56 protein-coding genes and 1 tRNA gene (2 of these 57 running past the window's edge) are annotated in these 56313 nt (G+C 70.7%); 35 read left to right on the plus strand and 22 right to left on the minus strand.

The genetic code is table 11. The features are described from left to right. Positions 1-1335, plus strand: partial view of a cell wall metabolism sensor histidine kinase WalK gene (locus tag B7K21_RS06300; protein WP_084074331.1) — the 3' portion only. Its footprint begins 93 nt before the window's first position; 1335 of the gene's 1428 nt are visible here — the last part of the coding sequence; its start codon lies beyond the left edge, outside the window; the stop codon is at positions 1333-1335. Here the strand turns inward: B7K21_RS06300 and B7K21_RS06305 are convergent. The 4 genes from B7K21_RS06305 to B7K21_RS12750 all read right to left on the minus strand — a co-directional run bounded on the left by B7K21_RS06305 (position 1302) and on the right by B7K21_RS12750 (position 4460). Continuing rightward, on the minus strand, positions 1302-2276 hold the full coding sequence (locus B7K21_RS06305) for an SRPBCC family protein (protein WP_084074332.1): 975 nt from the start codon (positions 2274-2276) through the stop codon (positions 1302-1304). The two genes, B7K21_RS06300 and B7K21_RS06305, sit on opposite strands and share 34 nt — an antisense overlap. A gap of 30 nt (positions 2277-2306) precedes the next feature. Then, on the minus strand, positions 2307-2663 hold the full coding sequence (locus B7K21_RS06310) for a helix-turn-helix transcriptional regulator (RefSeq protein WP_084074333.1): 357 nt from the start codon (positions 2661-2663) through the stop codon (positions 2307-2309). Between the two features lie 181 nt (positions 2664-2844). Then, positions 2845-3975: a serine hydrolase gene (locus B7K21_RS06315; protein ID WP_200806245.1), complete on the minus strand. Its 1131-nt coding sequence runs from the start codon at positions 3973-3975 to the stop codon at positions 2845-2847. Positions 3976-4073: 98 nt separating this feature from the next. Continuing rightward, a complete protein-coding gene (locus tag B7K21_RS12750; protein ID WP_200806246.1) occupies positions 4074-4460 on the minus strand; it encodes a hypothetical protein in 387 nt (128 codons plus the stop codon). A 96-nt stretch (positions 4461-4556) separates the two neighbouring features. Between B7K21_RS12750 and B7K21_RS06320 the strand changes: the two genes are divergently transcribed. After that, on the plus strand, positions 4557-5111 hold the full coding sequence (locus B7K21_RS06320) for a TetR/AcrR family transcriptional regulator (RefSeq protein ID WP_084074335.1): 555 nt from the start codon (positions 4557-4559) through the stop codon (positions 5109-5111). A 6-nt stretch (positions 5112-5117) separates the two neighbouring features. On the opposite strand, the gene B7K21_RS06325 is transcribed toward B7K21_RS06320, so the two are convergent. Further along, positions 5118-6119 (minus strand): hypothetical protein, encoded by a 1002-nt coding sequence (locus B7K21_RS06325; RefSeq protein WP_084074336.1) that lies wholly within the window; start codon positions 6117-6119, stop codon positions 5118-5120. Between the two features lie 148 nt (positions 6120-6267). Between B7K21_RS06325 and B7K21_RS06330 the strand changes: the two genes are divergently transcribed. Beyond that, a complete protein-coding gene (locus B7K21_RS06330; RefSeq protein WP_084074337.1) occupies positions 6268-7173 on the plus strand; it encodes an EamA family transporter in 906 nt (301 codons plus the stop codon). 33 nt (positions 7174-7206) lie between these two features. Here B7K21_RS06330 and B7K21_RS06335 read toward each other — a convergent pair whose 3' ends face one another. Together B7K21_RS06335 and B7K21_RS06340 are read right to left on the minus strand one after the other, a co-directional pair. After that, positions 7207-8088: a helix-turn-helix domain-containing GNAT family N-acetyltransferase gene (locus B7K21_RS06335; protein ID WP_084074338.1), complete on the minus strand. Its 882-nt coding sequence runs from the start codon at positions 8086-8088 to the stop codon at positions 7207-7209. Between the two features lie 72 nt (positions 8089-8160). After that, positions 8161-9150, minus strand: a complete 990-nt coding sequence (locus B7K21_RS06340; protein ID WP_084074339.1) for an NAD-dependent epimerase/dehydratase family protein — start codon at positions 9148-9150, stop codon at positions 8161-8163. A gap of 96 nt (positions 9151-9246) precedes the next feature. On the opposite strand from B7K21_RS06340, the gene B7K21_RS06345 reads away from it, so the two are divergent. Then, on the plus strand, positions 9247-10542 hold the full coding sequence (locus B7K21_RS06345; RefSeq protein ID WP_084074340.1) for an MFS transporter: 1296 nt from the start codon (positions 9247-9249) through the stop codon (positions 10540-10542). 168 nt (positions 10543-10710) lie between these two features. On the opposite strand, the gene B7K21_RS06350 is transcribed toward B7K21_RS06345, so the two are convergent. The 3 genes from B7K21_RS06350 to B7K21_RS06360 all read right to left on the minus strand — a co-directional run bounded on the left by B7K21_RS06350 (position 10711) and on the right by B7K21_RS06360 (position 12752). Further along, positions 10711-10944: a DUF6458 family protein gene (locus B7K21_RS06350; RefSeq protein ID WP_084074341.1), complete on the minus strand. Its 234-nt coding sequence runs from the start codon at positions 10942-10944 to the stop codon at positions 10711-10713. Positions 10945-11114: 170 nt separating this feature from the next. Beyond that, positions 11115-11984, minus strand: coding sequence for a hypothetical protein (locus tag B7K21_RS06355; RefSeq protein WP_144016079.1), 870 nt, complete (start codon positions 11982-11984; stop codon positions 11115-11117). 39 nt (positions 11985-12023) lie between these two features. Then, positions 12024-12752, minus strand: coding sequence for a hypothetical protein (locus tag B7K21_RS06360; protein ID WP_144016080.1), 729 nt, complete (start codon positions 12750-12752; stop codon positions 12024-12026). Positions 12753-12933: 181 nt separating this feature from the next. Here B7K21_RS06360 and B7K21_RS06365 point away from each other — a divergent pair, with 181 nt between their 5' ends. Then, positions 12934-13863 (plus strand): aldose epimerase, encoded by a 930-nt coding sequence (locus B7K21_RS06365; RefSeq protein WP_159448431.1) that lies wholly within the window; start codon positions 12934-12936, stop codon positions 13861-13863. 45 nt (positions 13864-13908) lie between these two features. On the opposite strand, the gene B7K21_RS06370 is transcribed toward B7K21_RS06365, so the two are convergent. Then, positions 13909-15024 carry a DUF3488 domain-containing protein gene (locus B7K21_RS06370; RefSeq protein ID WP_084074345.1) on the minus strand — a complete coding sequence of 372 codons (1116 nt, stop codon included), beginning with the start codon at positions 15022-15024 and terminating at the stop codon, positions 13909-13911. A 92-nt stretch (positions 15025-15116) separates the two neighbouring features. Between B7K21_RS06370 and B7K21_RS06375 the strand changes: the two genes are divergently transcribed. Further along, positions 15117-15187: transfer RNA gene (locus B7K21_RS06375), tRNA-Gly, on the plus strand. A gap of 119 nt (positions 15188-15306) precedes the next feature. Here B7K21_RS06375 and B7K21_RS06380 read toward each other — a convergent pair. Further along, on the minus strand, positions 15307-15699 hold the full coding sequence (locus B7K21_RS06380; protein WP_084074346.1) for an FKBP-type peptidyl-prolyl cis-trans isomerase: 393 nt from the start codon (positions 15697-15699) through the stop codon (positions 15307-15309). A 68-nt stretch (positions 15700-15767) separates the two neighbouring features. Here B7K21_RS06380 and B7K21_RS06385 point away from each other — a divergent pair, with 68 nt between their 5' ends. Further along, entirely contained in the window at positions 15768-18350 is a 2583-nt protein-coding gene (locus tag B7K21_RS06385) for a phage holin family protein (protein WP_084074347.1), read from the plus strand. Here the strand turns inward: B7K21_RS06385 and B7K21_RS06390 are convergent. Both B7K21_RS06390 and B7K21_RS06395 read right to left on the minus strand, forming a co-directional pair. Continuing rightward, positions 18326-19267: a hypothetical protein gene (locus B7K21_RS06390; RefSeq protein ID WP_084074348.1), complete on the minus strand. Its 942-nt coding sequence runs from the start codon at positions 19265-19267 to the stop codon at positions 18326-18328. The genes B7K21_RS06385 and B7K21_RS06390 overlap by 25 nt on opposite strands. An 883-nt stretch (positions 19268-20150) precedes the next feature. Further along, entirely contained in the window at positions 20151-21995 is a 1845-nt protein-coding gene (locus B7K21_RS06395; protein WP_084074349.1) for a cytochrome c oxidase assembly protein, read from the minus strand. Positions 21996-22097: 102 nt separating this feature from the next. Here B7K21_RS06395 and B7K21_RS06400 point away from each other — a divergent pair, with 102 nt between their 5' ends. The 3 genes from B7K21_RS06400 (at position 22098) to B7K21_RS06410 (ending at position 25403) form a co-directional block, all read left to right on the plus strand. Then, entirely contained in the window at positions 22098-23375 is a 1278-nt protein-coding gene (locus B7K21_RS06400) for an MFS transporter (RefSeq protein ID WP_159448432.1), read from the plus strand. A gap of 109 nt (positions 23376-23484) precedes the next feature. Continuing rightward, entirely contained in the window at positions 23485-24708 is a 1224-nt protein-coding gene (locus tag B7K21_RS06405; RefSeq protein ID WP_084074351.1) for a Fic family protein, read from the plus strand. A gap of 128 nt (positions 24709-24836) precedes the next feature. Next, positions 24837-25403 (plus strand): VanZ family protein, encoded by a 567-nt coding sequence (locus B7K21_RS06410; RefSeq protein WP_084074352.1) that lies wholly within the window; start codon positions 24837-24839, stop codon positions 25401-25403. Positions 25404-25414: 11 nt separating this feature from the next. Here B7K21_RS06410 and pheA read toward each other — a convergent pair whose 3' ends face one another. The 3 genes from pheA to B7K21_RS06425 all read right to left on the minus strand — a co-directional run bounded on the left by pheA (position 25415) and on the right by B7K21_RS06425 (position 28107). Further along, positions 25415-26347, minus strand: a complete 933-nt coding sequence (gene pheA / locus B7K21_RS06415) for a prephenate dehydratase (RefSeq protein ID WP_084074353.1) — start codon at positions 26345-26347, stop codon at positions 25415-25417. Continuing rightward, on the minus strand, positions 26344-27195 hold the full coding sequence (locus B7K21_RS06420) for a glycosyltransferase (protein WP_084074354.1): 852 nt from the start codon (positions 27193-27195) through the stop codon (positions 26344-26346). Before B7K21_RS06420 ends, pheA begins: the two co-directional genes overlap by 4 nt. An 84-nt stretch (positions 27196-27279) precedes the next feature. After that, the gene (locus tag B7K21_RS06425) at positions 27280-28107 is read right to left on the minus strand and encodes a DUF5926 family protein (RefSeq protein WP_084074829.1); all 828 of its coding nucleotides are present in this window, start codon (positions 28105-28107) and stop codon (positions 27280-27282) included. A 34-nt stretch (positions 28108-28141) separates the two neighbouring features. Between B7K21_RS06425 and pgm the strand changes: the two genes are divergently transcribed. From pgm to B7K21_RS06480, 13 genes are all read left to right on the plus strand, one after another. Next, a complete protein-coding gene (gene pgm, locus B7K21_RS06430) occupies positions 28142-29815 on the plus strand; it encodes a phosphoglucomutase (alpha-D-glucose-1,6-bisphosphate-dependent) (protein WP_084074355.1) in 1674 nt (557 codons plus the stop codon). Positions 29816-29995: 180 nt separating this feature from the next. Next, positions 29996-30712: a hypothetical protein gene (locus B7K21_RS06435; protein ID WP_084074356.1), complete on the plus strand. Its 717-nt coding sequence runs from the start codon at positions 29996-29998 to the stop codon at positions 30710-30712. 60 nt (positions 30713-30772) lie between these two features. Next, complete coding sequence (locus B7K21_RS06440) at positions 30773-31621, plus strand: hypothetical protein (protein ID WP_084074357.1); 849 nt, start codon at positions 30773-30775, stop codon at positions 31619-31621. Between the two features lie 47 nt (positions 31622-31668). Next, positions 31669-32568: a hypothetical protein gene (locus tag B7K21_RS06445; RefSeq protein WP_084074358.1), complete on the plus strand. Its 900-nt coding sequence runs from the start codon at positions 31669-31671 to the stop codon at positions 32566-32568. Between the two features lie 35 nt (positions 32569-32603). Next, positions 32604-33881 (plus strand): MFS transporter, encoded by a 1278-nt coding sequence (locus B7K21_RS06450; RefSeq protein ID WP_084074359.1) that lies wholly within the window; start codon positions 32604-32606, stop codon positions 33879-33881. 331 nt (positions 33882-34212) lie between these two features. Further along, positions 34213-35079: a RimK family alpha-L-glutamate ligase gene (locus B7K21_RS06455; RefSeq protein WP_200806247.1), complete on the plus strand. Its 867-nt coding sequence runs from the start codon at positions 34213-34215 to the stop codon at positions 35077-35079. A gap of 152 nt (positions 35080-35231) precedes the next feature. Beyond that, on the plus strand, positions 35232-36308 hold the full coding sequence (locus B7K21_RS06460) for a TerC family protein (RefSeq protein WP_144016081.1): 1077 nt from the start codon (positions 35232-35234) through the stop codon (positions 36306-36308). A 94-nt stretch (positions 36309-36402) separates the two neighbouring features. Next, positions 36403-37455, plus strand: coding sequence for a DUF4190 domain-containing protein (locus tag B7K21_RS06465; RefSeq protein WP_084074361.1), 1053 nt, complete (start codon positions 36403-36405; stop codon positions 37453-37455). 70 nt (positions 37456-37525) lie between these two features. Next, the gene (locus tag B7K21_RS12570) at positions 37526-37693 is read left to right on the plus strand and encodes a hypothetical protein (protein ID WP_159448433.1); all 168 of its coding nucleotides are present in this window, start codon (positions 37526-37528) and stop codon (positions 37691-37693) included. Positions 37694-37885: 192 nt separating this feature from the next. Then, positions 37886-38035, plus strand: coding sequence for a hypothetical protein (locus B7K21_RS12575; protein ID WP_159448434.1), 150 nt, complete (start codon positions 37886-37888; stop codon positions 38033-38035). An 85-nt stretch (positions 38036-38120) separates the two neighbouring features. Next, positions 38121-39302, plus strand: a complete 1182-nt coding sequence (locus tag B7K21_RS06470; RefSeq protein ID WP_084074362.1) for a MalY/PatB family protein — start codon at positions 38121-38123, stop codon at positions 39300-39302. After that, positions 39299-39874 (plus strand): alpha/beta hydrolase, encoded by a 576-nt coding sequence (locus B7K21_RS06475; RefSeq protein WP_084074363.1) that lies wholly within the window; start codon positions 39299-39301, stop codon positions 39872-39874. The genes B7K21_RS06470 and B7K21_RS06475 overlap by 4 nt, the downstream gene beginning before the upstream one ends. 9 nt (positions 39875-39883) lie before the next feature. Then, complete coding sequence (locus B7K21_RS06480) at positions 39884-40828, plus strand: phosphotransferase (RefSeq protein ID WP_084074364.1); 945 nt, start codon at positions 39884-39886, stop codon at positions 40826-40828. Positions 40829-40834: 6 nt separating this feature from the next. Here B7K21_RS06480 and B7K21_RS12580 read toward each other — a convergent pair whose 3' ends face one another. Next, positions 40835-41665, minus strand: a complete 831-nt coding sequence (locus tag B7K21_RS12580) for a siderophore-interacting protein (protein WP_159448435.1) — start codon at positions 41663-41665, stop codon at positions 40835-40837. A 186-nt stretch (positions 41666-41851) separates the two neighbouring features. Here B7K21_RS12580 and B7K21_RS12585 point away from each other — a divergent pair, with 186 nt between their 5' ends. The 3 genes from B7K21_RS12585 (at position 41852) to B7K21_RS06500 (ending at position 44299) form a co-directional block, all read left to right on the plus strand. Then, positions 41852-42448, plus strand: coding sequence for a hypothetical protein (locus B7K21_RS12585; protein ID WP_159448436.1), 597 nt, complete (start codon positions 41852-41854; stop codon positions 42446-42448). Between the two features lie 114 nt (positions 42449-42562). Continuing rightward, on the plus strand, positions 42563-43081 hold the full coding sequence (locus B7K21_RS06495; RefSeq protein ID WP_084074367.1) for a copper chaperone PCu(A)C: 519 nt from the start codon (positions 42563-42565) through the stop codon (positions 43079-43081). Then, complete coding sequence (locus B7K21_RS06500; protein WP_084074368.1) at positions 43082-44299, plus strand: Dyp-type peroxidase; 1218 nt, start codon at positions 43082-43084, stop codon at positions 44297-44299. It abuts the gene before it with no gap. 31 nt (positions 44300-44330) lie between these two features. Here B7K21_RS06500 and B7K21_RS06505 read toward each other — a convergent pair whose 3' ends face one another. After that, a complete protein-coding gene (locus tag B7K21_RS06505) occupies positions 44331-44756 on the minus strand; it encodes a hypothetical protein (protein WP_084074369.1) in 426 nt (141 codons plus the stop codon). 88 nt (positions 44757-44844) lie between these two features. Here B7K21_RS06505 and B7K21_RS06510 point away from each other — a divergent pair, with 88 nt between their 5' ends. The 8 genes from B7K21_RS06510 (at position 44845) to B7K21_RS06545 (ending at position 51598) form a co-directional block, all read left to right on the plus strand. After that, positions 44845-45732, plus strand: coding sequence for a hypothetical protein (locus tag B7K21_RS06510; protein WP_084074370.1), 888 nt, complete (start codon positions 44845-44847; stop codon positions 45730-45732). 3 nt (positions 45733-45735) lie between these two features. Then, entirely contained in the window at positions 45736-46665 is a 930-nt protein-coding gene (locus tag B7K21_RS06515; RefSeq protein WP_084074371.1) for a phosphotransferase, read from the plus strand. Positions 46666-46727: 62 nt separating this feature from the next. Further along, positions 46728-47207 (plus strand): cation:proton antiporter regulatory subunit, encoded by a 480-nt coding sequence (locus tag B7K21_RS06520; protein ID WP_159448437.1) that lies wholly within the window; start codon positions 46728-46730, stop codon positions 47205-47207. A 4-nt stretch (positions 47208-47211) separates the two neighbouring features. Next, on the plus strand, positions 47212-48438 hold the full coding sequence (locus B7K21_RS06525) for a cation:proton antiporter (RefSeq protein ID WP_084074373.1): 1227 nt from the start codon (positions 47212-47214) through the stop codon (positions 48436-48438). 135 nt (positions 48439-48573) lie between these two features. Continuing rightward, positions 48574-49896 carry an MFS transporter gene (locus tag B7K21_RS06530; protein WP_084074374.1) on the plus strand — a complete coding sequence of 441 codons (1323 nt, stop codon included), beginning with the start codon at positions 48574-48576 and terminating at the stop codon, positions 49894-49896. A gap of 20 nt (positions 49897-49916) precedes the next feature. Further along, positions 49917-50477, plus strand: coding sequence for a GNAT family N-acetyltransferase (locus B7K21_RS06535; RefSeq protein ID WP_084074375.1), 561 nt, complete (start codon positions 49917-49919; stop codon positions 50475-50477). A 185-nt stretch (positions 50478-50662) separates the two neighbouring features. Then, positions 50663-51082: a type II secretion system protein gene (locus tag B7K21_RS12755; protein WP_200806248.1), complete on the plus strand. Its 420-nt coding sequence runs from the start codon at positions 50663-50665 to the stop codon at positions 51080-51082. Positions 51083-51166: 84 nt separating this feature from the next. Next, positions 51167-51598 carry a cupin domain-containing protein gene (locus B7K21_RS06545; RefSeq protein WP_084074377.1) on the plus strand — a complete coding sequence of 144 codons (432 nt, stop codon included), beginning with the start codon at positions 51167-51169 and terminating at the stop codon, positions 51596-51598. Positions 51599-51756: 158 nt separating this feature from the next. On the opposite strand, the gene metE is transcribed toward B7K21_RS06545, so the two are convergent. The 3 genes from metE to B7K21_RS06560 form a co-directional block, all read right to left on the minus strand. Continuing rightward, positions 51757-54078, minus strand: coding sequence for a 5-methyltetrahydropteroyltriglutamate--homocysteine S-methyltransferase (gene metE / locus B7K21_RS06550; protein WP_084074378.1), 2322 nt, complete (start codon positions 54076-54078; stop codon positions 51757-51759). 193 nt (positions 54079-54271) lie between these two features. After that, complete coding sequence (locus B7K21_RS06555) at positions 54272-54700, minus strand: OsmC family protein (protein ID WP_084074379.1); 429 nt, start codon at positions 54698-54700, stop codon at positions 54272-54274. A 45-nt stretch (positions 54701-54745) separates the two neighbouring features. After that, on the minus strand, positions 54746-55633 hold the full coding sequence (locus B7K21_RS06560; RefSeq protein ID WP_159448438.1) for a methylenetetrahydrofolate reductase: 888 nt from the start codon (positions 55631-55633) through the stop codon (positions 54746-54748). Positions 55634-55793: 160 nt separating this feature from the next. On the opposite strand from B7K21_RS06560, the gene B7K21_RS06565 reads away from it, so the two are divergent. Then, positions 55794-56313 carry the 5' portion of a DNA-3-methyladenine glycosylase I gene (locus tag B7K21_RS06565; RefSeq protein WP_084074381.1) on the plus strand. 62 nt of this gene lie beyond the right edge of the window, so only the first 520 of its 582 coding nucleotides appear in the window; the start codon lies at positions 55794-55796; its stop codon lies beyond the right edge, outside the window.

The raw sequence follows: 56313 nt of genomic DNA on the forward strand, positions 1-56313 counted from the left end.
GTGACGGTGACGACGCACACGTACCTGGTGCAGCAGCTCGATGAGAGGCTCGCGTCCTTCGCCGGCCCCGTGCCCGACGACGACGACCTGTCCGACACCGCGGGCGGGCTCGCGCCGTCCGACCGCCCGTCCGACGCGTGGCGCGCCTTCGTCACCGCCGATGGCTCGTGGCGGGTCGTGTACGCGCCGAACACCGGGGCCGCGGACAGCGACGACCCCCCGCACCTCACTACGGCCGAGCTTCCGGCCTCCGGCGACCTGTACCTCACGGTGGACTCCGTCAAGGGCGACGACGACACATACCGCGTCTACATCCGCACCAGCGACAAGGGCTGGGACGTCACCGCGCTCTCGCTCGAGGGCGTCGAGTCGGCCACCGAACGGCTCATCGTGATCGAGGCGCTCGGCATCGGCGCGATCCTCGCCGCCCTCGCGCTCGTGGGCCTGTGGGTGATCCGCCTGGGAATCCTCCCGATGCGCCGCATGGTCGACGCCTCCGCTCGCATCGCGAAGGGCGACATGGACGTGCGCCTCGAGGGTGCGAGCGCCGGATCGGAGAGCCACGAGCTCGCGCAGTCGCTGAACGCGATGATCGGCAGGCTCACTGCCTCGCTCGCGGAGCGCGAGCGCTCCGAGGCGCGTCTGCGGGAGTTCGTCGCGGACGCCTCGCACGAGCTCCGCACACCCCTGACGACGGTGCTCGGCTACGCGCAGCTGTATCGCAAGGGAGCGCTGTCCGACGCGGCTGATGTGAGCGACGCGTGGGGCCGCACCGAGGCCGAGGCGGAGCGCATGAAGCGCCTTGTCGAGGACATGCTCGAGCTCGCCAAGTACGACGCGCTTCCGGAACTGCACCGCGAGGACGCGGATCTCGCCGCGATCGCGAGGGAGATCGTGGGCGACGCCGCGGCGGCGCACCCCGAGGCGGAGTTCGCGCTCGACGGCCCGGAGCGCGCGCGTGCCTCAGTGGACCCCGACAAGGTGCGCCAGGCGCTCCTCAACGTGGTGCGCAACGCAGCCCTGCACGGAGGTGAGCACGTGACCGTGACGCTCAACGCGTCGGACGGGCTCGTCTCCGTCACCGTCGCCGACGACGGCCCTGGCATGACGCCCGAGGTCGCCGCCCGCGCCACCGAGAGGTTCGTGCGCGGCGACCAGTCGAGGTCGCGCGCCACGGGCGGCTCCGGACTGGGGCTCGCGATCACGGCCGCGATCGTCGACGCACACGGCGGCACCCTCGAGGTCGCGAGCACGGTGAGCGCGGGGACCACCGTGACCCTCCCGTTCCCGCGCGGCTCCGTTCAGTCAGCGAGCAGCGACTCGAGTCGCGCATAGCTCGACTCCATGCCGTCCACCATGCCGGTGGCCAGCACCATGTCACGCGTGTGAGCATCGGGGTAGGTGATGACGACGGTGAGCAGCGTGCCGCCGTCGACGGGCGTGAGCGTCAGCTCGTTCACAGTGCCCGGGCCGTCCATCCCGATCATGCGTTCGGTCGTCACGGCGTGGTGGGGCGGGTTGATCTCGAGGCATTCGCCCTCGAATCCGAAGCTCGGCTGCGAGCCGTCATCGCTGACCCACTCGTTGCGGAAGGACTGGCCCACCTCCGTGGCGACCTCGCAGACCGGCATGCTCCACCCGTCGGGCCCGAGCATCCAGCGCCTCATCAGGTCGGCATCCATGTGCGCGCGCCACACCTGCTCGACAGTGCCGCGGATGAGGCGCGAGGCCCTCACCTGAGTGTCAGAGAGGATCGCAAGGTCGGTGCCACGACCGGCGGCGAACGATGCGAGGTCCTCGAGCACGCCGTCGATCTGCGACATCGCGGACTTCATGCCCTCCTCCATGCCCATGCCGAGGAGCTGCTCGAGTGCCTCGAGCGACGGGAACCACGTGGTGTTCGTCATGCGCGAGCCGGTGTCGGTCGCCTCGAACACGAAGGTCATGCGCATGGCCGGCATGTCGGCGCTCGGATTGCCCTCTGCGTCGGCGAAGGCGTCGGTGACCTCGAATGAACGGCCCGGATCCACGGCCAGGAACTCCCACATGCCCGACGATGCCTCGCCGTCCGGGCCGCGCATCGTGTAGTGCGACCGGCCTCCGACGGCCATGTCGTGGCGGGTGAACGTGGCAGGCCACTCGACGGGGCCCCAGAAGCGCTCGATCTGGCGGGGGTCGGCGTAGGCCTCCCAGAGCCGCTCGACGGGCGCGGCGAAGTCGGCGGTGACGGTCATGGTGAGGGCGTCGAGGTTCTTCTCGACTGACGTGATGGGCATGGTGGCCTCCGGGGTGGGGCGAGTTTCGGTTCAGGCGGGTGTGCTGGTGCTCGTAGGCTCGGCGAGCAGGTCGTCGAGGCGTCCGACGCGATCGCGCCATAGCCGCTCGTAGGCGTCGAGCAGTCGCTGGGCGCGGGCAATGCGCTCGGGGTTGCCGCGGACCATGCGGCGGCGCCCCTCGGGGTGGCGTGTCACGAGTCCAGCCTCCTCGAGCACGCCGACGTGCTTGCTCACGGCGGCGAACGACATCTCGTACGCGGCGGCGAGGTCCGTGACGGACGCGTCGCCCGCGAGGGTGCGGCGCACGATGTCGCGGCGCGTCGCATCGGCCAAGGCATGGAAGATGCGGTCCACCTCGGCGTCGGAGAGCTCAGTTTCTACAACCATTTGGTTGTACGTTAACTCGCGGCCGGCGGCTTCGCAAGCGGAGGCGCATGCGACGGGAGGCGTGAGGCGCCTGATTGCGGGTCGGGCGCGCGCGGAGGAGGCGTGAGGCGCCTGGCTACGGATAAGGGGTGAGGGCGGGCGTCGAACGCAGGCGTCGAGGCCGCGCGCGGACGAGCGCGAGTCAGCCGTAGATCGCCTGAACGATCGCCTTGCGACTCGGCCCGCTCATGCCCTCGAGCGTGGTGTTCGTGAGGATCACCGCGGTCAGCCCCGCGTCGCGATCGATGAACCAGTGGTGCCCGTAGGCCCCGCCCCACTCGACGGTGCGCGGTGCGTGCGGCACTCTGGCCGCCTCGGGATCGTCGAGCACCGCGCCCGCGAAGCCGAAGCCCCAGCCGGGCCCGTCGGCCTCTGCGCCGGGGCCCACGCGATCCTCGAGCATCGCGGCCGCGTTCTCGGCGCGAAGCACGGGCCCACCGCCGGTACGCAGTGCCTCCAGCAGGCGCAGCACCTCGTCAGCGGTACCCGCCATGCCTGCACCACCGGACGGGTATGCCTCGGGGTCGAGCGCGCGGCCGGGCGAGTACGTCACCACGCCCTCGTCGCCCTCGACCAGTTCATGCGGGTCAGTCATGCGCACCGGGCGCTCGTCGCCATCGGCATACGGAACCGCGAGGCGCTCGGGATCGCGCACCGCGAAGCCGGTGTCGCGCAGCTCCAGGGGTCCGAGCACCGCGTGCCGCATGACCTCAGGGAAGGTGACGCCCGACGCGGCGGCGAGGAGCGCCCCCGTCACGTCCAGTCCCAGGCTGTAGCGCCACGCCGCACCTGGCGCAAAGTGCAGCGGCGCCTGAGCGAGGCGCGCGAGGTTCTCGTCCAGGTCTCGCACGCGCGCATCGAGCCCGTCGCTCACGCCAAGCGCGTGATACGGATGGTCGTCCGGCTGGCCGAACCTGTATCCCAGACCCGACGTGTGGGTCAGCAGATGCGCGAGCGTGATCGTGGGAACGGTCCCGTCGGTGAGGGCGGGCCGGAAGCGGCGCAGCCACATGTCGATCGGCTCGTCGAGCTCGACCACGTGCTCCTGCACGAGCCGCATGGCGGCGGTGGCGGTGAACAGTTTGCTGACAGACGCGAGGCGGAAGATGGTGTCGCGCTCCATCGGCAGGCCGGCCTCGCGGTCTCGCAGCCCCGCGGCACGGGAGTAGACGTCCACCCCCTCGCGACGCACGAGCACGACGCACCCGACGAGTCGCTCGGCGGTGATCGCAGTATCGATCGCCTCATCGAGGCGTGCAGTCAGTCGGCTCACGCGCTCATGGTGGCACGCGCGCGACCTCTCGCGTGACGCACAAGGTCCCACGGAGGCGAGCTCGGCACATGGAAGGACTCGACGCGTTGGGGCTGACGCTACGGCGACTGGATCACGGCGCGCCGTGCGGCCCACGTGTCTCGCGCTACGTAGGCAGTCTCGTCCACGGTCGCGAAGACGGGGTCGCCCAGGGAGTCGCGGAACCGCGTCATGGCGTCGCGATGAAGCGGCGTGCGCACGAAGCCACCGAGCGACTCGCGGCTGTCCCAGACCGAGTAGGTCCAGAACTCGCGCCGTCCGAGCCGTGCGTCGAGCCCACCCACGACCAGGCCCGGCGCCTCCGCGAGCGCGCGGTGGATCCGGAGGGAGTGACGGAGGAATCCCGGCACCGCGCTCCATCGAGTGACGGGGAGGCGAGACACCATCACGACGACCGGCTCGTCGTGCGCGGGCGAGCGACGGACCACGTCAGGCAGAGCAGGCATGAGGACCTCCGGGATGAGTTGACGTTAACTTTCCACTGGATAGTCTCTCTGGCCCGGCAATACTTGTCAATGGAAAGCAAGGTGTAGGGTGGCCGCATGGTGCAGTCACCGGCACGCGGCGAGGCTCGCGACACGTTGCTCGCCGTCGCCGCGGCGCACGTCGCCGCGCAGGGCGCGCACGCGCTCTCGGTGCGTGCGGTGGCGCGCGAGGCGGGCGTGACTCACGCCTCGGCCACGCATCACTTCGGCGACCGCGACGGACTGCTGCACGCGCTCGCTACGCAGGGCTTCACCCTGCTCGCCGACGCTCTTGAGGCCGCAGGCGGTGCACCAGGCGGCGAGCAGTCCGCGCGCGCGTACGTCGAGTTCGCACTCGCGCATCCGGGTCACTTCGCGGTCATGTTCGAGGGACACCTGCGCGCCCCGGCCGATCCCGCGTGGCGCGAGGCCGCGGCGCGAGCGTGGCGAGGGCTCGCGGGCGACACACCTGCGCCGCAGACGGGGCCTGCCCTCATCGCCCGCTGGTCGATGGTGCACGGCCTCGCCGCGCTGTGGGCCTCCGGTGCCCTCCCGGAGGAGGTCACCCGCAGAGGTGCGGGAGCCGTCGCGTCTCAGGTGGCGAAGGCCCTGAACCGCAGTCTCGACAGCTAGTCCCGCCTACGCTCGCTCTCGCTCGCCGATGAGCTCGAGTTCGCGAGCACGCGACAGCCCCGCGGTCCCCGCGCGCGACACGCCGAGCGCGAGCTCCTCGGCGAGCACGTCGGCGAGGGTCTCCTTGAACGGCCTTCGTCGCCCGCCGGTCGCGAGGTAGCGCGAGTCGTCGTGGAAACCGCAGCGAGCGCCCGCGCCGTCGTCGTCGACCCACAAGCCCAGCGAGTCGGCACCCTTCCATTCGCGCACGCCATGATCGTGCAGCCACGGTCCGGGCGCCTCGACCACCCTTCCGGTCGCGCCGGCGACCTCGCGGGCGGCGTCGATCATCGCGCGCATCGTCATCTGCTCGCCGACGACGTTGACGGGCCCCGTCAGCCCGGCCTCGATCGCGTCGAGCAGCCATGCGACGAGATCGCGCACGTCGATCACTTGGACGGGCACCGACGGCTCTGCCGGAACGAGCATCGGTCCGGAACCTGCAACCGCCGCCCGCCGCGGCCAGGAGGCGAGCCTGTCCGTGGGGTCGCCGGGGCCGCCGATCACGCCCGCCCGCACGAGCAGCGCAGCGGGGTGCGAAGACACGGTGTCCGCCTCGCAGCGCACCTTGGCGGCGTCGTAGCGCGAGCCGTCGACGCGCTCATCCACCGCCGCAGGCTCCCGCAGAGGGGCGGACTCGTCGATCATGATCCGCGTGGGCTCATAGGCCGCGACGGAGGAGATGTACGTCCAGTGGCGCGCACGCAGCGCCTGCGCCGCCTCGCGGACGTGCCGGGGCTGCCAGCTCACCTCGATGACGGCGTCCCAGTCGCGGTTCGCGGCGACGTCGTAGGCCCCAGGCTCGTCGCGATCCGCGGCCACGAGAGTCGCTCCCGCGGGGACCGCACCGGACTCGCCGCGCGCGAGGCACGTGACGCGGTGGCCGCGCTCGAGCGCCACGCGCGCAGTCAGCGCTCCGAGCCACGCGGTGCCGCCGAGCACGAGGATGTCGAGAGGTCGTTCGCTCATGCCACCACCCTAAGTCGCCCTCAGTGGCGCTCGGATGAAGGTGCCACTGCGCCCTCCCGTGGCCCGCAGACGCCCGCCTAGCCTGAACGCACGCGACGGCGCCCGGCCCAGCCACGGCGTCGGACGCGTGCCAGCCCCGGAGGTCCTCATGCCCACCCGACTCACCACCCGCGACGCCCTGCTCGCCGCACTCGCGGCCGTCGTGTGGGGCGCCAACTTCGCCGTCATCAGGCTCGGCGTCGAGGACGTGCCGCCGCTGCTGCTGGCGGCGCTGCGCTTCACGCTCGTCTTCGCTATCGCCGCGCCGTTCGTGCCGCGGCGAGGCATCCCGTGGCGTCGACTCATCCCCATCGGCATCGCGCTGGGCGTGGGCCAGTTCGGCTGCCTATTCGTGGCGATCTCGCTCGGCATGCCTTCCGGCCTCGCCGCGACGGTCCTGCAGGCCCAGGCGGTCGTGACGACAGTGCTCGCCGTCGCGTTCCTGGGCGAGCGCCTCACCGCGCGGCGCATCGCGGGCCTCGCGATCGCGGTCGCGGGCATCGTGCTCATCGGCCTCGACATTGGCGCGTCGACCACGGTCATCGGGTTCGCGCTCGCGCTGGGCGGCGCCGCCTCGTGGGCGGTCTCGAACGTCCTCACCCGGCGCCTGGGCAACGTGGGAGGACTCTCGCTCGTGGTGTGGTCCAGCGCGGCCTCGCCGGTGCCGCTGTTCGCGCTGTCCCTGATCTTCGAGGGGCCCGCGGAGATCGGCGCCGCGCTCACGCACCCGACGTGGGGCGGCGCCTTCGCTGTCGCGTATCTGGTGCTCGCCGCCACTCTGCTCGGCTACGGCGTCTGGAACTCGCTGCTGGGGCGTTACCCCGCCTCGACGGTCGCGCCCTTCTCGCTCCTGGTTCCGCCCGTGGGCCTGCTCACCGGCTGGCTCGCGTACGGCGAGACCCCCACGCCACTCGCCCTCGTGGGTGCCGCTCTGGTGGTGGGAGGCATCGCGGTCGCGAACGTGGTGATCCGGCGGCGCGCCAAGGTCCCCGTCCCGGCACGCGTGGGCTCATAGGCCCGACGCGGTGCCCCGCCGGACGCCGTCGCCTCACAGGGATTTGGCGTACCAGCGGTTCGCGTGCACCTCGCCGTTGAAGTCGGGAACCTGCACGTACCCGCGGTGCTCGTACATGCGACACGCAGCCTCGAGCGCCGAGTTGGTGTCGAGGCGCACGAAAGTCGCGCCCGCATCGCGGGCCCGCGCCTCGAGCGAGTCGAGCAGCATGCCGCCCACGCCGAGGCCGCGCACGGACGGTGCCACCCACATGCGCTTGAGGAACGCGGGCTCACCCTCGGGAAGCTTGACACCGCCGCACGCCACCGGCTGCCCGTGATAGCGGACCACTAGGAACGCACCGTGCGGAGGGGCGAGTTCGTCGCTCGCGGTCGGGAGAGCGGCCGCAGGGTCGTAGCCCGCATCGAAGGTGGCCTGGAGCTCCTCGAAGTACTGCTGCACGCACCACTGCGCCTCGGGCGAGTCCGGGTCCTCGAGAGACACCTCGAGGTGCCTGCGCGACAGCAGTCGCGTCACGATGCGGGCCGCGGCGGCGAGCTCCGCCTGCTCGTTCTCGTCGAGACCGGCTAGCAGCGCACGGGCTCCGTCGTCGCTGAGGCGGTCGAGCTCGACCACCTCCTCGCAGCCAGCTCGCGTGCGGCGAGCGACCCTCGCGCGCGCGTCCGTGGGGCTCGGCGCGACCTCGACGAGACCCTCGTCCTCAAGCGCGCGCAACAGGCGCGAGGCGTAGCCGGAGTCGAGCCCGAGCCGCGCTCGCAGCGACGCGATCTCCACGTCGCCGTCACCGATCTCCCACAGCATGCGCGAGGCGGCGAGGGGACGTCCGCGGTCGAGGAAGTCGCCGTGCAGCGCGCCGACTTCTCGCGTGACAGTGCGCTGGAACTGACGGAAGGCGGCGATCAGGCGCGGATCCATGTACCTGACTTTAGTCAGGCAATGCCGGGCAGGCAAGGCATCGCCTCCGCGCAGCCGCTCCGAGGCCGGGGCTCAGGGCAGCTGGTCGATCAGCGCCAACTCCTCGTCGCGCGTCAGCCCGGACTTGCGCTCTCGGTCGAGGCCCAGTCCCCTCTCCCAGGCGAGAGCGTCACGCATCGTCTGTTCCAGGGGACGCCACCCTCCACCGGTGGCGCGGTACCGCTCGGACGAGTGCGCACCGATCGGAGAGAACGGACCCGGCGGCACCCACAGCGGAATCGCGCGCGGACCGGACCAGCTCGAGACCTCCCGCATCGCGAGCCATGGCGTCGTCGCGGCGCGCACCTCGCCGCTGTGTCCCGCGACCTCCCGAGCGAGCGCCACCAGATCCGCGAATGCCACCTGCTCGCCCACGGCATTCACCGGCCCCGTGACCCCCGCCTCGCCCGCATCCAGAATCCACGCCGCGAGATCGCGCACGTCCAGACTCTGCGTGGGCGCTCCGTCACGGGGCACCAGCAGCGGCCCCTCCCCCGCGAGCGCGGCGCGTGCGGGCCAATAGCCGAACCGGTCGCTCGGGTCGCCCGGTCCCACGATCAGGCCCGGTCGCGCGATGAGCCCGCGATGCCCGACGGCGGCAACGGTCAGGTCCTCGCACGCGACCTTGGCCTCGGCGTAGTGGGCAATGGTGGGCTCGACGGTCGGGTCGAGGGCGGCGACCCTGCGCGAGTCCTCGGTGTTGGGCTCCTGTGCGGCGGCGTACACGGACACGGAGGAGACGTAGGTCCAGTGATCTGCAGCACCCGCGAGCGCAGCGAGCGCCTCCTGCACGAACCGCGGCTGCCAGCTGACCTCCACCACCGCGTCGAATCGGCGACCCAGCAGCGAGTCGTAGGCGCCGGGCCCCGAGCGGTCCGACTCCACGAGAGCCGCACCCTCGGGCACCGCTCCCGCGCGTCCGCGCGCCAGGCACGTCACGTCCCACCCTCGGGACACCGCCTGACGCGCGATCTCGGCCCCCAGCCACGCCGTCCCACCCAGCACCAGCACTGATCGAGTCATGCACGCCACCCTAACCAGCGTCGGGCATCACCGAAGGCGGATATCCTTGACAGGAGTCAGGAATCAACCTCGAACGCCTGACGTTGAGAAGACGGAATGAATCGCACCTTCAGCTCGCTCGGCATCTACAACTACCGTCTGTGGTTCGCCGGCGCGCTCGTATCCAACATCGGCACGTGGATGCAGCGCATCGCACAGGACTGGGTGGTGCTCACCGACCTCACCGAGGACTCGGGCGTCGCCGTCGGCATCACGACGGCACTCCAGTTCCTCCCGTTCCTGCTGCTCGGCCCCTGGACCGGCGTCATCGCCGACCGCGTGGACCACCGCAAGCTGCTCTTCGCCACTCAGTTCGCCGGCGCCGCGCTCGGCCTCGGGCTCGGCGCGATCGTGCTCAGCGGCCACGCGCAGCTGTGGCACGTGTACGCCTTCGCCCTCGGGCTCGGCGTGGTCACCGCCTTCGACAATCCTGCCCGGCAGACCTTCGTCGGCGACCTCGTTCCCAGCGACAACATGTCGAACGCCGTGGGCCTGAACTCCGCCTCGTTCAACGCCGCGCGCCTCATCGGGCCGGGACTCGCGGGCCTGCTCATCGCCTGGATCGGTTCCGGCTGGGTGTTCATGCTCAACGGCTTCACGTTCGCGGCCACCATCGTGGCACTCGCGCTCATGAGGCCCAACGAGTTCCACCCGCAGCATCGCGCGCCGCGTCAGCCGGGTCAGATCGCCGAGGGCGTCAGGTACATCCGCGGGCGGCCCGACATCGTCGCGATCCTCGTGATCGTCGGCGTCGTGGGTGCCTTCGGCCTCAACTTCCAGCTCACGAGCGCGATGATGGCGCGCCTCGCCTTCGACCGCGGGCCTGAGGACTACGGCATCCTCGGCTCGATCCTCGCGATCGGCTCGCTCGGCGGAGCCATCCTCGCGGCCCGCCGCAGACGCCCGACGCTGCGGCTCGTGGTCGTCGCAGCCATGGGCTTCGGCGTGGCGAACCTGCTGCTCGCCTTCGCGCCCACCTACTGGGCGTTCGCGCTCGCCGGCATCCCTGTCGGCTTCGCGGCCCTGACCATGATCACTGCGGCCAACGCGACGGTGCAGACCACGGTCGAGCCGCACATGCGAGGCCGCGTGATGGCGCTGTACATGATGGTGTTCCTCGGCGGCACCCCGCTGGGCTCGCCGATCATCGGCTGGGTGGGCGAGGAGATCGGGCCGCGCATCGCGATCCTCGTGGGAGCGATCTCCGCGATCGCGGTCGCCGCTGCCGTCGGGGCGTGGGCCGCGCGCTACTGGAACGTCGTGGTCGAGGTGCAGGCACGTCGGCCGTTCGTGCGCTTCGGACGCGCGGTCCGAGACGAGCCGATCGCCGACGTGGACTCGGCGCGCACCTGATCGCGCTGCGCCCCGCGCGCCCCAGCAGTCGTTGAGTGCTGATATCCACGCGATTCCCAGCACTCAGTGACTGCCAGGGCGCATGAGAGAGGGCCGCACCCACCAGCCCCCTGGGTGGATGCGGCCCCGAATCGAGCTCAGCCGCGTGCGACGACGCGGGCTCGCGCGTCAGCCCTCGACGCGGCGGTTCTGGTGCTCGTCGACGTGCTCGTCGCGCACCTCACGGTGCGTGGTGTTGCTGCGCTGCGCGTTGACGATCAGCGAGATCACGATCGCCGCGAATCCAGCGATCATGCAGATCCAGCCGACGATTCCCAGGTTGATCGCGTCGACGGACGCGTTGAGCGCAAAGGTCAGGATCGCGCCGAGGACGATCAGGAAGATTCCCGAACCGATAGCCATGGTGGTGCTCCTTCCCCCCAAGGGGTCTGGGGACTAGAACGGGCTCCAGGATCGGGTGGATCCGGGCCCGTCGACCGCTCCTCGCGGTCATCAAGGCCAACCGTGCCCGAGCGCCTGGACATTCCCCTATGGCGGGAAGTCGGTGTTCTAGCAGGGGTGATAAGTGCGTCTCAGACGGAGGCACAGCGGTCGAAGGCATCCTGGAGCGCCGCCTTGAGCGCCTCGCCCGGCAGCACGTCGACACGACGCGGCTCGGCGCCATCGACCGCCAGCCACACGCCGAACACGAAGGTCTTCTTGCTCTCGGCGAAGACGTGCGGATCGCACCGCGTGGGTGTGAGCGAGACCGGGACCGAGACGACGTCCTGCCCCGGCTCGAGCGCGAGCACAGGATCGCTCGGGACGATCGAGAACACCACGCTCCCCGCGACGCGCACCGCCTCGACCCGCGCATCGCCCTCGCCTCGCGTGAGCGACAGCGAGGTCGTCACCGTCAGGCCCGCGACCGCCTCGACGTCGCCGAACCGCGGGGACGCCACGTCCGAAAGCGCCTTCGCCCCGCATTCCTCGGCACGGATCTCGGCGAGCACACCTGCCGGCACGTCGACCTCCCGCTCGACCTGAGCACCGGCGACGTCGAAGACGACGTGCGCCACCGCGTCGGGCGTCTCGCCGCCTGAACCCTCCGCGACGCCGCACACGGGATCGCCGAGAGGGAGGCGCACCCGCGTCGGCCAGCCAGCGAACACCCTCACATGCGCGTCCTGCCAGCCCGTCTCGGTGAACAGCGGGGACTCGAGTGACGCGCGAACGACGATCGCGTCGACCTCCTCATCGAGGGTGACCTGCAACTCGACCATGCGTTCAGCCTGCAGCGTGCGCGGGAAGGCGATGTCGCCGCTCAAGGGCGCCGAGTCGAGGACCTCCGCATCCCGCTGGCCCGCATCGGCGGCTGGATCCGGCGGTCTGCACGCAACTGCGCACCACGCGACAGCCGCGACCAGCAGCGCGATCGCGACCATACGGCGCCGGGGAGCCATGGCGCGATCATCGCATCGCATGCCGCATGCGGGAAGGGGTCAGCCGACTCCCACGAGTGCCGAGCCAATCCACTCCGCGCCGGACTCTGTGATGCCGCACGCCCACCCACGGTCGCCGTCAGCGAACGACGCGGCGCTCGGGAAGTACACCTCGACGACCTTCGCGAGAGCGGCCTGCGTGAGCATGCCCGTCACGTCGTCGCGCGTGCACCAGCCCTCCACGTCGGCGCGCATCTGCTCGAACCCGGGGTAGTCGTCCAGGTGGACCACGCCGGCCTGGTAGACCTGGCCGCGGTGAGGCTCGAGGCAGTCGACCACGTTGAAGCCCTGGACGTCCTCAGAGAACCCCTGCAGCAGTGCGTCCTCGGGCAGGTCATAGCACTGGCCCACCGTCAACTCCGCCGCGGAGACGCCACCCAGGCGACCCGAATCGAATGCGCCGGTCACCGCACTCGCAGCACCGACCGTCAGAGCGACCGCGACCGCAGTGCCCAGCACCGTGCCCGCGAGCGCCCACGAGCGCGTCCGTGACGTCCCGCGCCGCGCGGCCCTCAGGCCGATCAGACCGAGCACCACGCCCGGCAGGCCACCGAGGAGCGCACCGCCGACGGACGCATAGCCGATCCAATCGTCGCGATCTGCGGCCAGCGGCTCGGGCGGCAGCGGCGAGTCATCGAGCCGCACCGCGCCCACTCCTGCGAGGCCCGCCTGCGTGCGCCCCGCAGCGCCCTCAGACGCGTGCGCGTCCATGCTGCGGTGGTCTCTCAAGGCTGCTCCTCGCGGCGGTGATGACGAGACGTTAACCCGCCCGACACCTCGGCGGGCACTGCGGCCGTTCACGGTGTGACCAATCCGTCGCCGCAGATCGGTACATCGAGGGCGAACAGGGCATTCGGGATGGGGGTGCGCGGCTCCGTGAAGCCTCGTCGCGATGCGCCACAATGAACGCATGCGCGACATCGTGACACTGGACAACGGCTTCTGGAGGGTGGGGCTGGTCCCCGAGACGGGCGGCTCGATCGCCTTCGGACAGCTCCACCTGGACGGTGCCTGGGTGGACGTGCTTCGCCCCACCCCCGCCGAGTCGCTCGGCCGGTTCGCGGAGACCGCGTCGTATCCGCTCGTCCCGTGGTCGAACCGCGTCCGCGGCGGCCGCCTCCAGTGGGCAGGACGCACCTATCAGCTACGCGTGAACCATGCGGACGGCACGGCGATCCACGGCGTCGGCACCGACTACGCCTGGACGGTCGTCGAGTCCTCCCCCACCTACGCGGTGCTCGAGTTCGTCTCGCACGATGTGTACGGCGTGAACTTCCCGTGGTCGTTCACGGCTCGCTTCACCTACCGGCTCGACGGCGCCCGGCTCGAGGTCGAGATGGCGCTCACCAACACCGACCACGAGACGTTCCCCGCTGGACTCGGGCACCACCCGTACCTGCAGCGAGAGCTCGCCACCGCGTCGGGCGCCGTGGGAGGCCCCGCCGAGCTGCGCATCGACTGCGAGAAGGCGTACGACCTCGACAACGCACTACCGACCGCCGAGGCCGGGCCGATCCGGCCCGCCGCGGACTTCCGCGAGCGCCGACCGCTCGGGACCGAGTTCGTGGACGACTGCTACACGTCACGCACCGGGCCCGTCGCGGGCTCGGTGACGTGGCCCGACGCCCTCCAGCTGGACCTCGAGGCGGACGACGTCCTGGGTCACGTGGTCTGCTACATCCCGCAGGAGCGGCCGTACTTCGCGCTCGAGCCGGTGAGCAACGCCAACGACGCCTTCACTCTCGACGCTGCCGGCGTCCCGGGCACGGGGCTGCGGATCGTCCAGCCCGGCGAGACTCTGACGGCGGCCTGGGCGCTGGCGGCCACGCCTCTCGTCTAGCGCGCGCACGCCATCGGCGGGCTGACGCCCGTCGGCACGCTGTCGCTACAGGCCTGACCCGAACAGCGTTCCCGTCAGGGGCTCTGATCCAGCGACGATGCACACGACGTACGGCGAGGACTGCCAGGCCGCACCCGTCGGGTAGTAGTCCTCGACGGTCAGGCTCGACGACTCCCACGCGGTTCCCACGTACGCCTCGAAGCCCGAGATGCACTCGGCGAGCGACTCGGAGTCGCCCTGCGCATACGTGGGCTCGTCGTATGGGGGCGCGAGGTTCACCAGCGAGATCTCGCCGAAGTGCTCCTGGGTGCAGGGCACCACGTCGAACCACCAGTCGTCGTCGCCGATCTCCTCCTGGAAGTCGTCCCATGTCGCGTACGGGTCGGCGACGCACTGCCCCACCGCGAGTTCCTGCGCGGTGCGCAGCTGGCCCTGCGCGGTCGGCCCGAGGATGAGCGGCACGACCACGAACAGGACCGCGATCATCACCACGCCCAGGGCCGCGTAGCCGGTCACGGTCGACATGCGCGACAGCTGCTCCTGCGGCCGCTGCCCCATGCTGTCCGCACGGTGGCCCACGTGTCCCATGCTCACCGCCACGCCCGCGAGGATCGCGGCGAGCAGCAGTCCGGAGATGCGCAGCGGTTCCGGAACGACGGTGAGCGCGAGGATCGCCACGATCGCGCCGAGCACCCCCGCGACGATTGCGCCGCGCAGCAGGATCGCCAGCTTGGCGTCGTCGTCGAACGGGTGCGGACTCTCGGGCTCGTCGCCCCGCTCCTGCCCGACGCCGGGGTCGGCTACGCGCTCGCCCTCGCCCGCCGCGTCGGGCATGTCGTCGACGCCGTCCGGGACCGCCGCACCGGTCGCGGGGTCCACATCGGGGGTGGTGTCCGCGTCGTCGCTCGGCGTCGACGCACTGGCCGCGCTGCGTCGGGCTCCTCCCGTGAGCCCGGCGAGGAACGATCCGGGCGCATGTGCGGTCTCACCGTCGTCGAGAGCGTCCTCAGGGGTATCTGAGGCCTCCGGCTCGGCTTCGGGAGCCGGCTCGGGGCGCGGCGGCAGGGGCTGTTCCGCCTGCAGATGCTCGGGCAGCTCGATCGGCTCGTCGGCGACGGCGTCGCCTTCGTCCGGCATGAAGGTGGGGCGCTCGTCCGCCACGCTCTTCCTCCCCAGTCACTCGCCGACGCCCCCGCACCCGGTTGGTGCGGGCGGCTCCCGGTGCGTCTAGGATAGGAGGGCCGTCACGGCATGCGGGTGTAGTTCAATGGTAGAACTTCAGCTTCCCAAGCTGATAGCGCGGGTTCGATTCCCGTCACCCGCTCCGACTCGAAGGCCCCTCCGCGGAGGGGCCTTCGTCATGTGCGCCGCCCTGTGAGGACATGAGTGCACGATTCGGCGCTACGCGAGCACTCAGTGCCTCACAGGACGCAGCGGATCGCGCTAGCGGGCCTCGAGCACGTCGATCACGAACACGAGCGTCGAGCCTGCAGGGATGGGGCCCATGGGGCGGAAGCCGTATCCCGACTCCGGCGGGATCACGAGCAGCAGCTTCGATCCGACGGGCTGTCCCACGATGCCGTCGACCCAGCCGTCGATCAGCGCGCCGTACGCGATGGGGAACGAGATGGAGTCGCCGCGGTCCCACGACGAGTCGAACTTCGCTCCGTCCCACAGCCACCCGGTGTAGTGCACGGTGATCTGGCGGCCCTCCTCAACGGCGGGCCCGGAGCCGGCCTCGAGCACCTCGACCACGAGCTCTTCTGGCTTCTCCGCACCTGCGAAGTCGACGGACGGCGCCCCGGTGGCGTCACGGGTGATGGCGGGCAGGGTCATGGCGTCTCCTCGTTCGGGTTCCGGCCCAGCCTAGGACGGATGTGGGGGCCCTGGGCAATGATGGGCCCATGAGCCCGGACACGAAGGCCTCACGGACCAGCACCGACGCCGCTGCCGGGTCTCCCCGACGCCGACCGTGGGCGGTGGTCGCCCTCGCGGTCGCGGTCGCGCTGGCGGCAGTGCTCGACGTCGCCCTCGGCGCGCGGTCGGCACGCGACACGGCCGACGCCGGTGCCGGGCTCGGCGACGAGCCGAACGCCGTCGTGCTGTGGCTGAGCGCGCTGGCGATGATCGCGCTCGCGGTCGCGCTGTGGCGCGGGTCGAACGGCGCGCGCGTGGTCCTGACCGTGGTGCTCGCGGCCCGGACGGTGGCGGCACTGTACGAGGCGACGATCGGCGAAGGCGACGCGGCCTCGTCCGTGGCGTCCCTCGCGTCGGGCGTGCTGATCCTGGTGCTGGCGTGGGTGCCGGCGGCGAACCGGTGGTTCCAGTCGGACCGAGAGCGTGCGCTGGCGAAGGCGCTGGGCGCCGAGCAGCGTTCGGTGAGGCGCAGGATCCTGCGCGGAGTCGAGCTTGCGGTGACGGTGCTGGTCGTGTCGTGGACGATCACCCTGACGCCGGGCGTCGCATCGGACTCGTGGGTCGCGACGCTCGCCGCCGCAGTCCTCATCGCCGTCGCGTCGTGGGCGCTGCAGCCAGTGTGGCTGCAGATCGCGAGCCGCTTCGGCTGGGCGGGCGCGCTGCTCGCCGCACTGTTCGGCAACGCGTCCGCCGTGGGGCTGGCGCTGTGGATCGCACCCGGCATCGACGTATCCGGCGTCGGCTGGGCGATCGTGGCGTCGTGGATCTTCTCGATCCTGATGACCGCAGTCTCGTGGGCTTTCTCCGCGAGTTCGTACGACTACCTGCTGGTGCATGCGACCCGCATGAGCCTGCAGGGCGTCGAGCCCGCGCAGGACGGCCAGGAGGGCGTGCTGTTCGTCCAGATGGACGGCGTCTCGGCACCCCTGTTGGAGCAGGAGATGCGCGCGGGCAATCTGCCGACCATCTCCCGCTGGATCCGCGCAGGCAGCCACACATGGACCGAGTGGACGGCCGGCATCCCGTCGACCACGCCGGCGAGCCAGTCGGGCATCCTCCAGGGCTCGAACGAGCGCATCCCCATGTTCATGTGGTGGGACCGCGCCGAGGGCCGCTTCATGGCGACGAACAACCCCAATGACGCAGGCATCATCGAGGAGCGCGCGAGCAGCGGGAATGGTCTGCTCGCCGATGGCGGTGTGTCCGTCTCCAACCTGTTCTCGGGCGATGCCGAGCGCTCGTACCTGACGGTCAGCGGCCTGCGCGCAGGCAAGCGCGAGGTGGGCGCCTCGCACTCGTATGCGGCGTTCTTCACCCACCCGGCGGGTCTGGCACGTGCCCTGCCGCGCACGATCGGCGAGATGGCCAAGGAACTGTGGCAAGGGCGGCGTCAGGTGTGGCGGGGCGTGGAGCCGCGAGTGCACCGCGGCGGCGAGTACGTGCTGCTGCGTGGCGTCACGAATGCCCTGCTGCGCGACCTGAACGTGGCACTGGTGATCGACGCGATGATGTCGGGCGCGAAGTCGGTCTATGTGGACTTCGTCGACTACGACGAGATCGCCCACCACGCAGGCGTCACGCGCCCCGAGTCCCTCGCCTCGCTGTACGGGATCGATCAGGTGCTGCACACGTTCGAGCGCTTCATCGCGCTGGGCATCGCGCCGCGGAACTACCGGATCGTGCTGGTCTCCGATCACGGCCAGAGTCAGGGCCCCACGTTCGAGCAGCGCTACGGCTACTCGCTCGAAGAGTTCGTCCGCGAGCGCGTCGGTGGACGGGCGCGCGCTATCCCCACCCACGACGCCGAGGCCGGCGGCCCCGCACGGCTGCTCGCCCGCGAGCTTGCGCAGCAGGACTCGGTCTCGGGCCGCGTCGCCAAGCGCGCGCTCCGGCGTCAGGACGCGGCCGACGCAGCAGTCCAGGACTCTGTGTCCCCGCCCGACGCAGGGGCCGGCGAGGGCTCAGGGGGTGCATCGGCGGGGCCCGAGATCGTGGTGGTCGGCTCAGGCAACCTCGGTGGCGTGTGGTTCACCGAGTCGAGCGAGCGACTCACGCTCGCCGACCTCGAATCACGGCATCCAGGCCTGATCGAGGCTCTCGCGACCCATCCTGGCGTCGGCTTCGTCGTGGTGCAGGCAGGATCGGGCGCGGTGGCAATCGGGCCGCGCGGCCTGCATCGGCTGTCCACCGGCGAGGTTGAGGGAGAGGACCCGCTCGCGGGGTTCGGGCCCGACGCGCGCGCCGACTTCGCACGCGCCGCCGCGTTTCCCAACGCGCCGGACATCTACCTCAACTCCGCGCACGACCCGGCGCTGGACGAGGTGTACGCCTTCGAGGACCTCGTGGGCTGCCACGGAGGGCTCGGCGGATGGCAGACGCGCGCGCTGCTGCTGTATCCGCGCGAGTGGAGCATCGACGAGTCGCTCGCGGACGAGCGCGGGACTCTGCACGGAGCCGAGACGGTTCACCGGCAGCTGGTGCGGTGGCTCGAACTGCTGGGCCACCGCGACGGGATCGCGACGGACCCTCCGCGCGTGACCGAGGCTCAGCCGCAGGCGGTTGCCGAGTAGCCCGTCGCTCCCACGTAGGAGGCAGCCTCGTCGGCATAGGTGAGCTCGACGCACCACTCGGTGCTCGAGTCGAACGCGAGCGAGACGTCGCGCTCGGCTGAGAGCAGCCCCTCGACGGCGACGCCGTCCACCAGGTACCCGGAGTCCGTGACCTCCAGCTCGGGCTCCGTGGCGGAGTCCTCGAAATGCGATGCGACAGCGTTGCCGACGGCGGTGACGTCCGCCTGCGCCTGCAGTTCCTGCTCAGCGGTCTCGAGTTCGGGTCCGAAGACGAGCAGCCAGAGCGCGACGCCTGCACCCGCGACGACGAGCCCCAGGTAGCCCAGCAGCATGCCCGCAAAGGCGGCGGTGCGAGCGCGGCCCTCGCGCGCAGCCGCGCGCAGTCCCAGGTGGCCGAGCACGATCGCGGCGGGGAAGATCAGCAGGATTCCTGTGACGACGGCCCACACTCCGAGCGGGTTGCCGCGCGGTGGGTCCATGGTGTCGTCCGACGCGTTCTCCTCGGGCTCCGGCGCCTCGGGCTCCTCCACGTACGGCGTGACCGGAGGCTCTAACTCGACTGGCTCCATGACCTCTGTGGCCTCGTCGTCGACAGTGCGCACGGAGTCGGCCTCCGACACTCCGGGAACGCCAGCCGGATCCTCGTCAGCGCTCGGCGTGTCGGCCTCATCTCCGTGCGGAGCGTCGGAGGCGGGCTCGGCCTCCTCAGTTCCGTGCGGAGCGTCGGAGGCGGGCTCGGCCTCGACGTTCTCGGCGTCGGCGCTGGCCGCGTCATAGGGGCTGAAGGACCGCGCTCCCCACGCGTCGCTGGCAGTGGGATCGCCCATGGGCGGTTCGGCGGACTCGCCGCTCTCCGGACGGTGCACGCCGGCCCAGCGCGGCGTAGTCGGCATCTCGCCGCTGCCCGTGTCGCTCATGTGTCCTCCTCGGCCCCTGGGGACAGGCTAGTGCGGCGGTGGCGGCGAGCCTCGGAGCCCGACCCGGCGAGCCGATCACCGGGCGCGCATGCCCGACGCGGGGCGCGGCTGAGGCGGGAGCGGCGTGTCCTCCGCGGCTCGGCGCGGCGGCGGACATAGCGTGGGTCACAGCCGCTGCAGAAGCGGCCAGGCAAGGCGAAGGCCCCCCGCAATTGGCGTGCGGGGGGCCTTGCCATGACCTCGAGTTCTCGGTCCGCCCATGGACGGGATCCGACGGCCGCGATTGACGATGCGGCTTCGCCCCCGCAAGCGGGAGCGACCTCTTGGCCGATGCCGGGGTCCGCGAACCTCCTGTGCCGTCACCCACAGTTCTCAAGCGACCCCCTCGTCGGGAGCCCCCCTCGACCTGAAGCCACGTTGTCCCAGGCATCCGATCTGAACTCAACCCCTGACCCCGCGCGGCATGCATCCGTCCCGACGCACGCCGTCGTCGCCTCGGTCGCCTCGCTGGTGGGGGCGGTGCCCCCGCGAACGCGACCGCTGCGCACTCGGCCCGGACCCCCTTCGGGGCCCGGAGGCCGGCCCTTGCGGGCCGGACTCTCCGAGTCTCGGCAGGCCCGGCGAGCCGGACCTCTGACCGGGAAGCGATCTCGGCAGGTCCCGGTGCTTACGCCCGGTCCCTGGAGCCGCCTCGTCGACCAGATCGAGGGGTTGAAGCCCTTCTCGATGACCCCAGTCGTACTCCTTACGCCGGGGCGGCGCAAGCCGATTGGGGGACGTATTTCTGTCCACCGTTTCCCCACAGCGTTGTCCACCGATTTCGCTGGGGATTCACCGTGTGTACACACACCTGTGGATGAAATCTGTGGACGAAGCAGGGGCGTCAGGAGCGCTCGTCGACCTCGCGGTAGCGCTCCAGCATCGCGTTGTAGGCCTTGAGCTCGGCGTCGTCGTCACGCTCGGCCTGGCGGTCCTTGCGCCGACTCTCGCGCGCGTCGGAGGCCCGCCATGCCACTGCCACGCCGATCGCGAGCGCGAGCACGGGCAACTCACCGATGCCCCACGCAATCTCGCCGCCGTACTGCTGGTCCGTGATCGCGTCGGGCCCCCAGTCGCGACCCATGAGACCGAACCACTCGGGCGCGAGAAGCACGTCGGAGGAGGCGAGCGAGACGCCGAAGAACGCGTGGAAGGCCATGGTCGCGAACAGCAGCACGAGCCGCATCGGGTAGCGCGGCCGGGTAGGTCCTGGGTCTAGCCCCACGAGCGCGTTCACGAAGAAGTACCCGACGAGCGTGAAGTGCAGCACCATCCACAGGTGGCCGGCGTGGTTGGACAGCGCGAACTCGAACAGCGGCGAGTAGTAGAAGACGATCAGCCAGCCGGCGAAGCTGACGGCGGCGACGATGGGATGCGCCCAGAAGCGCAGCCATCGCGATTCAACGGTGAGGCGCAGCCATTCGCGCGGTCCGCGCGATCCGTCGGTGCGGGGCGGGAGCGCTCGCAGAGCCAGCGTCACGGGCGCGGCGAGCGTCAACGGGATGGGGGCAAGCATCACGAGCGCCATGTGCTGCACCATGTGGCCGGAGAAGGTCACCATCCCGTAGATCGCCGGTCCGCTCTGCGTGATCCACAGCATGATGACGATGCCGGCGAGCCACGAGGCGGTGCGGTGCCAGGGCCACTGGTCGCCGCGCGTGCGTAGCCGCATCGCCCAGCGCACGTAGACGACGGCGAAGACGACCAGCACGAAGGCGGAGATGATCTCGAGTCGCCACAGGCCGAACCATGTCGCGCCAGACGCGGCGGGCGGGAGCGCGTAACCGGTGAGGTAGAACGCCGGGCTGGGATCCTCGAGTGCGACGGACGGCACCGGCGGTGCCGACGACGCGAGCGCCGCAGCGAGCCCAGTGACGGCGACGAGTGCCGCAGCGTCGACGATCATGACGCGCGCGAACAGGCGTCGCGCAGGGGTCGCCTCGAGTCTCGGCAGCGTGACACGGCGATGCCAGGCTGCGAGCGCCATGGCTGCGGCCACGAGCACGAGCTTGGCCAACAGGATCAGCCCATACGTGGACGTGAACAGATCTGAGGGTCCCGTCATGCGCAGCGCGGCATTGAGGACGCCCGAGACGATCACCGCGGCGGCACCCCAGACCGCGGCCTTGGACATGCGGCGCGCAACGTCGGCCGCGGCGGTGCCGAGCACCGGACCCAACGCGGCGACGACAACGACGAGCCCCAGCCACAACGCAGCGCCCCCGATGTGCAGGAACAGAGACGAGACCGCGAGGTGGTGGTCGGTCGCGCCGGCGGCGTGACCCGTGACGGCCTGCCAACCGATGCCCCACGCGATCGGCACCATGGCCCAGGCTGCGTGCGCCGGAGCGCGCACGAACGCGGCAGCCACGGAGGCGACGACGGCCGCGATCGCCATCTGGAGGTAGGCCTCGCCCAGGTCGATCTCGGTGACGAACTGCCCGAGCGTCGCACCGAACGCAGGGTCGTCGAAGGGGATCAGCGTGATCACCGCGGTCTGCACGAGCACCATCGCCGACGCCGCGATGGCCCACGCCACCGACGCGTACCGCGCGATCGCGGCGGCGCGGGCGGCGGCGGGATGGCGCGGCGGCACGAGCGCGGCGACCACCAGGAGCGCGCCGAACGTCACCGACAGCGCCACATCCCTCAGGGCCGCGAGCGCCGTCACGAGCAGCTCGGGGGGCATACCTGTGAGGGTACGCGGATCTACACTGACCGAAGGCCAGCGCGGACCCCTCGTCCGCCGCCCGGCGTCAGCGTTCGGGCAGTCCCCAGCCCAGGAGGAAGCATGCCCGACGCCGCACGCACCGACGCCGTCCCGCTCACCTTGAACAAGCCTCGGCTGGTGACGCTCGCCTCAACGCAGCTCGTCGCGGGCATCGGCGTGGCGGCGGGCGTCTCGGTGGGGGCGCTGCTGGCGGAGGAGATCGCGGGCACGGCGGCCTGGTCAGGACTTCCGCAGACGGCCATGGTGCTGGGCTCGGCGCTGGCCGCGGTGCCGCTTGCGCGACTGGCGGGGGCACGGGGCCGGCGCCTCGCCCTCGCCACCGGGTACGGGCTCGCCGCCGTCGGAGCCGCGATCGCTTTCACCGGCGGCGCCGTGAGGATCCTGCCGCTGATGCTGCTCGGCATGTTCCTCACCGGCGGCGGCATGGCCGCCGGGCTCCAGGCGCGCTTCGCCGCGACCGACGGCGTGCCCGACCACGCACGAGGGCGAGTGCTGAGCGTGGTCGTGTGGGCGTCGGCCGTGGGAGCCGTGGCGGGGCCGAACCTGCTGTCGCCCGGCACGAGACTGGGCGAGGCGCTCGGCGTCACCTCGCTGGCCGGGCCGTGGCTGTTCGCGGTCGCGTCCCTGGCCGTCGCAGCCGTGGGGATCGCGCTGCTGCTGCACGACCCGAGGCCCGCCGCGCCGCCTGCCCCGCGCAGCATCGCCAGGACCCTCAAGGACATCTGGGCCCACCCGTCGGGCAGGCTGGGGCTGACCGCCATGGCCACCGGTCATGCGGTGATGGTGGGCATCATGGCGATGTCGAGCGTGCACCTGCATGGGCACGGCTCGACGCTGACGTTCGTGGGCATCGTGGTGAGCGCGCACGTGGCCGGGATGTACGCGCTGGCGCCGCTGTTCGGGTGGATGACGGACCGCATCGGGCCGTGGGGTGCCGTGGGGGTGGGCGCCGGTCTGCTGCTCGTGGGAGCGGGACTGACCGCGGCGTCGGGCAGGATCGATGCGAGCGGCGGCATGCACTCCTCGGCCGAGGCCTTCGCGACTGCGGGGCTGGTGCTGATCGGCCTGGGGTGGTCCGCCGCGACCATCGCGGCCGCGACGCTCGTGTCCGTGCTGTCGCACGAGGGCACAGCGAGTCCCACGGACGTGCAGGGCGTCGCGGACCTCACGATGGGCATCGCGGGCGCGTCCGCCGGTGCCCTTTCAGGAGTGGCGCTGGCCGCGTGGGGCTACGACGGTCTTTCCATCGCCGGCGCCGTGCTGCTGGTGCCGCTCGTGTGGGAGCTGGTGCGCGCGCGTCGGCTGGATCGGGCGCACACACGGGTGCTCGAAGGGTAGGTTCTCGCAGCGCGGAACCATCAGCACCCTCGATCATCACCCTTCCTTATTCAAGGTTAATCACCTATCCTTGAATAAGAGATGACGCCGATCAAGGTTGGAGGCTGCAATGCCACAGGACGCGGGAACCCGCGGGGACGCCACGTGGCCCGCGATCTCGCACGAGAACGTCCCCTGGAAACTGCCCGCCGAGTTGCAGGGAACCGTGCCCATCCGTCAGGTCGTGAGCCTCGAGGCCCGCACCTACCCCGCCGCAGTTCCTGCAGCCATCGCGAGCCTGAACCCAGCCGATTCCCTCACGCGCGCAACGATCGAGAACGCCGCCGAGGCCGCAGCTGAGATCGCCGCGTTTGACAAAGAGACGACCGCTCTTACTGTGCCGATGCCCGCGATGCTGCTCCGCACCGAGTCCGCATCAAGTTCCCAGATCGAGCACCTCACGGCGAACTCGCGCAACCTCGCGACCGCCGCACTGGGCCTGGCCGCAGGCCAGAACGCTTCCCTCGTGGCAGACAACGCCACCGCGATGACCCGAGCACTATCCACGACTGGCGCGCTGACACGGGCCCAGATCCTTGAGATCCACGCCACTCTGATGGCGCGCACCGATCCTGACATCGCCGGTCGGTTCCGCACCGGCCCCGTCTGGATCGGGCGCCCCGATCTCAGCCCCCATGGCGCGGACTTCATCCCTCCCCAGCACACCCGCGTCGACTCATGCATCGATGACCTCGTCGCCTTCGCGGGACGTCGGGACATCAACGGGCTCACCCTCGCCGCGGTCGTGCACGCCCAGTTCGAGACGATCCACCCCTTCTCCGACGGCAACGGGCGCACGGGACGCGCGATCGTCCACTCCCTGCTCCGCGAGACCGGGCACGCGACGCATACGACCGTTCCCGTCTCAGCCGGCCTCCTCGGCAACGTCGAAGGCTACTTCGCCGCTCTGACCGCCTACCGCGAGGGCGACTGCGACAGGATCGTCGACACCTTCACCACTTCCGCCTACCGAGCGATCGCCAACGGCCGGCAACTCGCTGAGGCGACGCGCGCCATCCACGAGGCGTGGCGCGAGCGGATCAAGGCCCGCGCTGACTCCGGCGCGTGGCGCCTCGCCGACCACCTCTTCGCACAACCCGTGATCAACTCAGGCCACGTCGCCCAGCACCTCGGCTCGTCGCCCCAGGGTGCCTTCAACGCGATCCACACGCTCGTCGACGCGGGCGTCCTGACGCAGACCAGCAGGGTCCGCCGCAATCAGCTCTGGCAGGCGAAGGAAGTGCTCAACGCGATGGATGACTTCGCCGCGCGCGCCTCACGACGTTCGCTGTAGCCGGGTCCGAACCAGCCTGCCCATCCCCGAACGACGGGAACTACTTCACGGGATATGGGACGGTGACATACCCGTAGCCGCACGCGCAGCGAAACTCTGCAACTCACTCGAATCGAGGAGCCGCACGGATGACAGAAGCGATGAGAGCGCTCGACGGCTCCATGACTGTGGTCCTGATGATCGCGGGTGCGCTGTTGCTCCTGAGCCTCGCCGTACGAGGTATCTCGGCGAGGTACGCACACCGACCGCTCAGTTGGCGTGCCATCGTGTGGAGTGCCGCCATCGTGGGCTGGGCAGCCGCCGTTGCGTACATCACGCTCGTGGCAGGGACCACCACCTCGACTGGCTCACGACCCATCGAGCTAGTGCCAGGTGCGGGCATCGTGCAGCTTCTGACCGACAGTGTCTCAGTCGAGGTGCCGCTCGTACAGCTCGGTGGCAACGCGATGCTCTTCGCGCCTCTTGGAGTACTCCTAGCGCTCCGCCACTCGACCTCAGTCGCCCGGTGCATCGGGTGGGCCGCTCTCATCTCCGTCGCGATCGAAGCGGCACAGTTCGCGTTCGCACTGGGACGCGTCGCGTCAGTCGATGATGTGCTCGTGAACACGATAGGTGCGGTGGCCGGGTTCGCCCTCGTGCGCGTAATTCAGTACGTGATGTCAGCGAGTCACACGCGACTCAGCGAGAGAAGGTAGCGGAGCGGCCCCTATGCCAGGCCATCCCTGAGCGACGCGACCCACGCGGCCGCGTCCTCGAAGTCGCGCTCGGTGGTGCCGGGCGCGACCGCATGCGGCTCGCCGTGGAAGGCCGGGTACGAGCCGAGGAACAGCACCACGGGACACGTGCGCTTGAGGCCGATCAGCGCCTCTGCCATGCGCGACTCCGCGATGTGCCCCATGGCGTCCATGGAGAACGAGTACTCGCCGGGGCGGTCGCCGCGCGGGCGGGACTCGATGCGGCTGAGGTTCACGCCGCGCGCGCTGAACTGCTCAAGCATCTCGAGCAACGCACCGGCCTTGTCGCTGGGAAGGTGCACCACCAGCGTCGTCTTGTCGGCGCCAGTGGGCGCGGGCACAGAGCCGGGGCGCCCGATGCGCACGAAGCGGGTCATCGAGTTGGTGCGGTCGGCCACGCCCGATGCGATGGTCACCAGCCCCAGCGTCTCGCCCAGCCCGGGGGGCGCGAGGGCGGCATCGAACTCGGCGGAGCCGTCCGCGAGCGCGACGGCGGCCGCCGCATTGGAAGAGGCAGGGATCTGAAGTGCGCCGGGCAGATTCTCGGCGAGCCAGCGTCGGCATTGGTTGAGGCCGTGCGAGTGCGCGGAGACACGCTGAACATCCTCGATCGCGGTGCCGGGGCGTGCCGCCAACTCGAACACGATGGGCAGGACCACCTCGCCCAGGATGACGAGCGGCTCGCCCTCGGCGAGCGTGTCGAGCGTGGCCGTCACGCCGCCCTCGACGGAGTTCTCGATCGCGACGATCGCGTAGTCAACGTCGCCCGAGCGCACGGCACCCAGCGCCGAGGGGACGTCCACCATCGGCACCTTCTCAGCCGACGCGTCGGGCACCATCGCGCGCAGCGCGGCCTCAGTGAAGGTGCCGGCCGGTCCCAGGTACGCGTAGCGGGGCAGGGTCACGCCTTCTCCTCGTGGGTCAGGTGCAGCCGCTCGCCCACCACCTTGCCGGTGGTGGAGATCCCGGTGCGCATGCGCCGGGCCCCGACTGCCATCACCACCTCACGGTACTGGTCAGCCCTCCCTGGCAGGGTGCGCGCGGTGCCCGAACGTGATGCGCCCGCGATCTCACACTCGACCTCGGTCACAGTCAGGCCCGACTGGATGACGTCCAGCGTCATCGCGGGCTCCAGTCCGGAGCCGCGTGCGAGAGGGATCGACGCCTCGAGCGCCTCGCGCGTGAGACAACGAATCGAGCTGAGGGGCTGCAGCGGCTCCCAGTTCGAGGCGAGCTTGATCGCCTTGCGAGACGCCTTGGAGCTGAGACCCTGCGCGCGCGAGCCACCTGCGGTGAGCGCGATCGCCAGATCGCACACGCCCTCGACCACCGCCGGCACCAGCGGCGCGGCCCCGATCGCCTGATTGCCCAGGCGCCCATCGAGCAGCAGGATCGCGCGGGGCGTGCGACCCGGCTCGTCGCGCATCGCGATCACGGCCGCACCCGTCTCGGTCGCGGCGGCGCGCCCCGTGTGGTGCGGGTGTCGAACCACCACCGCGCCAGCCTTGCGCGCAAGGTGCTGAGTGTTATCAGTGGAGCCGTCGTCCACGACGAGCACGAGGTCCACGCCCGGGATGGCGAGCGCGGCACGCACGGTGGCGGCGATGCGTCGTGCCTGGTCGTGGGCCACGATGAGCGCGGCCGCCGTCTTCAACTCTGGCTTCGGCGCACGGGCGCGGGGGCCGCGCGAAGTCGTTCTCGGGGCACGCGGAGACGAGCGCTTGGCCGCCTTGGGCTCAGGTGCGTCGTCCACGGGACAAGCCTAGCGATCCTTGAGGGCGAGGCAAAGCACCTTTTACCCTCTCGTGAACGTTCTGTGACCTCCCGTGGCCGGGGATCAGCGGATGGTGACCTGGCGCGACACGAGTCCCGCACGTGCGCGGCGCTCGTCGGCGTTCAGCGGCGTCGTGTCGGCGATCGCTGCAGCGAGCACCGGAGCGAACGCCTTGGCCGGCTTCTCGATCTCCTCGGCCTCGGTGCCCGGCACCATCTCCCACACGGGAATCATGAGGCCGCCCGCGCGGAAAGCCCCGAGCAGCTTGGTGCCCTCCTCCAGCGCAGACTCACGCTTGGCCTGCAGGCGCGCGAGCGCGTCGAGCAGCACCTCCTCGTCCACGGGCTGGCCCCAGCGCAGGTACTCGCGCGCACCCATGCGGCACCAGTACGCGCCCTCCACCGACTCGAGCTTCACGGTCGGGAAGATGCCCGTGTTCGCCTCCTCGAGCGCGGCCTGCACCTCGGTGTCGCGCTCGCCCTCGGGCAGCCAGAAGTCGTAGCCCTCGTGCACCGTGACCTTCCACGGCACCGAGGTATCGAGGATGTCCTGCAGACGCGGGCCCGGCTCGAGCGCCCCCTGCACGGGCAGCAGGTCGCCCGGCTCGAGGTCCTCCGACGCGAGGATCGCCGCAGCGATGTCGCGCGAGGCGTCGCCCGACGTGGAGGTGCGGTGCATCGCCGCCATCAGCACGCCGTCCTTGCGGCGCATCGCCGGGCGGTCCAACGGCAGCACGGTCACAAGCAGCACCTCGGCGCCGCCGAACTCCTTGGTCAGCTTCACGGGGGCGGTCGCGGCGGGGACGATCTCGCGCATCGCGATGAGGTCCACCTCGCCTGGCAACCCCTCGAACGGACGCAGCACGAACGGGACGCGGTTCTTCTTGGCCATGGCATCAGGGTAGTCGGCCTGACACACTGACAGCATGCACGAGCGCGCAGGCACAGTTGCCCTTCCCGAGGACCTCATCAATGTCGACGCCCTGCTGGGCGACTACTACGACAAGGCGCCCGACCCGACGGTCGCGTCGGAGAGGGTCGCCTTTGGCACGTCCGGCCACCGCGGCTCGGCCTTCGACACGGCGTTCAACGAGGCGCACATCGTCGCCACGACCACCGCGATCGTCGAGTACCGCACCGCGCAGGGCATCGACGGGCCGCTGTTCCTCGGCAAGGACACGCACGCGCTGTCCGGCCCCGCGTGGGAGACGGCGCTCGAGGTGCTCGCCGCGCACGAGGTCATCGTGATGATCGATGCGCAGGGCGGCTACACGCCGACGCCCGCGGTGAGCCATGCGATCCTCGTGGCCAACGGCGCACTCGCGGAGAGCGGGCTGCGCACCTCGGGCAAGGGCCTTGCCGACGGCATCGTCGTCACGCCCTCGCACAATCCCCCGCGCGACGGTGGCTTCAAGTACAACCCGCCCCACGGCGGCCCCGCGGACACCGACGCCACCAGCTGGATCGCGAACCGCGCCAACGAGATCCTCGGCACCGGGTGGAAGCAGGTGCCTCGCATCTCACTCACGCGTGCACTCGGGGCCGACACCACGCGTCGCTACGACTACATGGCCACGTACGTGCGAGACCTGCCCTCGGTGATCGACATCGCCGCCATCAAAGAGGCGGGCGTACGCATCGGCGCCGACCCGCTGGGCGGAGCCGCGGTCGAGTACTGGGGCGCGATCGGCGAGGAGCACGGCCTGAACCTCACCGTGGTCAACCCCACGGTGGACCCGCGCTGGTCCTTCATGACGCTCGACTGGGACGGCAAGATCCGCATGGACTGCTCGTCACCCTCGGCGATGGCGTCGCTGCGCGGCCTCATGTCAGGCGCAGACGCGCCCTACGACGTCGCGACCGGCAACGACGCCGACGCGGACCGCCATGGCATCGTCACCCGCGACGGCGGCCTCATGAACCCCAACCACTTCCTCGCCACCGCCATCTCGTACCTGTACGGTGGCGCGCGCCCCGACTGGCCTGCCGGTACGGCGATCGGCAAGACCCTCGTGTCGTCGAGCCTCATCGACCGCGTCGGCGCCGACCTCGGACGCAAGGTTCTCGAGGTACCCGTGGGCTTCAAGTGGTTCGTGCCCGGGCTGTTGAGCGGAGACGTCGCGTTCGGCGGCGAGGAGTCCGCAGGAGCGAGCTTCCTGCGTCGCGACGGACGCGTGTGGACCACCGACAAGGACGGCATCATCCTGTGCCTGCTCGCCTCGGAGATCACCGCCACCACCGGCAAGTCCCCCTCGGCACTGCACCGCGGACTCGTCGACAAGCTCGGCGAGTCCTGGTACGCGCGCGTCGACGCCGCGGCCAGCAAGGAGGAGAAGGCCCGGCTCGGCGCCCTGTCACCTGAGCAGGTGCCCGCCACCACGCTCGCCGGCCAGGACATCACCGCCAAGCTCACGTCAGCCCCGGGCAACGGCGCCAAGATCGGCGGCCTCAAGGTCACCACCAAGGACGCCTGGTTCGCGGCCCGCCCCTCCGGCACCGAGGACGTCTACAAGATCTATGCCGAGTCCTTTCGCTCCGAGTCCCACCTGGCCGAGGTGCAGGGCGCGGCACGTGAGGTCGTGGCGGAGGCCCTTAGCTAGCCCCACACGCACCACACGCACGACCGCCCGCACTCCCCACCCTGCCGAAGTGACGGTCCAGCAGGGACGACGCGGCGTGTCTCGTCTCACGTTGCAACGTGAGCCGTCACTTTGGCGCGGCAAGCGGGGCAAAGCGACGCGGAATCGGGAAGCTGTGCCAGCGCCACCTAGGCTTGGCGCATGCTGCGTACCGCCCTCACAGCCCTGGCCGCGACCGCCGCCCTCGTGCCCGCGTCGGGAGCGTTCGCCGACACGGGCGGCGTGAGTCTGCCCGACTTCCCCGGCACGTGCACCGCCGAGTCCATCGCGAGCGCCGACGTCGCGTGCGACACGGGCCTCGTGGAGGTCACCCTCGCCTCGGACGGTTCCGCATCGTGGATGCGCGAGACCGGCTACCCGCGCCAAGCGTTCGAGGACTACCTCACCGAGTACGCGCAGTGGACCGACGGACTGGACGCCTACCTCGAGACCGAGCTCGCGTCAGTCGAGCTCGACGGCGCTGCGGTGGACACGATCGTTACCGACGACGCGGTGCGTGTCCGCATCACCACCGAGCTCGCGGCGGGCGAGCAGGCGCTGGTCATGGGAATCGCACTCGCGGAGGACGGAGACCTGTACACCGCGATCGACCCCGAGCAGGCGTACGAGGTGGACGTCTTCACCATCACCGCGCCCGGCGAGATCGTCGAGACCAACGGCTCCGTGCAGGGCATGACCGCCACGTGGACCGCCGACGAGATCGCCGCGCTCGACGAGATCTCGCTCCATGCCGAGGCCTCGGTGCCGCCCGCCGTGCCGGTGTGGGCCTGGTTCGGCCTGGGCGGCATCGGCGTGGTGCTGGGCGTCGCCATCTACTTCGGCTTCATGCGGCGCGCGCCGCAGCGCGACGAGGACTGAACTGGCCGATCCGTCCCCAGGCCCTCCCGCCACACGGCCCGCTGTGGAAGGGTGGTGCCCATGAACACGACCCTCGCCCGCGCCTCCAAGGCGCTTGCCGTCTCCGCTGTCACCGCGCTCGCGCTCACCGGCTGCATCAAGGTCGACTTCGACCTGGCGCTGCAGTCCGACGACACCGTGGACGGCTCAATCACCTACGCGGTCGCCGAGGGCACCGGCGAGTTCATGTCGACCGAGGACGAGACGTACACCGACGAGGAGGCCGCCGAGGCGCTCTTCGGTGACCTCGCGGCCGAGGACTACGAGAACGGCGAGGTCAGCAGCTACGCCGAGGACGACTGGGTGGGCAAGACCGTGACCTTCGAGGGCGAGACGCTCGACGGCTTCGCGCTCGACGAGGGCTCCGATGGCCTCACGATCGTGCGCGAGGGCGACGAGTTCGTCGTGTCGGGGCCGTACGACACGAGCGGCGAGCTGGGCGAGGCTCCCGCGGGCGCCGAGATGACGCTCTCGATCACGTTCCCCGGAGCCGTGAGCGAGTCCAACGGCGAGCTCAGCGAGGACGGTCGCACCGTCACGTGGAACCTCCTCGACGCCCCCGAGACCATCGACGCGCGCGGCAGCGCCGTCGCCGGCGGATCGATGCCGTGGCTCATCCCTGCGCTCATCGTCGCAGGCGTGCTCGTGCTCGGCGCCGTGGTTCTCGCGCTCGTCCTGATGCGCCGCAAGCCCGCCGCCGAGGCCGGCGCAGTGGAGACCGACGCCGCACCCTACGTCGCCGCGCCCGAGGCGGGCACCGCCTTCGCTCCAGCCGACGTGGCGACCGAGGCGCCCGCCGACGCACCGGACACCACCGAGCCCGAGTCGCCGTCCGACGACGCCGCGCCCGAGGACAAGCCCCAGGCTTGAACCGGCGCGCCACTCGACGCGGTCGCGACGTGAGGCACCATGGACGCATGACCCGCACCCTCGCGCGGCTCGGAGCAGCCGCCATCGTGACCCTCGCGCTCGCGGGATGCGTCCGTGTGGACACGGACACCCAGATCCACGCTGACGACACGTTCAGCCAGCACGCGGTGATCGCGTTCGCGCCTGACCTCATGGGGCAGCTCGGCGACCTCGTCGGCGACGTCCCCGCAGGCACGCCGCTCGACGATCTCGACCCCGGCGATCTGTACTCGCAGCTGACAAGCGACCCCGACGTGGCCGCCGCGCAGGAGCAGTACCCCGGTCAAATCGAGATCGAGCCATACGACGACGGCGAACTCGAGGGCATCGAGCTCACGCTCACCGACCTGCCCCTCTCGCTCTACGAGGAGGGCGTTGCCGACGTCGCTGGCGGGCTGGGCGCGTCCGGAAGCATCGAGCACACCGACGGGTCCTTCATCCTCACCGTTCCCGCGGACCCATCCCGCGACGCCTCCGCAGCCGGCGCGACCGCCGGCAACCTCGCCCTCATCGAGGGCGCGGTCGACGTCTCCATCGCCTTCACCTTCCCCGGTCTCGTCACCGAGGCCACCGCCGGCGAGATCGAGGGCCGGACCGTCACCCTTGGACTTGCCGACCTGCTCGACGGCGACGAGATCCGCATCGTCGCAGGCGACAGCGCCGAGATCTACTGGCGCCCCATCCTCCTGTGGGGCGGCATTGCGCTCGCAGCCATCGTGGTCGTCGGCGGCGCGACGCTCCTGATCCTGCAAGACGTCCGCGCCCGACGCCGCAACGCCCTGCCGCCGCCCGACGCGTCGGGCACCTCCCGCGTCGGCATGCTCAGCGGCGAGGCGGACGCCAGCGACGTCGCGTCTGAGGACGACCCCGCCGGAGCCCCCGAGAAGGGCACCGACGAGCGCGACTGACGACCACATCGGCCGCATCTGAGACGATGGCGGGCGTGTTCGCTCCCTACCGCCGCATCCTCGCTCACCCCGGCGCCAAGCAGTTCGCGCTCGCGGGCCTGCTGTCACGATTCCCGATCTCGATGTTCAACCTCGCTGTCATCCTTCTCATCGAGGGCACCTATGGCAGCTGGGAGATGTCGGGCCGCGTCGCCGCGATCGGCGTGATCGCGTGGGCCGCGCAGTCGGTGCCCACGGCTCGGCTCGTGGACCGTGTGGGGCAGCGGCGCGCGATGTGGCCCCTCACGGCGATCGTCGTGCTCGGCGCAGCGCTCACCCTCACCACCGCGCTGTCGCAGGGACCGGAGCCGCTGCTGTGGCTCGGAGTCGTGCTCGGCTCGTTCCAGGGACCGCTCGGTTCACTCACCCGCGCCCGGTGGTCGCACCTGCTCGCAGGCGACGATGGCAGGGGCGACGACGACGTCCACACCGCGTTCTCGCTCGAAGGAGTGCTGGACGAGGTGCTGTTCGTGCTCGGTCCCACCGTGGTGACAATCCTCGCCACGACCGTCCACCCGGCGGCGAGCCTGATCCTGGCAATCGGTGGCCTCCTGGTCGGCATGACGCTGCTGCTCGCTCAGACCGAGACGGAGCCGCCCGCGCGCGGTGCCGACGGCGGTGCCGGCCTGGGGCTGCGCGTGCCTGCGGCAGTGATCGCGGTCGGGGTGCTCACGGCGGGAGTCGGAGCGACCTTCGGTTCGCTCGACATCACCACGGTGGCGTTCGCGGACGAGTCGGGGTACCCCGCGCTCGGAGGGCTCATCATCGGCGTCATCTCGGGCGGCTCGTTCGTGGGAGGACTGCTGTACGGGGCGCGCCGGTGGCGCACCGCCCTGTGGATCCGCGTGGTCGCCATCGGCGTGCTGTTCGCCGCGGGGTTCGCGATCATCGCGCAGATGCCCACTCTCGCGCTGTACACCGCGGTGGGCTTCGTCGCCGGCGGCACGATCGCACCGATGCTCGCCTCGGCGGACACCGTCGTGCAGCGCGTCGTGTCCCAGGCGCAGCTGACGGAGGGCATGGCCTGGGTCCGCATCGGCATGGGCGCGGGGGTCGCGTTCGGAGCGTGGGCTGCGGGCCGCGGCATCGATGCTGCGGGCCATTCCGCAGGCCAGGAGGTGACGGCATGGGCGGCGATCGCGGTGGCGACTCTCGCGCTCGCTACCGCATGGTGGGTGCGGCGCGACACTCTTGCCGCCCGGCCCCGTGGCGGCGAGCAGGAGCTGCCGCCCGAGGCACACGTGGACGGGCCTCCCCTGCCGCCCGCGCTCTGAGCCAGGGGCTGCGATTCTCCCCAGAATCCGGGGACCAAGGTCCCGCGACGAGCCCAGATCGCAGTCGTAGTGTCTATGACAACAGACGTGAGGGAGCCTGAGGCTCCTGACATAGAACGTGGTCCGGACGGTCATCCGGGGACTTGACCGTCCGGACCGCACCCTTTCTGGCGCCGAGACCTCTCTCCCTCCCCTGAGGTCCGGCGCCAGAGGTGTGTCCGGGGTCATGACAGCGTCGTCGCCCGGATACGGCCCCACCCAGCGTCCGGCCGACAACCCCTCAGCTATGGGCCCGGCGCGGACTCCATCTCGGGGGCGCTAGCGTGTGCTCGTGAACCGGATCGCCCTTGCCACCACCCGTGACCTCGTTGAGCTCGATGCGGATGACGAGGCCCTGCTCGCAGCGCTCCCGGAGGCGAGCCTGGCGGCCTGGGAGGACGACGGCGACTGGGCGGCATATGACTTGGTGGTGCTGCGCTCGCCGTGGAACTACATCGACCGTCTCGACGACTTCCTCGCGTGGGCTGAGCGCGTGTCGCGCGTGACGCGCCTCGCGAACCCGCTCGAGGTGGTCCGGTGGAACACGGACAAGCGCTATCTGGGACAGCTCGCCGCGGCGGGCGTCCCCGTGGTGCCGTCCGTCTTCGTGGCGCCGGGCGAGCAGGTGCCCGACGCGGCGGTCACCGGGCACGTGGTCGTCAAGCCGACGGTGGGGAACGGCTCCAACGGCGCGCTGCTCGTGCGCGACTCGCCTGAGGCCGCGCTCGCGCACGTCGAGGAGCTGCACGCGCTCGGCCGGAGCGCGCTGGTCCAGCCGTACCTGGAGCAGGTCGACACGCATGGCGAGCGTGCGCTCGTGTTCCTGGGCGGCGAGTTGTCGCATGCGGCGACGAAGGGCGCGATCCTGTCGCGCGCCGTCACCCGCTCCACCGGCGTGTATGCGGATGAGCAGATCACGGCGGCCACCGCGTCGGATGCCGAGCGCGAGGTCGCCGAGCAAGTGCTGCGCGCGGCAGCCGAGATCCTGCCCGCGGCGAGGGACCTGCTGTATGCGCGCGTCGACCTGCTCCCCACCGCGGAGGGCCCTGTGCTTCTCGAGCTGGAGCTGACGGAGCCCAGCCTGTTCCTCACGTACGCGGACGGGGCGCCCGAACGCACGGCCGCTGCCATCCGCGCCCTCGCCGCTGCACCCGCGTAGACGGACCGATCCACGAGCACGTACCCTCTTCCCACGAGGGGAGTACTTCCCAAGTTCCGTCCCGGTCAGTACGAGGCTCCGATGAGCCTCCCGGGCGGGCGCCGCTGCTGCGGTGAAGGAGACCTCAGGAGCGCTTCATCCTGAGGAGACCCATGTCCCCGTTCCTTCCTGCCGCCGGCGACGAACTGACGACCGACATCGCCACGATCGCGACGCCCAGCCTGTGGTTCATCACCATCGCGGCGGTCATCGCGCTGCTGATCTTCGACTTCATCGTCACGCGCAAGCCTCACGAGGTCTCCTTCAAGGAGGCCGTGGGCTGGAGCGTGTTCTACATCGCGCTGCCGCTGCTGTTCGGCGTGTGGGTGTGGCTCGAGCACGGCGGCGACACGGCGTCTCGCTACTACACGGGCTACATCGTGGAGAAGAGCCTGTCGGTCGACAACCTGTTCGTCTTCATCCTCATCCTGGCGGCGTTCGCGGTGCCGCGTGCGCTGCAGCAGCGCGTCCTGCTCGTAGGGGTCGCGGGCGCGATCGTGCTGCGTGGCATCTTCATCGCGGTCGGCGCGGGCCTGATCGCCACGTTCGACTGGACGTTCCTGCTGTTCGGCGCGGTCCTGCTGGTCACGGCCATCAAGGTGTTCCGTGATGCGCGCGCGGAGGAGGACGAGCACATCGAGCCAGGCGATCTGATGATCGTGCGCGTCATGCGCCGCGTGTGGCCTGTCACGCAGAGCTACCACGGCACCAGAGTCACGGTAAAGGAGGGTGCGCGCCGCGCGCTCACCCCACTGGCGCTGGTGATGGCGGCGATCATCGCGACCGACCTCGTGTTCGCCGTCGACTCGGTGCCGGCGGTGTTCGGCATCACGTCGGACCCCTATCTGGTGTTCGCCACGAACGCTTTCGCGCTGCTGGGTCTGCGCGCGCTGTACTTCGTGCTCGAGAACGCGCTGTCGAAGCTGGTGTTCCTCGGATACGGGCTGTCGCTCATCCTCGCGTTCATCGGCGTGAAGCTGGTACTGCACTGGGCACATGGCACGTGGGCCGGTGTGCCGACGATCCCCACCAACGTCTCGCTCGTGTTCATCGTGGCGGTCCTTGCCGTCACTACCGTCGTGTCGCTGCGGCATGTGCGCAAGCACGGTGAGGATCCCGCACTCGAGGCCGCGGCCGACGCGGTGGCGGAGTCGCCGCATTCGCCCGACGCGGGGCCCGGGGAGCGCTGAGAGACCTGCCTCACAGGGGCTTGGGTGGCGTCGCCGCTCGGCGCTAGAGTCGAGGCCGGTAGGGCGCGCGCGTGCGCCCGCGAAGGGGGCAGCCGTGGGCAAGGACCGGTACACCGACCCGAACGATCCGTGGGTCGCGCCCCCGCTGGACGATTCGCAGCCGCAGCAGTGGGCTCAGCCGCTTCCGGCGCAGCCCGCCGCAGCCCCGCCCGGGCAGTCCCAGGGCTACGACTACGCCGCGCCTCCCACGGGTCAGCCGTACGGCGCGGGTCCGACCCCGGCGCAGGGGTTCTCTTCGGACGGCCAGGGGTACGGCACTCCATACGGCACCGGACCGTATGGCGCTGCGCCCTACGGGTACGCGCAGCCGCCACGCACCGACAAGGACTGGATGGGCATCGCGAGCTTGGTCACGAGCCTGCTCGGTATCAGCCTGCTCGGCGTGATCTTCGGACATCTGGGCCTCAAGGCCAACCGCAACGGCGAGGCCAACAACCGCGGCATCGCGCTGGCCGGCACCGTGATCGGCTGGGTCGGTGTGATCGGCACCGTGCTTTTCGTGGGCATGTTCGCGGCCGCCGCTGTCTTCGCGAGCATCGACGAGGCGAACGGCTCGGCCGGTGGCGACACGGCCGTCGAGGACTTCTACGAGGATCCGTTCGCCGACGAGCCTCCAGTCGAGGAGACTCCCGCGTGGGCCGAGGACCTGGCTCTGCCCGGCGACGGCATCTTCGGGGAGGCCGAGGCGGACTCGTACTTCGTGATCTGGGTGGATGGCGTCCCAGATGAGGGCACGTGCCTGGCGCCGTCGCTCACGGCGGGGTACGACCTCGATGTCGTCGGCTGCGACGAGGGCCACGTGGCCGAGGTGTTCGTCTCGTTCTCGCTCGGCACTCAGATCCAGGGCGACGACCCGTACTCCGACGAGTCCTGGGACCACTACGAGATGGTCTGCGACAGCCAGTTCCTGTGGCAGCTGGGCGATGACGCCTACGACGGGCCCTACTCGTGGTGGGTCTTCGCGGCCTCCGAGGACGCCGACCCCACGCCGGATGACACCCTGCTGTGCGTCCTGTCGGAGGACTTCAGCTGGACCACGGGCTCGGTGCTCGAGGGCAACCAGTCCTCCGGCGGCCAGAACCTGTAGGTGCCTGACGCGGGAATCCCCGCCTGCGCGTCGGGGTTGTCCTCCACGTCCCCGACGTGAGGAGAGAGCCATGAGAAGGATGCTGGGACGCTGGGCCCTGCTGGCCATCGTGCTTCCGCTCGCCGCATGGGCCGTAGGCCGCGCGGCTGACGCACTGGAGAGCCGCCGGGGCGAGGATTCGAAGGTGGTCAAAGGTCTGCGCGTGGGCAAGACGGTCCTGAACCCGCGCTCCGCCTGACCCAAGCGAGTCCGATGCGGGCCGAATGCGCCCGTACTCACCCGAACCTGCGGCTATCTGTGGACAGCAGCGCACCTTGCCTCTACGATTGTTGGGGTTCCCAACAATCCTCGGGAACTTCAGCGCGCCCGCGATCCGCGGCAGCGCGCTCCCCGCCTCGCCGCCACCCGCGGCACCCGGAAGGACCCGACTGTGCCTGCCCCCCGTGATTCCGACGGCGCCACGGACGCTCCAATGGAGCCGATCCGCGAACGCCTCGAGCTGCCCGAGACCTTCGCCTCGTGGCGCGACTACGCCTTCAGCGGGCACCACGAGCACGAGTCGGAGCAGCAGCAGGGCTGAGGCCCCCTCGCGACCGCCGTCGCCGCGCCAGACGAGTGCCGCCGCCTGAGATCCGGCACTCCGGAGCGCGCGTAGGCTCGCGATCATGAATCCGCTGACCGACCTCACGCTCGACCAGCTGCGCTCCCGCACCTCCGTGAAGTGGACGCGCTACGACGCCGATGCGCTGCCCATGTGGGTGGCCGAGATGGATGTGCTGCTGGCCCCCGCCATCCGCGAGACCCTCGAGCGCGCGATCCGGGACGGCGACACCGGCTACCCCGGCTCCGCCCCCATGATCGACGCCTTCGCGGGCTTCGCCGACCGCCGCTGGGGGTGGAACGTCGACGGCGCGGCCGTGCAGCCAGTCCAGTCCGTCATCACGGGGTACGTGGACGCCTTCCTGCTCGTGACAGAGCCCGGCGAGGAGATCATCGTCACGCCCCCGGTCTATCCGCCGTTCTACTCGTATCTCACGCAGGCAGGACGCGTGGTCCGCGAGGCACCGCTGACGGAGGAGCTGCGTCTCGACTTCGACGCGCTCGAGGAGGCGTTCCTCGCGGCGACCGCTCCGCGCGAGCCGGGCGGTCCTGCGCGCTCCGCGGGCTTCCTGCTGTGCAACCCCCACAACCCTGGCGGGGCAGTCCACACCCGCGCGGAGCTCGAGGCGGTCGCGGCTCTTGCGGCGACCCACGGCGTCCGCGTGGTCTCGGACGAGATCCACGCCCCGCTCGTCTACTCCGGCTCGACCTTCACGCCGTACACGACGGTCGCGGGAGGCGAAACCGGGCTCGCCCTGCACTCGGCGTCGAAGGCGTTCAACCTCGCGGCGATGCCCGGAGCGATGCTGGTCGCGGGCTCCGCGGCCGAGGAGTGGCTCGCCATCTATCGGAGCGGCACCCACCACTGGCCCACGCACTACGGCACGCTCACCGCGGCGGTCGCGTATGCCGAGTGCGACGCGTGGCTCGACGGTCTGGTGGCCGGTCTCGAGGAAAACCGCGATGCCCTCGCAGAGCTCGTTGCGGAGACGCTCCCGGGCGTCTCGGTGTCGCACAACCAGGGCACCTATCTGGCCTGGCTGGACTTCCGGGGCACCTCAGATGCGGGAGGACCCGACCTGGGCGACGACCCCTCGGAAGTGCTGTACCGCGACGGTCGGGTCGTCCTGAATCCGGGACCGTCGTTCGGCACCGGCGGGGCAGGGCACGCGCGGCTCAACTTCGCGACGCCCCCCGCGGTGCTGCAGGAGGGCGTGCGGCGCATCGCCACGGTCGTCGCACCGTGACGCACGTGCTCCTGCTGCATGGGCTCGGAAACGACCGCCCACGCGGCCACTGGCAGCGCTGGCTCGCGGGCGAGTTGCGGCGCAGGCGCACCCCGGTCCAGTACCCGCAGCTGCCGGATCGCGACGCACCGACGTTGCCGGCCTGGCGCGACGTGGCCGTGCGTGAGCTCGAGATGCTCGCGGAGACGAGCGGCGAGCGCGTGCTCATGACTCATTCGCTGAGCTGCGTGCTGTGGGCCCACCTGGCGCGCGATCTCCCTGCCGCGCTGGTGCCCGAGCGTGTCGCGCTCATCGCGCCGCCCTCACCGCTCCGCCTCCGCGAGCACGTTCCCTCGTTCCCTGTGGCTGACGCACGCGACCTGGGGATCACCGACACGAGGCTCGTAGCCCGCGAGCGCGACCCGTACCGCGAGGAGCCGTTTGAGGCCACGGCCGCGCGCTGGGGCGTCCCGTGGATCGGGCTGCCCGGCGAGGGTCACCTCAATCACGAGGACGGCCACGGCGCCTGGCCGTCGGCGCTGGCCTGGGTGATCACGGGCTCTGACCGGGCGTGGAGACTCGCACCGGGATAAGGTGTCGCCATGCCTGTGGGCTCAGTCCCGGACGCTGAGGTCCGGATCACCGATGACACCGTCGCGCGCCTGCTGGCCGCGCAGCACCCCGATCTCGCCTCCCTGCCGCTCGGCGAGCGGCACGAGGGCTGGGACAACATCACCGTGCGGCTGGGCGAGAACCTGGCCGTGAGGTTGCCGCGGCGCGAGCTCGCGGCGGACCTGTCGTCGCGCGAGCACCGCTGGCTCGGCAGCCTCGCCGCGACATGGGACTTCGCCGTCCCCGCCCCCGTCCGGCTCGGCACGCCTGGTGAGGGCTACCCGTGGGAGTGGGCTGTGGTGCCGTATCTGCACGGCGAACGCGTGTTCGACGCACCCCTCACTGACTCCGGCGCGAAGGAGCTCGGCCGCGCGCTCGCGCAGGTGCACGTCGCGGCACCGCCCGACGCGCCCCGCAATCCCGTACGGTCGGCACCGCTGTCGGACCGCGCCGAGGTGTTCGATGCTCGCGTGAACGCCCTGCTCGCGGCCCGCGACGAGCGACGCCCTCAACTCGACGAGGAGGCGGCGCGCACCGCTTTCGCGGCGGGTGCACGCGCGCCTCGCGAGGGCGAGACGTGGGCGCACCTCGATCTGCACGGCGGGAATGTGCTCAGCGACCGGGGTCGGCTCGCGGCGATCCTCGACTGGGGGGACCTCGGCGCGGGCGACCCCGCGACCGACCTGGGGCAGTCACTCACGCTCGTGGGGCGTCGGGCCTTCCGATCGCTGCTGGACGGGTATGCGAAGGCGGGCGGCGTTGCGGCGTCGCGGGGCTCGCTGCTCGGGGGCGCGACGATGACGGAGACGACCGCGCTGCGCGTCGAGGCGGAGGCGGTCGCATACGCGGTGACGCTGGCGTGCTTCGAGCGGTCGGTGCATCCCACCGCGGGGTGGGATGCACTCGTGGACCTCGGCTACGCGCGCGCGGAGTGAGCGGGGCTAGACGCCCATCTTGCGAAGGAACGGCTCGAGCTCGATCCAGTTCTCCTCGTCGGAGCGGTCTTCGCGCCAGATGGCCATGTACTGGTCCTTCTGCTCGTCGGTGAGGGCCTCCCACGCGGCGAGGGCCTTGGCCGCCTCGAAGTGCCAGTAGCCGACGATGCGCAGCAGCTTCAGTGGCACGCCCGCCTCATTGCGCAGGTACTGCCGGACGCGGCGCGACTCCTTGGACTCGCACGCAACCCACACGTAAGGCTCCTCGCCCGCGGCGAGCAGGGCGGGCACGATCTCGCGTGCCTCGTGCTCCATGACCGACGGCACGACTCCGTTGCCACCCAGGCGCCACTCGATCTCGACGTCCGCTCGCGAGGGGAGCTCGCGTGCGTCGTCCATCGAGGCGAGCTCGATGAGCACGGTGAATCGCTCGTCCTCGGAGGCCTCGGCGAGGATGCGGGCGATCGCGGGGAGCGCGGTGGCGTCGCCTAGGAGCACACGGCGGTGGGTCGCGGCCGGCGGCCGGTAGTACGCCTTGGGCTCGGAGACCGCGACGGTCTCGCCGGGGCGCACGGTCTGCGCCCAGTTGGCGCCGGGGCCGTCTCCGTGGATCGCGATCTCCATCTCGAATCCGTCGGAGAGCACGCGGCTCACGGTGTAGTGCCGTGCCGAGTGCCCGTCGGTATCGATCGTCTCGGCGCCCACCTCGACGTGCACGAACTCGTCACCGCGTCCGGTCGTGGTCCATGCGGACGGCGGGGTTGTCACACGCACGCGGATGAATCCGGGGGTGACTGTCTCCACTCCGGTGACGACGGTCGTGATCGAGGTCTCCATGCGTCCTTCCGGGGGCGGGGGCGAACGGCGGTGATGCCGCATCGGGGTTAGGCACACCTCACCACAATTTTGGCAACGCGTCAATGTCGTAATTCCCACACCCCTGACCAGCTGAGAACAGTGGGCGCACGCCGCGCTGCCGCGACTCCCGCGTGCACACCCCAGGGCGTATGCGATCATCGACCCATGCAGGTGTCCCCCGGCAGGAGGCTGACGCGCGCCGCCGCAGGCGCAGCCGCGTCCACCTTCGCCGCGCTCGGATCCCACGTGCTCGCGGGGGCGCCCATGCCGCCACTGTCCGGCATCCTCATCCCGCTCGCGCTCGCGTTCGCGATCTGCGTGCAGTTCGCGGGACGCGCCCGCTCGCTGTGGCGACTGTCGCTCGCCGTCGGACTCAGCCAGGCGGCGTACCACGTCGTCTTCAGCTGGTCCGCCGCTCAGGCGACCCTCGCGGTCGACTCGGCAGCCCACCACGTGGCTGCGGGCGACGTCATCGTCATCTCGCACGCGGGCCATGGCGGAGCCGAGATGAGCGCCGCGCACGTGGGCGCTGCACTCGCGACGATCATCGTGATGCGCCGCGCCGAGACCTCCTGGAACGCGCTCGCCGTCGCAGCCAGGGCTGCCGTGCACCGCATCGCCTCACGCTGGCTCGCGCCCGCACCCACCGTGTTCGCGCCTCTGCGCGCTTCGCTCGTCACCCCGCGGCCTCGCATCAGGGCGCTCGCCCCGGTACGGACTGGCCCTGCGGTGCTGCGCGGGCCCCCCGCGATCTCTCTCTGACCCACCCGCCCCCGCCGGCGCGCACCCATGCGCGCTCAGCGCAGGGCGCAGCGCCGGCACGCCTGGCGCACACCCCATCTTTGCGGCACCGCCGCCTGTTCAGAAGAGAGCCTCATGTTCACGTCCCCGCGCGCCTCGCGCCTCACCGCCCTGCTGTCCACCGTCGTGCTTGCCTCGTCCCTCGCGGCGTGCTCCGGCACCCCCTCCGCTTCAGACGACGGCATCGTCGTCACCGATGCGTGGGTCAAGTCCGTCGACGAAGGCATGACCGCCGCGTTCGGCGTCCTCGCGAACACGACCGACGCCGACGTCACCTTGGTCGCTGCCTCCACGGATGCCTCACCGATGGTCGAGCTCCACGAGACCCTCACGGATGCCGATGGCTCATCGATGATGCAGGAAGTCGACGGCGGCTTCACCATCTCCGCGGGCGACAGCCTCACGCTCGAGCCTGGCGGCAACCACCTCATGCTCATGGGCATCACCGAGCCGCTGATCGCTGGCGACGACGTCACCCTCACACTCGAGTGGTCCGACGGCTCCACGCAGGAGATCGTCGCCGTGGTCAAGGACTACTCGGGCGCCCAGGAGGAGTACTCGCACGACGTGGATGGCATGGACGGAGAGAGCTGAGTGGGCGCCCCCGGTAAGCCTCGGACCGGCCCGAGCCGCCGCAGCTTCCTGCTCGGCGGCGCGGCCGGAGCAGCCGTCGGGGCGGTCGCAGGAGGTGCGGCCGCCGCCGTCGGCATGCCCGACGCAGCGGCCGGCTCCGACGGCGCGCTCGGCTTGGCGCAGGTCCCCTTCCACGGACCGCACCAGGCGGGGGTCGCGAGCGCGCCTGCCGCCCACGTCACGATGCTCGCGTACGACCTCGTGCCGGGGACGACGCGGGAGGACCTGCGTCGGCTCATGCGACTGTGGACCGACGACGCACGGCGCCTCACATCTGGTGTGGCACCGCTGGCAGACTCCGAGCCGGAGCTGGCGTCACGCCCCGCGCGCCTGACGGTCACGGTCGGCTGGGGTCCCGCAGCGGTCGCGCTCGCCGGGGGCGACCCTGCCGTGCCGACGTGGCTGAAGCCCCTCCCGCCGTTCTCGATCGACGCGTTGGAGGAACGGTGGTGCGACGGCGATCTGCTGCTCATGGTCGCCGCCGACGATGCTCTCGCGGTCTCGCATGCGTGCCGCATGCTCGGCAAGGACGCTGCACGATTCACCTCGGAGCGTTGGCGTCAGTCCGGATTCCGGCATGCCGCGGGCACGCGGCGCGATGGTGCGACCATGCGCAACCTCTTCGGCCAGCTCGACGGCACCGAGAGCCCCGCGGTCGGTTCCGAGGAGCGAGCGGCGCGCGCGTTCATCACGGAGGGCTGGCTCGCCGGCGGCACGTCGCTGGTGCTGCGGCGCATTCGCATGGATCTCGACACGTGGGACGAGGTCGACCGCCCCGGGCGCGAGAACGCGGTGGGGCGGACCCTCGACACGGGCGCTCCGCTCACGGGCGGCGGCGAGCACGATCCTGTGGACCTCGAGGCGGTCGACGCGCGTGGCTTCCCGGTGATCTCCGATGTGGCGCACGTGCGCAGGGCTCGACCGGACGATCCGCGCCAGCGCATCGTTCGGCTCGGTTGGAACTACGACGATCCGCCCGAGGACGGACAGACCTCGAATGCGGGGCTGCTGTTCGTGTCTCTTCAGGCGGACGTGGACGCGCAGTTCGTGCCGATTCAGGAGCGGCTCGCACAGGCGGATCTGCTCAACACGTGGACGACGCCCCTCGGGTCGGCCGTGTTCGCGATCCTGCCCGGGTGCGACGAGCACGGCTTCCTGGGCGAGACCCTGCTCGGGTGACCGACGCGCCCGCCTGGCCCCGGCGTCGGGCCTAGAAGTCGCCCGGCGCCACCTGCAGGCACGTGAGGTGCAGCTCGTCGCGCCACATGTCCACCACGTGATTGCGGTCGTCGAGCACGCACAGCACGTCGTAGAACGGCGCGATGTCCCGCTCGTAGATCTCGCGCTTGACGATGCCGTCGCTTCGGTCGTCGTCGTCCGGGCGCAGGTGAAGCGCATCGTGGGGCACGGGCAGGTGCTCAGCGAGCCACTGCTCGGTCTCGGCGCGCGACAGGTCCTTGCGGCCCGAGACGATGATCACGGTGTGGCCCGCGGCATGCAGCGCGCGGACCACCTCGATCACGGGATGGTTCGGTGTGTCGAGGTGATACCCGGTGGTCGCGAACGGGTGGCGGTCGCCCATGTGGGCGAGCGTGCCGTCCAGGTCGACGATCACGGCGGAGCGCTTGTCTGTCACCTCTCCAGGGTAGTCGCGCGATGTGAGCCCGCTCACGCGAGGCGGGGTCCGACATGCTCCCGTCACATGACCGCATTAGCCTGCCCATATGACTGAAGCCACCCAGCGCCTCGTGATCAGCGACGAGCTGGTGCAGTCGCTCGTGCGCGACCAGTTCCCCGACCTTGCGGACAAGGAGATCGGCCGCCACTACGCGTTGCCCGATCACACCGCCGTGCGCATCGGCGACCACCACGGGCTCCACCTTCCGACGGTCCCCGGCCTCGACGAGTACTACGCGCGATCCGCCTCGCTCATCGCGCCATTCCTCGACACGTGGACGTTCCCGCTCAGCGCTCCTCGCCGCACGGGAACTCCGGGGCACGGTTTCCCGTACCACTCGGAGCTCGTGAACTGGATCAACGCGTCGACTGCGGGCTTCGTGCCGCTCGAACGGAGCGAGGCAGGCCCGCTCGGCGACGCGCTGCGCCAAGTCCACACCTCTACCGACGCTCCGTACGCGAACCCCACCTCGTCCGTGCCGCTCGAAGCGAAGAGCGACGCGGTCCGCGCGGCCATCGGCAGGACGATCGCCGCCGGAGGTCCCGAGAGCCGGACGCTCCGCGCCGAGGACGCCGCGTCGCTCTGGGCCGACGCGCTCGCCGCGACGGACGACCACGAGACGACCTGGACGCAGGGCTGGATCGAGCCGCGCACAGTGCTGTCCGATCAGGGGCGCTTCGCCGGCCTGCTCGTGTGGCGCTACTTCGCTGCCGGCGACCCCGGAAGCGACCTGGCAGGCGCGCTCGCGCTGCTGCCCACGGACTCGCACGACGACCTGCTCGCCGCGTACGGCGGAGTGTCGCCCACGGCGCGCCGCCGCCTGCGCGGACACCTGCTCGTGACCTGCCTGAAGTGGGCCGCGGATCCCGACCCGTTCACCCAGCGGCTCGGCTGGCAGCGGCTGCTCGAGCTCGGCCTCGTGGACGAGGGCTGAGACATGAGCGCCCGCGGCTCCGGCCCGAGCCCCGCCCGCACCTCGCTCGGCGACGAGTTCATCCGCGCGCTCCTCACCGAGCGCGCGCCGGAGTACGCACACCTGCCCTTCGGCCGGCGCTACGGCGACATGGAGGAGCACGAGAGCGTGCGGCTGGGAGACGAGTTCATCGTCGAGTTCCCGCGCGAGCCGCGCATCCCCTCGTGGGACCCCGCGGCGATGCAGCACCTCGCGGAGGCGTCGCGCGACTGGGACTTCAAGGTGCGGGTGCCGGAACGCATCTGCGAGCCCGCTCTCGGCTACCGGTACCGCTTCGAGATCGCCCGCTGGTTCGATTCGTCCACCGCGATCCGCTCGCCGCTGGCGACCGAGGCCGCGCGCGACCTGGGCCGCGCTCTCGCACAGATCCACGCGGCGCCCACCCCCGGCGCGCCGATCCACGACGCCACCGGCGCTCCGCTCCCGTGGCGCTCCGCGATGACCTTCGAGCGGCTCGAACGCGCACGCGGGCTGCGCTCGCCGGAGGGTCGCGAGGTCGACGACCCCGCGGTGCGCGACGCCTGGGAGAGCGCCGTCGCCGCCGGCACGCCCCTCGCGCGCACCTGGATCACCGGCTCCATGGACCCTCGCCTCGTGATGGCGAGCCACGGCCGCTTCGCCGGGCTCGTGTACTGGCGCGAGTACTCGGTGGGCGATCCGGTCAACGACCTCGGTGTCGCGACGCTGCTGTTCGGCCCCCGCGGCACCGACCTGCTGCTCGAGGGCTACGGCAAGGACAGCGAGGATCTGCGGCTCCAGATGCGCGCCGTCGGCATCAAGCGCAGCCTGCTGTACATCCAGTCGAGCAACCCTGCCATCAGCCGGCTCGGCTGGACCAGGCTCGGCGACCTCGGCGCGCTCACCGAAGGCCAGCCCGACGCCGTGGCGACGTAGCGCGCGGACCCGACCCGAGCGTCGGGCACATGCCTGCCCCGGCGCCGTGCCAAGGTAGGCGTATGGAGATCTTCGAGACGCCCCTGCCCGGGGTGGGCGTGCGATACGAGTTCACCGCCGAGAGCGGTGACCATGTGGGCGTGGTGGTGCGCCGCGACGGCAAGCGCGACATCGGCCTGTACGACCGCGACGACCCCGATGCATGCACCGGCACCCTCGAGCTCGGCGAGTCCGACGCGTCGGCGCTCGCGGAGCTGCTGGGAGGCACGAACATCACCGCACGGCTCGAGAGCCTGCGGCACCAGGTCGAGGGTCTCGCCATCGAGTGGATCACGATGCCGGCGACGGGCGGGCTCACCGACCGCACGATCGGCGACGGCCACATCCGTACGGCGACCTCGGCGTCGATCGTCGCCGTCATCCGCGACGAGATGGGCGTGCCAGGGCCCGGACCTGACTTCGAGCTGCAGGCAGGCGACACCGTGCTCGTGATGGGCAGCCACCACGCCGTGGACCAGGCGCGCAGCATCCTGATCGGATAGACCCATGACCACCTTCGGCGGCGGCGTGCCCTCGCTGAGGGTTGTCGCCGCGGGGCCCGAGGGCACCGGCGACGTGCTGCTCGAGCTGGGCATCATCCTGCTCGTGCTCGCGCTGCTGGGTCGGATCGCGGCGAAGCTCGGGATCCCCTCGATCCCCCTGTACCTGCTCGCGGGGCTCATCATGGGCGAGGGCGGTTTCATCCCCATCAACGCAGGCGAGGAGTTCCTCGCCGTCGGCGCCCAGATCGGCGTGGTGCTGCTTCTCCTGCTGCTGGGACTCGAGTACTCGCCGCAAGACCTGCAGACCGGCCTTCGCACCACGTGGCTCGCCGGGCTCGTCGACCTCGTCGCCAACGGCCTGCCGGGCCTGCTGCTCGGACTGCTGCTCGGGTGGTCCGTCACCGCGTCCGTGCTGCTCGCGGGCGTCACGTACATCTCCTCATCCGGGATCATCGCGCGCCTGCTCGACGACTTCGACCGGTACACGAACCGCGAGACGCCGGTCATCCTGAGCCTGCTCGTGATGGAGGACATCGTCATGGCGGTGTTCCTGCCGATCGTCGCCGTCATGCTGGTCGGCGCGTCGCTGCTGCAGGGCGCCGTCGCGGCCGCGATCGCGATCGGCATCGTGGCCGCCGCGTTCTTCGTGTCGCTGCGATTCTCCACGCACGTCTCCGCCGCCGTGCACTCGCACTCGCGCGAGCTGCTGCTCCTGTCCGTGCTGGGCCTCACCTTCCTGGTCGCGGGACTCGCGGAGGCGGCACAGGTCTCCGCCGCCGTCGGCGCGTTCCTCCTGGGACTCACCCTCTCGGGCCAGGTCGCCGACGACGTGCGCGACCTCATGCCTCCGCTCAGGGACGTGTTCGGCGGCATCTTCTTCGTCTTCTTCGGACTCACGATCGATCCTCGCGACCTCTGGCCGGTGCTGCTGCCCGCCCTCGCCCTGGCGCTGGTCACTGCGCTGACCAAGATCGGCACGGGCATGTGGGCTGCGAGGCGCGTCGGCATCGGACCCAAGGGCCAATGGCGCACTGGCGTCTCGCTCATCCCTCGAGGCGAGTTCTCCATCGTCATCGCCGGCCTCGGCATCGCCGCGGGAGCGAACCCCCAGCTCGGACCGCTCGCCGCTGCGTACGTGCTCATCCTCGCGATCGTCGGCTCGCTCATGATGCGCTTCGCGGCCAAGGTGAGCCCGCCGATGGCGTGGCTCCGGCAGGCCTCCCGGACGTGAGAGCATAGGCCATCGCTCCGCGCGACCGAGCCCAACCCCCGTGGGCTCCGGCCCGAGCGATGCGCCGGTCACATCGCGCAGGAGGTGTGGCAGACGCGCTGCGGCGCGCGTCGTCATCCTTCTGGTGAGGTCTGCATGTTCGCTCGCTACCGCGAGATCCTCGCGCTGCCAGGCGCATCCGCGTTCTTCTGGTGGGGACTGCTGTCCCGCCTGCAGATGGGGCTCACGTCGCTCGCCACGTTCCTGCTGATCCAGATCGAGTACGGGTCGTACGCGACCGCCGGCCTCGTCGTGGGAGTCATGGCCGTCGGCTACGCGATCATCAACCCCCAGGTGAGCCGGATCGTGGACGCGTACGGCCAGTCGCGCGTGCTGCGCATCGGCTTCGCGATCGCGGCCGCCGCCCGCGTCGCGCTCGTCATCGCGGCGGTCGCGGGCGCCCCCGTGTGGGTGCTGCTGGTGATCGTGCCGTTCTTCGCGGCTGCAGGCGCCCAGTCGACGTACTCGCGTGCGCGCTGGTCCCACATCGTGCCCGACCGGCACAGCCTGAACTCCGCCTTCTCCCTCGAGAGCTCGCTCGAGGAGGTGCTGTTCATCTCCGGGCCCGCGCTCGCCACGGTCCTCGCCACCCAGGTCAGCTCGTGGCTGCCCTCGGTGATCGCCGCCGCCACACTCGTGATCGGCGGCTATGCGTTCCTCGCGCAGCGCGCCACTGAGCCGCCCGCGCTCAAGGGCGACGGCGGCACCTCGCCACTGACCGACGCGAAGGTCATCGATGGACGCCTCCCCCGCGTCGGACTCGAGGCCCGCAAGCCGCGCGGCATCCGCCGGTACCGCCGCCCGCTGCGCGGCCACCTCCTCGTGACGACCCCCGCGCTCGTGCTCACGTCATTCGTCTTCGCCGCCCAGGGCGCACTCTTCGCCTCGGCCGACGCCTCGACGGTCGCACTCGCAGAGGAGCTCGACCAGAAGGCGTGGTCCGGTCCGGTGCTTGCGATCTTCGCGCTCGGCTCGCTCATCGGAGGGCTCCTGTACGGCTCGCGCGTGTGGAGCCGCACGCTCGCGTCGCGGCTGCTGTGGGGCGTGACCGCCTCCGGCATCGGCGCGATCACCTTCCAGTTCGCGCCGACGATGCTGTGGCTCGGCATCCTCATGTTCGCCACGGGACTCGCGATCGCGCCGACCATGGCGGTGGGCGACGGCGTGGTCCATGCGCTCGTCCCACGCACGCGCGTGACCGAAGGCATGGCGTGGACGCGCGTCGGCATGGACCTGGGCGTGGCGGCCGGGGCCTGGGCCACCGGCCTGCTCATCGACGCGCACGGGTCCTCAGGCGGCTTCGCGGTGACTGCCGTGGCAGGTGCCGCCGGCATCGTGCTCATGGCGGGCGGATGGCGCTACCTGCGTCGCAAGCGCGCCTATGAGGAGGAGGTGTCGCGCGCGCCCGCCGTGGCGTGAGCGCGTGCGACGATACCGGCATGCATGACCGCATCCGCCTGCGTCCCGCCACCCTCGAGGACGCCCCCGCGCTCGCCGCGATCTACAACCCGTACATCGCTGAGACTGCGATCTCGTTCGAGATGGATCCGGTGCCCGTCGAGCAGATGGGCGCGAGGGTGGCGAAGGTGCTGGACGCCGGCCTGCCGTGGATCGTCGCGGAGGACGTCGACGTGGTGGCAGACCTCGGCGAGCACGCGCCCGACGCGGTGGTCGGCTTCGCGTACGCAGGACCGTTCCAGGAGCGTGCGGCCTACGACCACTCGCTCGAGGTGACCGTGTACCTGCGCGAGGGCGAGACCGGCCGCGGCGTCGGCACGGAGCTCTACGGCGCGCTGCTCGACCTGGTCTCTGACCTGCCCGCCACCTCCAAGCACGCCCCCGCGCACGCGCTGTACTCGCGCATTGCGCTCCCCAACGACGCCTCGGTGGCGCTGCACGAACGCTTCGGGTTCTCGCGCGTCGGCACGTTCAGCGAGGTGGGCCGCAAGCAGGGGCGATGGATCGACGTGGGGATCTGGGAACTGCTGCTCGAGGACTGACGAGGCACGGCCCTCTCCTCGCGGGCGAATCGTCACCGATCGTCCCCTTCGCTCCCCAGAGCGCGGCGCCCGCCCTTGCCTGCCCGTGTGACCTGGGTCACACTGGGGGCGTCGCCTACCGCCGAACTGGGGGGAACAGCCGGGGCGATACCCGCCTGGCGGGTCGGACACGAGACGAGGGAATCGTGACCGCTTCATTCGCCCGCCGCAGCAAGGACTCCGGGTTCACGCTCGTCGAGCTGCTCGTCACCATGGTCATCATCGCCGTGCTCGCCGCGATCATGATCCCTATCTTCCTGAACCAGCGCGAGAAGGCCAGCGACACCGCCGCCCGCTCCGACGTCGTCAACCTGGGACAGATGATCCTCTCCGCACAGAAGGAGGGCGATCCGGTGCTCGATGTGCAGCGCGTGGGCGACACCTACGAGATCGACGGCGAGTTCGCGATGCCAGCCTCGGACGGCGTGGTGCTCGTGACATTCGCCCCAGTCGACGAGACCGCGTGGTGCCTGCAGATGAGCCATCCCCAGGGTGACACCACCGTGTCCCCTGGGGTCCGGTACGACGCCACCGAGGGCTTCGCGGAGGGCATCGCCTGCCCCTGACGCCCGGCCGCTCGTGCGCGGAGGAGCCTGATGCGCTGATGGCGGCACTTGTCACACCGCGCGGCGGCGACGCACGCTCACGTCATGAACGGATACGACATCTTCGAGACTGGCGATCTTGACAGCTGGGCGGGCCGCGAGGACGGCATACTCCCCGAGGCACGAATGCCCGGTCGGCTGTTCGTGGACCGCGAGCTCGACCTCGAGTTCTTCGGCGCCACCGTGAACTCGCGAGCACCGGGCGAAGGGGCCCACTTCTGGCATCGGCACACGACGCTGGAGGAGTTGTACCTCTTCCTCACGGGCGTCGGCGTGATGGGACTCGACGATGACGTCGTCGCCGTCGGGCCGGGCACTGCGGTGAGAGTCGCTCCACCCGTGTGGCGCACGTGGCGCGCGGCGCATGACTCACCGGAACCGCTGAGGTGGATCTGCGTGCGAGGCGCCGGCGCTCCGCTCGCGACGAGTGGCGATGTGCCCGAGCGCGACTTCGACCGGCCGCAGCCTCGCGCGTGAGCGAGCCAGCGCGTCGGGCACGCGTCCTGCGAGTGCATGAGTGCCGAAGACTCGCCCAGAATCAGCACTGATGCCATCCCAGGACGCGCGAAAGCGGCGTCGTTCCCAGGGATCAGGCCTGACGGCCCGAAGGAACGACGCCGCTCGCGCGTGAGTGACTAGCGCACAGCCTTCGTGGCCGCGATGAGGTTCTCGAGGCTCGCCGTGGTCTCCGCGTAGCCGCGGGTCTTGAGGCCGCAGTCAGGGTTGACCCACAGCTGCCTGCCAGGGATCGACTCCTTGGCCAGCGTCAGAAGCTCGGTCATCTCCTGCGTGGACGGCACGCGCGGCGAGTGGATGTCCCACACGCCAGGGCCGATCTGCCGCTCGTAGCCGTGGCCCTTGATCGCGGGCAGCACCTCCATGCGGGAGCGTGCGGCCTCGATCGACGTGACGTCGGCGTCGAGGCCGTCGATCGCGTCGATGATCTCGCCGAACTCGGAGTAGCACAGGTGGGTGTGCACCTGGGTGTCGTCCTTGGCGCCCGCGGTGGCGAGCAGGAACGAGTTCACTGACCACTCGAGGTACGCCGGCTGGTCCTTCTTCTTCAGCGGGAGCAGCTCGCGCAGCGCGGGCTCGTCGACCTGGATGATGCCGATGCCTGCGGCCTCGAGGTCGGCGACCTCCTGGCGCAGGGCAAGACCCACCTGGTCGGCGGTGACACCCAGCGGCTGGTCGTCGCGCACGAACGACCACGCGAGGATCGTGACGGGTCCCGTGAGCATGCCCTTGACGGGCTTGTCGGACAGCGACTGCGCGTACTGAGCCCAGCGCACCGTCATGGGCTCGGGGCGCGCGACGTCTCCCCACAGGATCGAAGGACGCGTGCAGCGCGAGCCGTACGACTGGACCCAGCCGTTGACGGTCACGTCGAAGCCGTCGAGCAGCTCGGCGAAGTACTGCACCATGTCGTTGCGCTCGGCCTCACCGTGCACGAGCACGTCGAGTCCCAGGTCCTCCTGGAGCTTCACGACGGAGGCGATCTCGGCCTTCATCGCCTCCTCGTAGGCGGCGTCGTCGATCTGCCCCTTGGCCCAGGCGGCGCGCGCTTTGCGGATCTCCGGGGTCTGCGGGAACGAGCCGATCGTGGTGGTGGCGAGCTCCGGCAGGTGGAAGCGGTTGTCCTGCGCCGCGGCGCGCACCGAGTAAGGCGAGCGCTGACGGTCGGCGGGAGTGACGGCCGCGAGCGCCTCGCGCACGTCGGCGCGGTTCGTGCCCGGGTGGGCGGCACGGGACGCGAGCGCGACGCGAGCCTCCTCGAGGGCCTCTGCCACGGCGTCGGGCCCATCGCTCAGCGCCGTGGCGAGGGTGACGGCCTCGCCGACCTTCTCGTCCGCGAAGGCGAGCCAGGAGATCAGTTCCTCGCCCAGGTGCTCCTCGCCCTGGAGGGTGTGGGGCACGTGGAACAGCGAGGTCGACGTGCCGATGGTGACGGCGCCGCCCAGGGCGGCCACGGCCTCAGCCTTGGCGAGCGCCTTGTCCAGGTCGGTGCGCCAGATGTTGTGGCCGTCGATGACGCCGGCGACGACGGCGAGGCCTGCGAGGTCCACGTCGGCGGGGATCCCGCCGCGCACCAGATCCAGCGCGAAGCCTTCGATGCCCGATGCGGCGAGCACGGGCAGCGCGTCGTCGAGCGAACCCATCGGCCCGGCGACGAGGATCTGCGGACGCTCGGCCTGCGCGGCCAGCGTCGAGTAGACCTTCTCGGCGTTGGCGAGCACGGAGCCGCGTGGGGCGTCGATGTCGGCGACCAGCACGGGCTCGTCGATCTGCACCCACTCGGCGCCGGCGGCCTTGAACGCGGCGAGCAGCTCGCCGTAGACGGCCACGAGGTCGTCGAGGCGCTCGATCGGGTCGAAGCCCGTCGGGGCGTCGTCGGAGGGCTTGGCGAGATACAGGAACGTGAGCGGGCCGGTGATGACAGGGCGCGTGAGGTAGCCGGCGTCCTTGGCCTCGACGAACTCGTCGACCCAGCGGGTCGAGCTCAGCGCGAAGACGGTCTCGGGACCGATCTCGGGCACGAGGTAGTGGTAGTTCGAGTCGAACCACTTGGTCATTTCGAGCGGCGCCTTGGCGCCCTCGCCGCGCGCGATGGTCGAGTAGCCCGCCAGGTCCACCGAGCCGTCGGCCGCGCGCAGGTCCGCGAAGCGCGTCGGGATGGCACCGAACGTGACCGCAGCGTCGAGCACATGGTCGTAGAACGAGAAGTTCGACGGCATCGAGCTGTCGTCGGTGCGCAGACCGAGCTCGGCGAGGCGCTCACGGGTGACGGCGCGGAGCTGAGCAGCAGCGGCCTCGAGCTCCTCGGCGGTCGTGGCGCCCTTCCAGAAGGACTCGAGGGCCTTCTTGAGCTCACGCATGCGTCCGATGCGCGGGTATCCGAGGATGGTTCCGCCGGGGAAAGCCGGCGCAGGGGTGGCAACAGGGTTGTTGTCGGTCATGATTCCTCATGGGGGATGTTGCGCGGCGGGCTCGCCATTGCGCTTGGTCGACGCGCGTCCGTGCGCGCCGAGAGTGCGCTGTGGAGTCTAGCCCGGGCTTCCCTTCCTGGCTAGAAATCCACCGTCACCCCTGCTACACGGCTGTTTTACGGGCGTCACGGAAACGTGTGCAACCCCAGCAGCCGCGTCGGGGCTACGCCTGCTTCTGCTCCAAGGCGACGGGGACTCCCGCCTCGACGGTGCGCGAGACGGTGCAGTACTTCTCGTGCGACACCTCGAGCGCCTTCGCGATGCGGGCGCGGGCCTTGTCGCCGTCCTCGCCCTCGGGGAAGGCGAGATCGAAGGCCACGGCGATGTCTCGGAGGATGTTTCCCTCGTCGTTCTTCACCTGCTCCGCGGTGGCGGTCACCTCGAAGCGCTCGGGCTCCGCACGACGCGTCGTCATCGCGTCCACATCGATGCTCGAGCACCCCGCGATCGCCGCCAGCAGCAGCTCGACCGGCGAGACCAGGCCCTCGCCGCGGCCGAACGTCAGGGTCGCGCCCGACGCGGTGGTCACCTGATACACGCCCTCGCTCTCGCGGTGGAGCGTGACGGACTTGGCGAAGATCTCTTCGGGCATGGCATCCTCTCGTGCGGACAGGCTCTCGCGGGGCAGGCCACGAGGCTAACGCGTCGTCAGACCCAGCGATTCCACGAGCTCCAGGGCGGCCTGGTGCTGGTTGAACGTGATGACGTGGATCCCTGGTGCACCCGCGTCGAGCAGCTCGCGCGACAGGCGCGACGCGTGCGCAACCCCCGCAGCCCTCGCCGCGTCGTCGCTCTCGGCGCGCTCGAGAGCAGCGACAAGCTCGACCGGCGTCGGCACGCCCGTGAGCTCGGCAGCGCGAATCGCGCGACGCGACGTGACGATGGGCATGACCTCAGGGATGATCGGCATGTCGATGCCCTGGTCGCGCGCGTCCTCCACCATGGCCGTGTACTGCGAGGTCTCGTAGAACACCTGGGTGATCGCGAACGTCGCGCCGGCGTCCTGCTTGCGCTTCAGCACGTCGGTGCTCTGTTGGCGCCACCGCGGCATCGCGTGCTGGGCCGGGAAAGCGGCGACTCCCACCGTGAGATCGTCGACTCCGTGCGCGTGGGCGACCTCGCGCAGCAGGGTCACGAGCTCGTTCGCGTAGGTGAGCCCGTCCGGATGCGGCTGCCAGTGCGCTTGGCCGCGCGGGGGATCGCCGCGCAGCGCGAGGAAGTCTCGGACGCCCTCGCTCAGGTACTCCTCGATGATCTCGGTCAGTTCCGCGCGCGACTGGTCCACGCACGTGAGGTGCGCCAGCGGTGGAATCGTGTGCTGCTCGGCGAGCAGCTGAACCACGCCGCGCGACGTGGAGCGCGTCGTGCCCGAGGCGCCGTACGTGATGGAGATGAAGTCAGGAGCGGTCTCGGCGAGCACCTGCATCGTGCGCGCGAGCGCGTCCTCCGCTGCGGGCGTGCGGGGAGGGAAGAGCTCGTAGCTGAGCGTGGGAGAGCCCCGGCGCAGCAGGTCGTCGATCGTCATAGCGCGGCCCACCCTACGCGCGGCGAGGCCCTGGCGGAATGTGCACGTGTCGATCAGGGGTGGCATTCGCCTCGTCCCCAGCCCTTGGCGAGCGGCGCGGAGTCCACACGCCCGACGCGGAGGCCCGGTGGGTGTCACCGGCACGGGCCACACTGGGGTCATGACGGACTCCATCTCGGCCGAGACGCCTTCCACATCGCTGCGTTGCTTCGGCGGCGACGATCCCCTGTATGCCGCGTATCACGACGAAGAGTGGGGACTGCCAGTGCACGGCGATGCCGCGCTGTTCGAGCGGATCGTGCTCGAGGGCATGCAGTCGGGACTGTCGTGGCTGACGATCCTTCGCAAGCGCGAGGCGTTCCGCGAGGCCTTCGCAGGCTTCGACCCGCACACCGTCGCCGCGTTCGACGACGACGATTTCACACGACTGATGGCGGATGCCGGGATCGTGCGCAATCGGCTGAAGGTCCAGGCCGCCATCACCAACGCCCGCGCAGTCGTGGCCCTGCAGGAATCCGGCTCGAGTCTCGATGAGCTCTTCTGGTCGTTCGCCCCGGCGCCGCGCGCGGCGCCGCCCGCAGACTGGTCCGAGGTGCCCGCGTCGACGCCCGAGTCCGTCGCGCTCGCGAAGGCGCTCAAGAAGGCGGGGTTCGTGTTCGTGGGCCCGACCACCATGTACG

Source organism: Demequina sp. NBRC 110052, assembly GCF_002090075.1.
Taxonomy (GTDB): Bacteria; Actinomycetota; Actinomycetes; order Actinomycetales; family Demequinaceae; genus Demequina.

Bases quoted from the DNA above. Each gene is read 5' to 3' on its own strand.
- B7K21_RS06345 (WP_084074340.1), top strand. From the start codon at position 9,247: ATGAATCGCACCTTCAGCTCGCTCGGCATCTACAACTACCGTCTGTGG.
- B7K21_RS06335 (WP_084074338.1), bottom strand. From the start codon at position 8,088: ATGGATCCGCGCCTGATCGCCGCCTTCCGTCAGTTCCAGCGCACTGTC.
- B7K21_RS06520 (WP_159448437.1), top strand. From the start codon at position 46,728: ATGGAGATCTTCGAGACGCCCCTGCCCGGGGTGGGCGTGCGATACGAG.
- B7K21_RS12750 (WP_200806246.1), bottom strand. From the start codon at position 4,460: ATGCCTGCTCTGCCTGACGTGGTCCGTCGCTCGCCCGCGCACGACGAG.
- B7K21_RS06435 (WP_084074356.1), top strand. From the start codon at position 29,996: ATGCTGCGTACCGCCCTCACAGCCCTGGCCGCGACCGCCGCCCTCGTG.
- B7K21_RS06330 (WP_084074337.1), top strand. From the start codon at position 6,268: ATGCCCACCCGACTCACCACCCGCGACGCCCTGCTCGCCGCACTCGCG.
- B7K21_RS12570 (WP_159448433.1), top strand. From the start codon at position 37,526: ATGAGAAGGATGCTGGGACGCTGGGCCCTGCTGGCCATCGTGCTTCCG.
- B7K21_RS06495 (WP_084074367.1), top strand. From the start codon at position 42,563: ATGTTCACGTCCCCGCGCGCCTCGCGCCTCACCGCCCTGCTGTCCACC.
- B7K21_RS06340 (WP_084074339.1), bottom strand. From the start codon at position 9,150: ATGACTCGATCAGTGCTGGTGCTGGGTGGGACGGCGTGGCTGGGGGCC.
- B7K21_RS06560 (WP_159448438.1), bottom strand. From the start codon at position 55,633: ATGACGATCGACGACCTGCTGCGCCGGGGCTCTCCCACGCTCAGCTAC.
- B7K21_RS06410 (WP_084074352.1), top strand. From the start codon at position 24,837: ATGACAGAAGCGATGAGAGCGCTCGACGGCTCCATGACTGTGGTCCTG.
- B7K21_RS06310 (WP_084074333.1), bottom strand. From the start codon at position 2,663: ATGGTTGTAGAAACTGAGCTCTCCGACGCCGAGGTGGACCGCATCTTC.
- B7K21_RS06380 (WP_084074346.1), bottom strand. From the start codon at position 15,699: ATGACCCTGCCCGCCATCACCCGTGACGCCACCGGGGCGCCGTCCGTC.
- B7K21_RS06545 (WP_084074377.1), top strand. From the start codon at position 51,167: ATGAACGGATACGACATCTTCGAGACTGGCGATCTTGACAGCTGGGCG.
- B7K21_RS06305 (WP_084074332.1), bottom strand. From the start codon at position 2,276: ATGCCCATCACGTCAGTCGAGAAGAACCTCGACGCCCTCACCATGACC.
- B7K21_RS06400 (WP_159448432.1), top strand. From the start codon at position 22,098: ATGCCCGACGCCGCACGCACCGACGCCGTCCCGCTCACCTTGAACAAG.
- B7K21_RS06555 (WP_084074379.1), bottom strand. From the start codon at position 54,700: ATGCCCGAAGAGATCTTCGCCAAGTCCGTCACGCTCCACCGCGAGAGC.
- B7K21_RS06320 (WP_084074335.1), top strand. From the start codon at position 4,557: ATGGTGCAGTCACCGGCACGCGGCGAGGCTCGCGACACGTTGCTCGCC.
- B7K21_RS12585 (WP_159448436.1), top strand. From the start codon at position 41,852: ATGCAGGTGTCCCCCGGCAGGAGGCTGACGCGCGCCGCCGCAGGCGCA.
- B7K21_RS06325 (WP_084074336.1), bottom strand. From the start codon at position 6,119: ATGAGCGAACGACCTCTCGACATCCTCGTGCTCGGCGGCACCGCGTGG.
- B7K21_RS06470 (WP_084074362.1), top strand. From the start codon at position 38,121: ATGAATCCGCTGACCGACCTCACGCTCGACCAGCTGCGCTCCCGCACC.
- B7K21_RS06390 (WP_084074348.1), bottom strand. From the start codon at position 19,267: ATGAGCGACACGGGCAGCGGCGAGATGCCGACTACGCCGCGCTGGGCC.
- B7K21_RS06480 (WP_084074364.1), top strand. From the start codon at position 39,884: ATGCCTGTGGGCTCAGTCCCGGACGCTGAGGTCCGGATCACCGATGAC.
- B7K21_RS06405 (WP_084074351.1), top strand. From the start codon at position 23,485: ATGCCACAGGACGCGGGAACCCGCGGGGACGCCACGTGGCCCGCGATC.
- B7K21_RS06365 (WP_159448431.1), top strand. From the start codon at position 12,934: ATGCGCGACATCGTGACACTGGACAACGGCTTCTGGAGGGTGGGGCTG.
- pgm (WP_084074355.1), top strand. From the start codon at position 28,142: ATGCACGAGCGCGCAGGCACAGTTGCCCTTCCCGAGGACCTCATCAAT.
- B7K21_RS06425 (WP_084074829.1), bottom strand. From the start codon at position 28,107: ATGGCCAAGAAGAACCGCGTCCCGTTCGTGCTGCGTCCGTTCGAGGGG.
- B7K21_RS12580 (WP_159448435.1), bottom strand. From the start codon at position 41,665: ATGGAGACCTCGATCACGACCGTCGTCACCGGAGTGGAGACAGTCACC.
- B7K21_RS06510 (WP_084074370.1), top strand. From the start codon at position 44,845: ATGACTGAAGCCACCCAGCGCCTCGTGATCAGCGACGAGCTGGTGCAG.
- B7K21_RS06350 (WP_084074341.1), bottom strand. From the start codon at position 10,944: ATGGCTATCGGTTCGGGAATCTTCCTGATCGTCCTCGGCGCGATCCTG.
- B7K21_RS06440 (WP_084074357.1), top strand. From the start codon at position 30,773: ATGAACACGACCCTCGCCCGCGCCTCCAAGGCGCTTGCCGTCTCCGCT.
- B7K21_RS06515 (WP_084074371.1), top strand. From the start codon at position 45,736: ATGAGCGCCCGCGGCTCCGGCCCGAGCCCCGCCCGCACCTCGCTCGGC.
- B7K21_RS06395 (WP_084074349.1), bottom strand. From the start codon at position 21,995: ATGCCCCCCGAGCTGCTCGTGACGGCGCTCGCGGCCCTGAGGGATGTG.
- B7K21_RS06535 (WP_084074375.1), top strand. From the start codon at position 49,917: ATGCATGACCGCATCCGCCTGCGTCCCGCCACCCTCGAGGACGCCCCC.
- B7K21_RS06385 (WP_084074347.1), top strand. From the start codon at position 15,768: ATGAGCCCGGACACGAAGGCCTCACGGACCAGCACCGACGCCGCTGCC.
- B7K21_RS06525 (WP_084074373.1), top strand. From the start codon at position 47,212: ATGACCACCTTCGGCGGCGGCGTGCCCTCGCTGAGGGTTGTCGCCGCG.
- metE (WP_084074378.1), bottom strand. From the start codon at position 54,078: ATGACCGACAACAACCCTGTTGCCACCCCTGCGCCGGCTTTCCCCGGC.
- B7K21_RS06355 (WP_144016079.1), bottom strand. From the start codon at position 11,984: ATGGCTCCCCGGCGCCGTATGGTCGCGATCGCGCTGCTGGTCGCGGCT.
- B7K21_RS06530 (WP_084074374.1), top strand. From the start codon at position 48,574: ATGTTCGCTCGCTACCGCGAGATCCTCGCGCTGCCAGGCGCATCCGCG.
- B7K21_RS06460 (WP_144016081.1), top strand. From the start codon at position 35,232: ATGTCCCCGTTCCTTCCTGCCGCCGGCGACGAACTGACGACCGACATC.
- B7K21_RS06445 (WP_084074358.1), top strand. From the start codon at position 31,669: ATGACCCGCACCCTCGCGCGGCTCGGAGCAGCCGCCATCGTGACCCTC.